55 protein-coding genes and 3 tRNA genes (2 of these 58 only partly in view) are annotated in these 57671 nt (G+C 38.3%); 23 read left to right on the top strand and 35 right to left on the bottom strand.

Features of this window, described 5'->3' with window-relative positions; genetic code table 11:
- A protein-coding gene (miaA, locus tag J2X77_RS04545; protein WP_209576862.1) for a tRNA (adenosine(37)-N6)-dimethylallyltransferase MiaA crosses the window boundary here: on the top strand, positions 1–35 show its final stretch. It extends 865 nt beyond the left edge of the window; 35 of the gene's 900 nt are visible here — the last part of the coding sequence; its start codon lies off the left edge, out of view; its stop codon occupies positions 33–35.
- A 68-nt stretch (positions 36–103) separates the two neighbouring features.
- On the opposite strand, the gene J2X77_RS04540 is transcribed toward miaA, so the two are convergent.
- The 4 genes from J2X77_RS04540 to J2X77_RS04525 all read right to left on the bottom strand — a co-directional run bounded on the left by J2X77_RS04540 (position 104) and on the right by J2X77_RS04525 (position 4396).
- Positions 104–1657 (bottom strand): Rne/Rng family ribonuclease, encoded by a 1554-nt coding sequence (locus J2X77_RS04540; RefSeq protein ID WP_209576864.1) that lies wholly within the window; start codon positions 1655–1657, stop codon positions 104–106.
- A 304-nt stretch (positions 1658–1961) separates the two neighbouring features.
- A complete protein-coding gene (locus J2X77_RS04535) occupies positions 1962–2798 on the bottom strand; it encodes a tetratricopeptide repeat protein (protein ID WP_209576866.1) in 837 nt (278 codons plus the stop codon).
- Between the two features lie 18 nt (positions 2799–2816).
- Positions 2817–3101, bottom strand: a complete 285-nt coding sequence (locus tag J2X77_RS04530; RefSeq protein ID WP_046673299.1) for an HU family DNA-binding protein — start codon at positions 3099–3101, stop codon at positions 2817–2819.
- 248 nt (positions 3102–3349) lie between these two features.
- Positions 3350–4396 (bottom strand): 8-amino-7-oxononanoate synthase, encoded by a 1047-nt coding sequence (locus J2X77_RS04525; RefSeq protein ID WP_209576868.1) that lies wholly within the window; start codon positions 4394–4396, stop codon positions 3350–3352.
- A gap of 405 nt (positions 4397–4801) precedes the next feature.
- On the opposite strand from J2X77_RS04525, the gene J2X77_RS04520 reads away from it, so the two are divergent.
- The 4 genes from J2X77_RS04520 (at position 4802) to J2X77_RS04505 (ending at position 9600) form a co-directional block, all read left to right on the top strand.
- The gene (locus J2X77_RS04520; protein ID WP_310079311.1) at positions 4802–6949 is read left to right on the top strand and encodes a carboxypeptidase-like regulatory domain-containing protein; all 2148 of its coding nucleotides are present in this window, start codon (positions 4802–4804) and stop codon (positions 6947–6949) included.
- 134 nt (positions 6950–7083) lie between these two features.
- Complete coding sequence (locus tag J2X77_RS04515; protein WP_310079309.1) at positions 7084–7698, top strand: tetratricopeptide repeat protein; 615 nt, start codon at positions 7084–7086, stop codon at positions 7696–7698.
- A gap of 6 nt (positions 7699–7704) precedes the next feature.
- The gene (locus tag J2X77_RS04510) at positions 7705–8793 is read left to right on the top strand and encodes a sensor histidine kinase (RefSeq protein WP_209576876.1); all 1089 of its coding nucleotides are present in this window, start codon (positions 7705–7707) and stop codon (positions 8791–8793) included.
- 57 nt (positions 8794–8850) lie between these two features.
- Entirely contained in the window at positions 8851–9600 is a 750-nt protein-coding gene (locus tag J2X77_RS04505) for a LytTR family DNA-binding domain-containing protein (protein WP_310079307.1), read from the top strand.
- Positions 9601–9728: 128 nt separating this feature from the next.
- Here J2X77_RS04505 and J2X77_RS04500 read toward each other — a convergent pair whose 3' ends face one another.
- The 5 genes from J2X77_RS04500 to J2X77_RS04480 all read right to left on the bottom strand — a co-directional run bounded on the left by J2X77_RS04500 (position 9729) and on the right by J2X77_RS04480 (position 13859).
- Positions 9729–10193, bottom strand: a complete 465-nt coding sequence (locus tag J2X77_RS04500; RefSeq protein ID WP_209576880.1) for a hypothetical protein — start codon at positions 10191–10193, stop codon at positions 9729–9731.
- A 7-nt stretch (positions 10194–10200) separates the two neighbouring features.
- A complete protein-coding gene (locus J2X77_RS04495) occupies positions 10201–10620 on the bottom strand; it encodes a hypothetical protein (protein WP_293880321.1) in 420 nt (139 codons plus the stop codon).
- A 184-nt stretch (positions 10621–10804) separates the two neighbouring features.
- Positions 10805–11935 (bottom strand): SH3 domain-containing protein, encoded by a 1131-nt coding sequence (locus tag J2X77_RS04490; RefSeq protein ID WP_209576883.1) that lies wholly within the window; start codon positions 11933–11935, stop codon positions 10805–10807.
- A gap of 179 nt (positions 11936–12114) precedes the next feature.
- Complete coding sequence (locus J2X77_RS04485; RefSeq protein ID WP_310079303.1) at positions 12115–12720, bottom strand: CPBP family intramembrane glutamic endopeptidase; 606 nt, start codon at positions 12718–12720, stop codon at positions 12115–12117.
- 278 nt (positions 12721–12998) lie between these two features.
- Positions 12999–13859: a LytTR family DNA-binding domain-containing protein gene (locus J2X77_RS04480; protein ID WP_209576888.1), complete on the bottom strand. Its 861-nt coding sequence runs from the start codon at positions 13857–13859 to the stop codon at positions 12999–13001.
- Between the two features lie 209 nt (positions 13860–14068).
- Between J2X77_RS04480 and J2X77_RS04475 the strand changes: the two genes are divergently transcribed.
- The 5 genes from J2X77_RS04475 to J2X77_RS04455 all read left to right on the top strand — a co-directional run bounded on the left by J2X77_RS04475 (position 14069) and on the right by J2X77_RS04455 (position 20535).
- Positions 14069–15403 carry an amidohydrolase family protein gene (locus J2X77_RS04475; protein WP_310079301.1) on the top strand — a complete coding sequence of 445 codons (1335 nt, stop codon included), beginning with the start codon at positions 14069–14071 and terminating at the stop codon, positions 15401–15403.
- A 230-nt stretch (positions 15404–15633) separates the two neighbouring features.
- Entirely contained in the window at positions 15634–16443 is an 810-nt protein-coding gene (locus tag J2X77_RS04470) for a hypothetical protein (RefSeq protein WP_209576890.1), read from the top strand.
- Positions 16443–17207, top strand: coding sequence for a methyltransferase domain-containing protein (locus J2X77_RS04465; protein WP_209576892.1), 765 nt, complete (start codon positions 16443–16445; stop codon positions 17205–17207). Before J2X77_RS04470 ends, J2X77_RS04465 begins: the two co-directional genes overlap by 1 nt.
- Before the next feature lie 9 nt (positions 17208–17216).
- Positions 17217–19367: a 7TM diverse intracellular signaling domain-containing protein gene (locus J2X77_RS04460; RefSeq protein ID WP_209576893.1), complete on the top strand. Its 2151-nt coding sequence runs from the start codon at positions 17217–17219 to the stop codon at positions 19365–19367.
- Between the two features lie 82 nt (positions 19368–19449).
- Positions 19450–20535: a hybrid sensor histidine kinase/response regulator gene (locus J2X77_RS04455; RefSeq protein WP_209576895.1), complete on the top strand. Its 1086-nt coding sequence runs from the start codon at positions 19450–19452 to the stop codon at positions 20533–20535.
- Positions 20536–20635: 100 nt separating this feature from the next.
- Here the strand turns inward: J2X77_RS04455 and J2X77_RS04450 are convergent, their stop codons facing one another.
- From J2X77_RS04450 to J2X77_RS04435, 4 genes are all read right to left on the bottom strand, one after another.
- A complete protein-coding gene (locus tag J2X77_RS04450; protein ID WP_209576897.1) occupies positions 20636–21100 on the bottom strand; it encodes a response regulator in 465 nt (154 codons plus the stop codon).
- A gap of 246 nt (positions 21101–21346) precedes the next feature.
- Positions 21347–21419, bottom strand: a tRNA-Lys gene (locus J2X77_RS04445).
- Positions 21420–21557: 138 nt separating this feature from the next.
- The gene (locus J2X77_RS04440) at positions 21558–22319 is read right to left on the bottom strand and encodes a hypothetical protein (protein ID WP_209576899.1); all 762 of its coding nucleotides are present in this window, start codon (positions 22317–22319) and stop codon (positions 21558–21560) included.
- A 316-nt stretch (positions 22320–22635) separates the two neighbouring features.
- On the bottom strand, positions 22636–25776 hold the full coding sequence (locus J2X77_RS04435) for a S41 family peptidase (protein WP_310079297.1): 3141 nt from the start codon (positions 25774–25776) through the stop codon (positions 22636–22638).
- A 271-nt stretch (positions 25777–26047) separates the two neighbouring features.
- On the opposite strand from J2X77_RS04435, the gene J2X77_RS04430 reads away from it, so the two are divergent.
- Entirely contained in the window at positions 26048–27235 is a 1188-nt protein-coding gene (locus tag J2X77_RS04430; RefSeq protein ID WP_310079294.1) for an MFS transporter, read from the top strand.
- A gap of 33 nt (positions 27236–27268) precedes the next feature.
- Here J2X77_RS04430 and J2X77_RS04425 read toward each other — a convergent pair whose 3' ends face one another.
- From J2X77_RS04425 to J2X77_RS04415, 3 genes are all read right to left on the bottom strand, one after another.
- Complete coding sequence (locus J2X77_RS04425) at positions 27269–27943, bottom strand: phosphatase PAP2 family protein (protein WP_310079292.1); 675 nt, start codon at positions 27941–27943, stop codon at positions 27269–27271.
- A 166-nt stretch (positions 27944–28109) separates the two neighbouring features.
- Positions 28110–28181 (bottom strand) — tRNA-Arg (locus J2X77_RS04420).
- Positions 28182–28417: 236 nt separating this feature from the next.
- Positions 28418–28498: transfer RNA gene (locus tag J2X77_RS04415), tRNA-Tyr, on the bottom strand.
- 287 nt (positions 28499–28785) lie between these two features.
- Between J2X77_RS04415 and J2X77_RS04410 the strand changes: the two genes are divergently transcribed.
- The 6 genes from J2X77_RS04410 to J2X77_RS04385 all read left to right on the top strand — a co-directional run bounded on the left by J2X77_RS04410 (position 28786) and on the right by J2X77_RS04385 (position 35178).
- Entirely contained in the window at positions 28786–29418 is a 633-nt protein-coding gene (locus J2X77_RS04410) for a peroxiredoxin (RefSeq protein WP_209576906.1), read from the top strand.
- A gap of 84 nt (positions 29419–29502) precedes the next feature.
- On the top strand, positions 29503–29817 hold the full coding sequence (locus J2X77_RS04405; protein WP_209576908.1) for a co-chaperone YbbN: 315 nt from the start codon (positions 29503–29505) through the stop codon (positions 29815–29817).
- Complete coding sequence (locus tag J2X77_RS04400) at positions 29798–30052, top strand: DUF6952 family protein (RefSeq protein ID WP_209576910.1); 255 nt, start codon at positions 29798–29800, stop codon at positions 30050–30052. Before J2X77_RS04405 ends, J2X77_RS04400 begins: the two co-directional genes overlap by 20 nt.
- Positions 30053–30700: 648 nt before the next feature.
- Positions 30701–33154, top strand: a complete 2454-nt coding sequence (locus J2X77_RS04395) for a PIG-L family deacetylase (protein WP_310079289.1) — start codon at positions 30701–30703, stop codon at positions 33152–33154.
- 7 nt (positions 33155–33161) lie between these two features.
- Complete coding sequence (locus tag J2X77_RS04390) at positions 33162–33371, top strand: hypothetical protein (RefSeq protein ID WP_075990403.1); 210 nt, start codon at positions 33162–33164, stop codon at positions 33369–33371.
- Between the two features lie 94 nt (positions 33372–33465).
- Positions 33466–35178, top strand: a complete 1713-nt coding sequence (locus J2X77_RS04385) for a sodium:solute symporter (RefSeq protein ID WP_310079287.1) — start codon at positions 33466–33468, stop codon at positions 35176–35178.
- Between the two features lie 27 nt (positions 35179–35205).
- On the opposite strand, the gene J2X77_RS04380 is transcribed toward J2X77_RS04385, so the two are convergent.
- The 8 genes from J2X77_RS04380 to J2X77_RS04345 all read right to left on the bottom strand — a co-directional run bounded on the left by J2X77_RS04380 (position 35206) and on the right by J2X77_RS04345 (position 41302).
- On the bottom strand, positions 35206–36072 hold the full coding sequence (locus J2X77_RS04380) for an N-acetylmuramoyl-L-alanine amidase (protein WP_310079285.1): 867 nt from the start codon (positions 36070–36072) through the stop codon (positions 35206–35208).
- On the bottom strand, positions 36072–37109 hold the full coding sequence (locus J2X77_RS04375; RefSeq protein ID WP_293886486.1) for a DUF3078 domain-containing protein: 1038 nt from the start codon (positions 37107–37109) through the stop codon (positions 36072–36074). Before J2X77_RS04375 ends, J2X77_RS04380 begins: the two co-directional genes overlap by 1 nt.
- A 21-nt stretch (positions 37110–37130) precedes the next feature.
- Entirely contained in the window at positions 37131–37892 is a 762-nt protein-coding gene (locus J2X77_RS04370; protein ID WP_209576920.1) for a hypothetical protein, read from the bottom strand.
- Positions 37893–37953: 61 nt separating this feature from the next.
- The gene (locus J2X77_RS04365) at positions 37954–38787 is read right to left on the bottom strand and encodes a glucosaminidase domain-containing protein (RefSeq protein WP_307184431.1); all 834 of its coding nucleotides are present in this window, start codon (positions 38785–38787) and stop codon (positions 37954–37956) included.
- A 22-nt stretch (positions 38788–38809) separates the two neighbouring features.
- Complete coding sequence (locus tag J2X77_RS04360; protein WP_293886488.1) at positions 38810–39334, bottom strand: glucosaminidase domain-containing protein; 525 nt, start codon at positions 39332–39334, stop codon at positions 38810–38812.
- Positions 39335–39356: 22 nt separating this feature from the next.
- The gene (locus J2X77_RS04355) at positions 39357–39992 is read right to left on the bottom strand and encodes an O-methyltransferase (protein WP_209577373.1); all 636 of its coding nucleotides are present in this window, start codon (positions 39990–39992) and stop codon (positions 39357–39359) included.
- A gap of 238 nt (positions 39993–40230) precedes the next feature.
- A complete protein-coding gene (gene folE, locus J2X77_RS04350) occupies positions 40231–40860 on the bottom strand; it encodes a GTP cyclohydrolase I FolE (RefSeq protein ID WP_310079280.1) in 630 nt (209 codons plus the stop codon).
- A gap of 28 nt (positions 40861–40888) precedes the next feature.
- Positions 40889–41302, bottom strand: a complete 414-nt coding sequence (locus J2X77_RS04345; RefSeq protein ID WP_209576927.1) for a 6-carboxytetrahydropterin synthase — start codon at positions 41300–41302, stop codon at positions 40889–40891.
- A 585-nt stretch (positions 41303–41887) separates the two neighbouring features.
- Between J2X77_RS04345 and mqnB the strand changes: the two genes are divergently transcribed.
- The 3 genes from mqnB to J2X77_RS04330 all read left to right on the top strand — a co-directional run bounded on the left by mqnB (position 41888) and on the right by J2X77_RS04330 (position 44502).
- Positions 41888–42529, top strand: coding sequence for a futalosine hydrolase (mqnB, locus tag J2X77_RS04340; RefSeq protein WP_209576930.1), 642 nt, complete (start codon positions 41888–41890; stop codon positions 42527–42529).
- A gap of 123 nt (positions 42530–42652) precedes the next feature.
- Positions 42653–43639, top strand: coding sequence for a pyruvate dehydrogenase complex E1 component subunit beta (locus J2X77_RS04335; protein ID WP_209576932.1), 987 nt, complete (start codon positions 42653–42655; stop codon positions 43637–43639).
- A 107-nt stretch (positions 43640–43746) separates the two neighbouring features.
- Positions 43747–44502 carry a DUF6263 family protein gene (locus tag J2X77_RS04330; protein ID WP_209576934.1) on the top strand — a complete coding sequence of 252 codons (756 nt, stop codon included), beginning with the start codon at positions 43747–43749 and terminating at the stop codon, positions 44500–44502.
- Between the two features lie 63 nt (positions 44503–44565).
- Here the strand turns inward: J2X77_RS04330 and gcvH are convergent, their stop codons facing one another.
- Positions 44566–44946: a glycine cleavage system protein GcvH gene (gene gcvH / locus J2X77_RS04325; RefSeq protein ID WP_209576936.1), complete on the bottom strand. Its 381-nt coding sequence runs from the start codon at positions 44944–44946 to the stop codon at positions 44566–44568.
- A 100-nt stretch (positions 44947–45046) separates the two neighbouring features.
- On the opposite strand from gcvH, the gene J2X77_RS04320 reads away from it, so the two are divergent.
- The gene (locus J2X77_RS04320; RefSeq protein WP_310079277.1) at positions 45047–46243 is read left to right on the top strand and encodes an anhydro-N-acetylmuramic acid kinase; all 1197 of its coding nucleotides are present in this window, start codon (positions 45047–45049) and stop codon (positions 46241–46243) included.
- Here J2X77_RS04320 and J2X77_RS04315 read toward each other — a convergent pair whose 3' ends face one another.
- The 10 genes from J2X77_RS04315 to J2X77_RS04270 all read right to left on the bottom strand — a co-directional run bounded on the left by J2X77_RS04315 (position 46244) and on the right by J2X77_RS04270 (position 56474).
- Entirely contained in the window at positions 46244–46915 is a 672-nt protein-coding gene (locus J2X77_RS04315; RefSeq protein WP_209576940.1) for a DUF2461 domain-containing protein, read from the bottom strand.
- A 7-nt stretch (positions 46916–46922) separates the two neighbouring features.
- The gene (locus J2X77_RS04310) at positions 46923–47723 is read right to left on the bottom strand and encodes a phosphatidate cytidylyltransferase (protein WP_209576942.1); all 801 of its coding nucleotides are present in this window, start codon (positions 47721–47723) and stop codon (positions 46923–46925) included.
- Positions 47720–47935, bottom strand: a complete 216-nt coding sequence (locus J2X77_RS04305; RefSeq protein ID WP_209576943.1) for a DUF2007 domain-containing protein — start codon at positions 47933–47935, stop codon at positions 47720–47722. Before J2X77_RS04305 ends, J2X77_RS04310 begins: the two co-directional genes overlap by 4 nt.
- The gene (locus J2X77_RS04300; protein WP_310079274.1) at positions 47910–48713 is read right to left on the bottom strand and encodes a CPBP family intramembrane glutamic endopeptidase; all 804 of its coding nucleotides are present in this window, start codon (positions 48711–48713) and stop codon (positions 47910–47912) included. The genes J2X77_RS04305 and J2X77_RS04300 overlap by 26 nt, the downstream gene beginning before the upstream one ends.
- Positions 48714–48995: 282 nt before the next feature.
- A complete protein-coding gene (locus J2X77_RS04295) occupies positions 48996–52313 on the bottom strand; it encodes a PDZ domain-containing protein (RefSeq protein ID WP_310079272.1) in 3318 nt (1105 codons plus the stop codon).
- Between the two features lie 142 nt (positions 52314–52455).
- Positions 52456–53208 carry a zinc ribbon domain-containing protein gene (locus J2X77_RS04290; protein WP_209576949.1) on the bottom strand — a complete coding sequence of 251 codons (753 nt, stop codon included), beginning with the start codon at positions 53206–53208 and terminating at the stop codon, positions 52456–52458.
- Complete coding sequence (locus tag J2X77_RS04285) at positions 53208–54308, bottom strand: Nif3-like dinuclear metal center hexameric protein (RefSeq protein ID WP_209576951.1); 1101 nt, start codon at positions 54306–54308, stop codon at positions 53208–53210. The genes J2X77_RS04290 and J2X77_RS04285 overlap by 1 nt, the downstream gene beginning before the upstream one ends.
- Positions 54298–54783, bottom strand: coding sequence for a hypothetical protein (locus J2X77_RS04280; protein WP_293880261.1), 486 nt, complete (start codon positions 54781–54783; stop codon positions 54298–54300). Before J2X77_RS04280 ends, J2X77_RS04285 begins: the two co-directional genes overlap by 11 nt.
- 15 nt (positions 54784–54798) lie before the next feature.
- The gene (locus J2X77_RS04275) at positions 54799–55560 is read right to left on the bottom strand and encodes an alpha/beta fold hydrolase (protein ID WP_209576953.1); all 762 of its coding nucleotides are present in this window, start codon (positions 55558–55560) and stop codon (positions 54799–54801) included.
- Positions 55561–55763: 203 nt separating this feature from the next.
- Positions 55764–56474, bottom strand: coding sequence for an SAM-dependent methyltransferase (locus J2X77_RS04270; RefSeq protein WP_209576954.1), 711 nt, complete (start codon positions 56472–56474; stop codon positions 55764–55766).
- A gap of 149 nt (positions 56475–56623) precedes the next feature.
- Between J2X77_RS04270 and apaG the strand changes: the two genes are divergently transcribed.
- Positions 56624–57010 (top strand): Co2+/Mg2+ efflux protein ApaG, encoded by a 387-nt coding sequence (gene apaG / locus J2X77_RS04265; RefSeq protein WP_209576955.1) that lies wholly within the window; start codon positions 56624–56626, stop codon positions 57008–57010.
- 348 nt (positions 57011–57358) lie between these two features.
- Positions 57359–57671, top strand: the 5' end (the start) of a protein-coding gene (locus tag J2X77_RS04260; RefSeq protein ID WP_310079265.1) for an ABC-F family ATP-binding cassette domain-containing protein. The gene runs 1553 nt beyond the window's last position; the window shows 313 of its 1866 coding nt (coding positions 1–313); it begins with the start codon at positions 57359–57361; its stop codon lies off the right edge, out of view.

Here is a 57671-nt window from a genome sequence, read left to right as displayed (position 1 = left end):
TGGAAAAGGACGGTATATTTATCCACTGGGTTTAAACAATAAACGGAATAAAAACAAAAAAGGGCTAGTATTCCTACTAACCCTTTTCGTTAATCTCTTTCTATTATAACTTGATTTCTTCATCCTTCGCATTGAAGAAATGGAATTCAGTTAGATAATATGACGTCATTGGATTTACTTTAATCCATTTTCCGTACTTGATGAACCATTTCATTCTTTTCGAAATCAAACCAGACTTAATGTAGGCGTCTATATAAGGGTGAACACATAACGTCACCTTTTTTTCGTTTTGTTCTTGAAGAATAAATTTCAAATTATTTTCAATATCATCCATCACGACAATACTTGATCGGATCTCACCTGTACCATCACAAGCCGGACATTTTTCGTTTGTGACAATATTCATTTCAGGTCTGACGCGCTGACGTGTAATTTGCACCAATCCAAATTTACTTGGTGGTAAAATCGTATGTCTTGCTCTATCCGATGCCATACATTCTTTTAAGAATGTATACAGCTCTTTTCGATGATTGGGTTTATGCATATCGATAAAATCGATGACTACAATTCCACCCATATCACGCAAACGCAGCTGTCGCGCAATTTCTTTTGCTGCTTCCATGTTGACCAGCAATGCATTGTCTTCCTGATTCTCCTTATTCGCAGAGCGGTTACCACTGTTGACATCAATAACATGTAAGGCTTCGGTATGCTCAATAACGAGATACGCACCACCTGGTAATGTTACCGTTTTGCCAAAAGCTGCCTTGATTTGCTTTTCAACTCCAAAATGATCAAAAATTGGCTCTTTATGTTTATAAAGCTTGACAATTTTCTCCAAATCTGGAGATATATCGTGTATATATGATTTTGTTTCTTCGAAGATCGAAGGATCATTAACATAAATATGCGAAAACTCGTCGGTCAAAATATCCCGTAGAATAGTGGATGCACGATCCATTTCTCCAAGAACCTTTTGCGGCGGTTCAGCATTACGAAGACGTTTGGTAAATAGCTCCCATTTTGAGATCAGGTCCAATAAGTCACGTTGTAGTTCTTCGACCCCCTTACCTTCAGAGACTGTACGGATAATCACGCCAAAATTTGCAGGCTTAATTCCTTCGACAATCTTCTTGAGGCGGTTGCGTTCGTTACTACCTTTGATACGCTTGGAAATGGAAACAGTACTTGAGAAAGGTACCAGAACGACAAAACGACCTGCTATTGAAAGGTCTGAACTCAGACGCGGTCCTTTTGTTGAAATGGGTTCTTTGGCGATTTGTACTGGCACGAGCATATTTTTGCTCAAGACATCAGAGATCTTACCAGCTTTATCGATATCCTTTTCAAGTTTTAAACTATTGAGCAGTTTCTCTTGATAACTGCCATTCTTGACTATACGGGTAAGCTTTAGCAAAGATTGAACTTGCGGACCCAAATCTAAATAATGTAGAAAAGCATCCTTTTCGTAGCCTACATCTACGAATGCTGCATTAAGCCCTGGCATAATTCGCTTAATACGTCCGAGATAGATATCTCCAACGGCGAAGTTATTATTTGCGGGCTCGCGGTTAAGTTCAACAAGCTGCTTATCTTGAAGTAAAGCAATAGTTACCCCTTTATCAGGAGTTGAATCGATAATTAATTCCTTTACCAAAAGCTACTCATTTTTGATACCTATGCAATATCCTATCGCAATCTTTGGTATCCGATTAAACATTTAAAGAACGTTGTTACGAAAAAAACAATCTACATACCCTTCACAGACATGTAGATCGTTTCGTAAAGCTATCTTAGCAAAATGGGCCAAGATGTTTAAAAGCTCATCACAAGACTATTTTTTCTTGTGTCTATTTTTTCTTAAACGTTTTTTACGTTTGTGAGTAGCCATCTTGTGTCTTTTTCTTTTTTTTCCGCTTGGCATAGCTAAATTTTTTAATGATTATAAAATAATAAATTAATTACTTGCTCAATTCAGCAATCTTTCGATCAATGAATTGTGATAGGGAAGGGTCGGCTGCCAGTTCCTTACTTTTTTGAAAAGCAGTCACAGCTTCCTTTTTCATCCCAATATTTTCGTAGCCCGTGGCTAAGTAAAAGTATGACTCAGCATCGGGTTTTTGATCGATAACGGTCTTAAAACGCTCGATGGCCTTGTCAAATTGACGGGACTGTAATGAAAACAATCCCAAAGTTTTATTTGCCTCTAAATTTTTAGGATCTGCAGCAACGACTTCCCGCAATAAGGCAATACCTGCCATGGGATTATTCGTTCCTGATACCATTGCGGCACCTAATCCTGTTTTTGCGTCCAAACTACTTGTATTCGCTTTTAACGCCGCCTCATAAGCATGAATAGCATTTTGATTCAACGCCTGCGCCAAAGTAGAATCTTGCAAATTTGTATAAGCAGCACGATACGCGTTACCAGCTTTCAACCAATACTCAAATTTGGGTGAAACCTTTGCCATTTCCTCATAGACGAAAGCCTGAGGGGCTGGTTTAGCGACATCATCCCACTTATCTGCCAACTGTTGCAACAGCTTTATCTTATCCTCTCCAGAAGCTTTTGCAACTTGGCCCTCAATATCGGAAATTTCTTTGACTAAACTAGCATCTAAACCTTGTTTTGTCATCGAAGATATATTTTCCAAATTTATTTCATTGGAAGGCTTCGATTCAGATGCTGCAGCAGTTTGTTTTTCTTTGTTCACCAAACCTTTAATAGGCTGCGCCAAAAGCACAGCAACCAAGGCTACTACTGATCCTATTACTATTATCTGTTTGGTTTTTGCCATGTTAATCTATTTTAAAGATTATTTATTGCCATTCTTTACTTTCTCTACGAAAATTTTAGCTGGCTTGAAACTAGGAACAAAGTGTTCAGGGATAATGATTGCTGTATTTTTTGAAATGTTTCTTGCAGTCTTCTCAGCTCTTTTTTTGACTACGAAGCTCCCAAAACCTCTTACATATACATTTTCTCCTCCGATCATTGCGTTTTTGACAACTTTAAAGAACGCCTCTACGGTTTCTTGAACATCTACCTTCTCTAAGCCAGTTTTGGTAGAGATCTCTGCAATAATTTCTGCTTTAGTCATATCTATTTTACTGTAATTATTTATTTTTCAACCCTTAAGCCAACTAATGTTTGGGGATGCAAAAGTATTGTTTTAAAATGAGTAATGGAAATTATTTAAATACTTTTTTGATAAATAAGCTTCCAAAAGCCAAACATTTACAATCATTTAACGAGATCCTAGTTTTATTCAACCATTAAAATAAAGTCCAAAAATAAAAACAATTATCTAATTTACAAGATGTTGACTCATTAGTTGCGCGATAAAAATCAATATATGCCAATAGCATGACTTAACCGATCCAAATCCGCTTCGCTATGATGTGCATTCACCACAATACGGTTCAATAGCGGGTCTGTAGCAAGCGGATAGGGAAAGCTCGAAACCAATATACCTGACGCCATCAGTCTTTCATAAAGGTTGATGTCTGTTGATGAAAAGACAGGAAAATTAGGCACAGCATTTAATCTGGACATTATACGTGCTTTGAAATAACTACTGTTGTACTGCAGTTTTTTGAATTGCTGTAAATAGATCTCCTCTCCATTTACAAATGCATATAAGCTCGCAGGCGAACTCGGAGATGCACCGGTATAAAAATTGGATTTTTTTAGCTTTTGGATCCGCTGCTCATCTGCCAGAATCAAACCCGCATCTGTTGCCAGCCCTTTCGCTAATGAAGCCACGACAATCAGTTCAATATTAGCCAAATTAAAACGGCTCTTATCGAACGAAATGCGATTTTTTCGCATAACACCAATTCCATGAGAATCGTCCAGCAGCAACAAAACCCGCTTGCTTGGATTAATCTGTGCAAAGACAGTAAAGTCATAAATCTCCGGCTTCATATTATCGAGACTGTTGCTGACAATAATAAAGGATTTTTGAACCGATTGGTTAATATATGCAACAGTTGAATTGGCCCAGTCAATAAAACTTCCCGCTACGACAGGTTTTTCGTCTAGCCACAACGAGGGGTGACAGGAGGGGGCATACAGCAATTCTCCTTCGCCGGCCAATGTCTTAATCAAAAATTGAGTAGCTAGATATCCACTGGAAAGCAATAAACTCGCTTCAAAATCAAAACGCCTCGCCGCATATCTTTCCGCTTGGTCATAGATCGCCTGTTGCACATTATTATTTCGCGAAGTCCCGTTATTTATGCCATAGCGTTGTATACCTTCTATAAAAATAGATGCATACGTGTGATCAGTTGCCAAACCTAAATACGAGGTTCCTCCAAAAAAAAGATATTCTTTGTCATCGACTGTAATAAGCCGGCCTGTTGGTTGTTCTAAACGCGTAAAATTATTCATGTTGGTGTTACCGATTCTTTTGCCCTGCGCTTCGGGACTTGCTATATATTGTGAATGAATCGAAAAAAACTATAATATTTTCGAAAGCCAGTTTAAATGATTGCTCGTAGCTATTTTCCACTTAGCCAATCACTTGGGAATGTTTCACTATTGGTACATCATAGCCGTCAAGAATTTTAACACAGTCAACATTCGCACAGCAAACTAACAGTCATTTAAAATAGTTATTCGCTTTTTCTTGACTTAAATTACAGCGCACACTTCTGTTATCAAACAGTACTTTTCGGCATCAATTTACAGCATAAAATTGGGATACCTCAATTCATCACGATATTTTGACATTCCATCCACTCTTTTTAGCAGTAAATGGTACTATCAGCCATATTTGAGCAAAATATAAAGAAAATGAAGCTGTTATTAACCTTACTATTTATTTCCATTAACATCCTATTTGCACAGTCTATTCTAAAAGGAAAAGTAGTCGGCAAAAATGGTAAACCTATTTATTTGGCCAATATTTATATCGATGGTAGCTACGATGGCGGCACCACAGATTCACTTGGCAACTTTGCTTTTGAAACGAATGAGCAAGGAGTTAAAATCATCAAAGCATCCGTTGTTGGCTTTCCCCTATACAGCAAGTCTATCCAACTGCCACAAAAAGAATTTCTGACTATACAAATGCTAGAAAGCGAAAATCGCTTACAGGAAGTCACCATTCAAGCAGGTATTCTGCAAGCAAATAGTTCTGGTAAAAACACCGTAATGAGCCCTTTAGATATCGTTACTACCGCAGGAAGTATGGGCAATATCATCAGCGCGCTGGCCACATTGCCTGGAGCACAGGTTGGAGGAGAAAATGGACGTCTTATGGTCCACGGTGGAGATGCTTCCGAAACACAGACTTACATAAATGGTATCAGAGTCGCCCAACCTTATACCGCAACGCCTAATGAAATTCCTGTCAGGGGCAGGTTTTCGCCCATGTTATTTAAGGGCGTGAATTTTTCTACTGGGGGCTATTCTGCAGAATTTGGAAATGCACTGTCGAGCATTCTAGCCCTGAATACCGAAAACACGATAGAACAACCCAAAACAGAACTTTCGCTATCTTCCGTTGGATTAGGTTTAGGGCATACTTTACAATGGGGCAAAAATTCGCTAACCTTCAACAGCAATTATACAAACCTAAGCCCCTATTCAAAAATTATTACACCAGATATTAACTGGACGAAGCCCTATGAAAATGCCGCTGGAGAAATGATTTATCGCCATCAATTTAAAGAAGGCTTTCTAAATATTTATGGGGCTTACACTTTCGAAAATATGGGGCTTTACCAAGCAGACATCAATTACCCACACCCTGTCCCGGTGAAAAAGAAATCCAACAACGCCTATACCAATATCAGCTACCGCCAGAATTTAGGAAACCACTGGACGCTCGAATCGGGCATAGGCCTAGGCTATCTGACGGATAAGGTTCTTTACGGAGAGGTTTACCTACCTAATGATGAAAAGAGTCTTCACTTAAAAGCAACACTAAGTAAAATCTGGAACAACAAGATTAAAAGCATTGGGGGAATAGAATACTTTGACACGAATTATCAAGAAGAATACCACCGGCAAGACCTTGACTATATGTATGGATTCCAAAGCAAAATGACTGCTCTATATACTGAAACGACCTTTGGTTTCTTACCAAACTTGATTGGGAAGATCGGCCTGCGAGAAACCTCTTCCAATTTGCAAAACAAGAAAACGTTAGAACCGAGGGCTTCGCTGGGCTACGCGTTAAATAAATATACCCAGCTCTCTGTTGCTTACGGGAACTTCCATCAGCAGGCACCTACACCAGTATTAAAATATGCTCCTCAGCTCGACTGGTTAGGGGCCAAACATTATATCGCAAATTATTTCTATGCGCGTGGAGGACATCTACTTCGCTTAGAGGCATACCGCAAAACTTACAACAACTTGGTTAAATACAATAGTGTAACACCTCAATATAATAGCCAATATGACAATAATGGAAGCGGAGATGTCAAAGGCTTTGACCTATTTTACAAAAACAGCAGCAGTGTAAAAAACCTACAGTACTGGATATCCTATTCCTACACAGACAGCAAGAGAAATGAAGCGAACTATCCATCTACTGTTACTCCGCCTTATGTTTATAAACATAGTTTTAATATCGTTGGAAAATATTGGTTTTCAAGCCTTCGTTCACAACTCAGTTTGACTAACGCTTACGTATCGGGCAGAAATTATAACGATCCTAACCAAAGCTCCTTTATGGATGGCCACATCAGGGGTTATAATAATCTATCCATGAGCTGGTCATTTCTCTATAGCCAACAAAAAATTATCCATTTCTCCGTCAGTAACGTTCTCGGCGCTTCACCGATCTACGGTTATCAGTATGCAGATCAACCAAATGCACAGGGAATTTATAACCGTAGACCGATTGTCCCTACAGCCAAACGATTTGTTTTTCTTGGGTATTTCTGGACAATCAGTAAAAACGACAAAGACAATCAACTGGACAAATTATAGGAAGCAACAGCTCATCAGGGAAATACGTCGGTTCATCCAAATTTGTTTTTAATTGAGAGCAACGATACGCAACTTCACCCCTGTAAACTCGAAGAGACAATAACAAAAAAATACTTACTACTAAACTAAAAATTATGAAATCGATTATTATCGCCATTATCTGTTTAATAAGCAGTACAACATTTGCACAGAGCAATTTTGAAAAAAGTATGGGCCAGGCCATGGGTTTATGGCAGTCAGGAGAGACAAAAAAGGCGGCAGCTCTTCTCGAACGTATTTCACAGGTAGAAAAAAACAACTGGATACCAGCGTATTATCAAGCAATGGTGTTCACAACTGCTTCCTTTAAAGAGAAAAATAAAGAAACACAAGCGAAATATATACAATCTGCGGAAGATATTTTGAAAAGCACTGCACAAGACAATAATCCTGAATGGCTTATTTTACGGGCAATGAACAAGACAGCATTAATGATAACCGATCCAATGACAAAAGGTAAGGAACTGTCGCCTATCATCATAGGCCTTTATAAGAAAGCACTTGCATTAGCCCCCAATAATCCACGAGCAGTATTGGGCCTCGCAGAATTCCAAATGAACGCAAAAAAATATTTCAATCAAGATACCCGTAAAGAATGTGAGGATGTCAAGAAAGCACTATCTTTATTCAATGAACAAAAAGTCTCCATTCCCTTTGCGCCATCATGGGGCAAAGATCGGGCAGAACAACTGTTAAAAGAATGCAATTAATACTTTGTGAAAAAAGCACCGTTTAAAGCAATTATACAAGCGTTATTGGCAAGCTTCGTCGTAAGCACTTATTTTGTGGTTATGGCCAAGCTTGACCATAACGATGTCCCTTGGACATCCATTATTTTTCACCCTAATATGGCCAGAGGTCTTTTATACGGATTTTTTCTTTTCCTAGGCCATAACTATCTGTCGAAATGGGTAGGGAATAAATACCCTAACAGTAAAGATTTTGGGAAAAAGATGCTTATCTTTTATAGTGTCAGTTTCTTCTTGACCATAGTAGTCGTTTTTATTGTGAATGCTTTTTTCTCAGGCCTATTCTACCCGGGAGTTACTAAAAGCTTCGCTCAGCGCTTTCACCATTTCACTCATCAGCAGCGTGTTGCATACTACTTTCAAACGGCGATGATATCATGGTGCATTTCAATGATTTTCTTTGGTCTCTACTTTTATAAAAGGTTCAAAGACTATCAAATCAAGGAATTTCAACAAGAAAAGGAACTAATAGCAGCACAATTTGAATCGCTCAAGAATCAACTCGATCCGCATTTTCTGTTCAACAGTCTGAATGTATTAAATGGTTTAATTGAGGAGAGTCCCAAAAAGGCCAGCATGTTTACCACTGATCTTTCTAAAATCTATCGCTATGTTTTGGAGCATAAAGATAAAAGTTTCGTCTCACTGCAGGATGAGCTCACTTTTTCAACAGCCTATCTGAATCTGTTAAGTCTTCGATTCGAAGCGGGAATTCAGATCGATTTAGAGATCAATGATGAGCAGCGTAAGGGATTTATTCTACCTCTTTCACTTCAACTACTGATCGAAAACGTGATCAAACACAATGTTGTGTCACTTAGAAAACCTCTTTTATTAAAGATTTATCGAAAAAATGATTACCTCTATGTTGATAATAATCTTCAAAAGAAGAAGGTGCTCCATGGCCACTCGGGAATTGGCCTAAAAAATATTCAGGAGCGGTATGCAATACTCTCCGATTTACCCGTGTATATTGAGGAAAGTGATATCCTGTTTTCAGTTGCGCTACCGATTATCAAAGAAATTGCGCCCCGCCCCCAAACTCTTGCGCTGTAACGGGCACTAAATTAAAAACACAAAGATCCGACGACAAATAAGCACCCTATACAAGCCATGAAAATATTAATCATAGAAGACGAACTCCCATCAGCGAGACTACTCCAAAGAAAATTGGAGAACATGGGTTACACAGTATCTGCGGTACTGCAAACTGTCGAGGAATCTGTAGAATGGTTTATGTCAAATACTGAACCTGATCTACTTTTTTTGGATGTCCAACTCGCTGATGGGATTTCATTTGATATTCTCGAACAGGTTAAGCCAAGTGCGGCTATTATTTTTACCACTGCATACGATGAATATATGTTACGTGCGTTTAAACAAAACAGCATTGATTACTTACTTAAGCCGATTGATGATGAAGAATTGAAAAATGCAGTTGAAAAATTCCTTCATTTTAGGCGACCCAATACCCATTTCGACCTAACATCGTTAGAAGCTTTGTATAGCAACGCTTTACCTACCTACAAGGAACGCTTTACAATAAAACTTGGCCAAAACATAAAACTAGTGACAACCCAGAATATTGAATGTATTTATAGTGAGAACAAAGGCACTTATCTTTATACCAATGAAAATGAAAATTATCTTTTGGATCAGACATTGGACGGTTTGGTACCGCAATTGTCCCCTAAAGATTTTTTCAGGATCAACCGAAGCACTATCGTTCAATTTGACGCCATCAAAAGTATTGCTGTACATTCCAATGCCCGGTTGAAAATATACCTTAAGCACTATACATCGGATGAGCTCATTGTTTCACGGGAAAGAGTCACCGCATTCAAGAAGTGGCTTGACAACTAGTCCAAAAGAGATTAAAAACACTGTAGCACAAGAAATTAAAAAAGAAACAGACCATAATCAAAAATGATCTTGCCAAACTAGGATTTTGGAGTATTTAATTAGGCTAATGAGACACAAAGAAAATCAAACTACATATTGATTCGATAATTTAGCGGAATACTGAATCGTAGAGATACTGCGAATCCCTTTATAGGGTTATAATCTTTTTTGTCACTGATTGAAAATCCATATCCCAAGTCAATATCCAATAAAGTCGCTAAGCTCAACCCAACTTTCGGTGTTATAGTATAAGGACTAAGTTCTGTACGAAAAAACGGAGTCAGAACATATGTTTGAGGATAATAAGTTACCGCAGCCTCAGGGATGACGGCAAATTTCTTTTGAGTCCAGGTAAAGTTGGCTGTGGCATCGGCTCGCAAAATATGATCACCAACAACGGGAAAAGCAAAATAAGCGCCACTTTTTACTATACTTCCCTTTTGAAATTGGTAGCTCAAGGTAGGGCCGATTAAGTAATCTTGTGCTCTAACACGTCCAATAAGAGCCAATAAGATAAATACAACGAGAAAAAGATAGGAAATCTTACTTTGCATGCTTCTATTAATAAATATGAAAATTAAGCGGAATATTGACACCGACCGACACAGTAAACCCTTCAATTGGCTTAAAGTTTTTCTTCGTGTTATAGTCAAATCCATAACCTATACCGAGATCGACAATAGAAAAGAGACTAGCTCCGACTTTAGGTGTTATTGTGTAAGGTGTGAGTTCAGCTTTCACAAAAGGGAACAGAACAAAATCATTTAGGTAATAGGTGAACCCCAATTCTGGAATGACAGTTGTTTTACCTCCCATCCAGCTGAAATTAGCGCCGGCATCAATTTTCATATATTGAAAATCATTAGGGGCAAACAATCCCCAGCCTGAAACTTTCAGAAAATTACCACTTTGATACTGATAACCTACGGAAGGTCCCCAAATCCATTTATTATGCTCCTTCCATGGTTGCTCTTGTGCCATGGAAGACATAGTAAACATAAAAATGATTGTAAATAATGATAATATTCTTAATTTCATCCAGCTAAATTACAAACTATAATCTAATTTTATGAATACAACAGGTACAGGTTAGAATAGTTTTAGTGAACAGAAAAATAATACAATCTAAGTATTCCGATCAATAAAAGTAGGGCTTAGCTGTTCTCTACTGTGGTAATATGCTAATTCTAATAAACTGTGCTTTTTCATTTAAAGCACCCTCATCCCCCCAATAGCCATTGATATGGTTAGCAGCGGTATAGATGCAACCATCGTTCCCCCAGAATATCAGTTCCTCCTTCCAAGTTGGCATCCACTCCTTAAACCTCACAAAAAGCATTGGTGAAAGCTTCCCTTGTTTCACGTGGAAGAGCTGTAAGTCGCCCGTGGATTCATAAGGATCAGCCAGCAGAGTCATTAGGTAATTTTTATCCAATGAAAAGAAGGGGGAGGCACCACACTCCACAATTAAATGACCGTCTTGTTTGTCAAAAAGGCGTACATCAGAACTTTCCCAATAATTCCCTTCCACTGCATAAGCATTTAGAAAATCATAATGCCCTTTGTACGAATACCGCTCTTCTAATTCACTATCGATACCCTTATCCGTAAATATTAGTTTTTCCCCATTTTTCAAAGGCAGCTCCAATACCTTCCCATTTTTAGGATAAGACATGGTATCCTTTATCAAGTAGTCTTTCGAAGTTTTACGAGCTGCAGAAAATGTTTGCTCATCGATCAATTCTACCCGCAGATATTTATCTAAAGAATGTCCCTTTTCATAATAGGTTTCTCGACCATTTATCGTAATAGAAATGATTAAGTTTAAATCTTTCGGTGATATTGTAATTTGATCTTGTTTTCCCAGCTTCGACTTTGCGACATATACCTTTTCCCATCTCGTTACATCACCCATCTCACCTTGTGCTCCTTTATAATCCCGTTGAATGCGATCCATGACGGCAACCCAATCCCCTTCTTCAGCAATAACATCGAGTTTGGTACCATAGGGATATTTCCCCAATACCGGCGCAGACTGATCAGGCCCCTGACGAAGTTCAACGCCTGACCGATCAACCACATAGCTGTTTTTTAAAACCTTCGTATTTTCATAATCAATTGGCAAAGGAGGGAATTGCGCAGGGGTGATCGTATCCTTTACAGCTACTATTTTAACTATAGATGAATCTTTTGCACCTGTGCCTTTATCGTTTGTGTTGCGATCACAACTCAATGTTCCAATGGCTAAAGCTGATCCGATCAAGAGCAATAGTGGTAAAAATAACAGTCTATTCATAAACATCAAGTTAGCCAATCTTATGCCAAAAAAAATACTGTTTTCAGAGATTATCCAAGAGTTAGCGATCACCAAAGAATCTATTTTAGCCATAAACTATTGCTCATATGATCTTCAAGAGGGTCATTTTGCAACAACACATGTACAGCCACAAACGCCCTTTGAAATAAGATATCCCATTAACTGTTCAGCCATAAATTTCTCAATTTGACCTGTAGACCAGCATTCGTTTTCCGCGCATGCAAGATCGTCCATACAATCGCCATAAAGACAGTAAAAAAACGAAAGAAATTGCTCCATACATTTCCAGCGGAATTGTCAGCAACATCAAAGATCATCCAGGTTAAATTCATAAAAATATGAAGTGCGATCGGGATCCATAGATTAAACTTCCATTCGACATACAACCACGAAAACAGGATCGCGCCGAAGAACGTTATGCTAAATATCAAAACCAATTCAACCAAGTCCTGACTCTGATAAAGGTGTAGTAAGGCAAATAGGAATGACGTTGCAAAAATGGATGGAATGAATCCTAGTCGGGTATAGCGAAAAACTAAACCAAAAAAATAGGCACGAAAGATTATCTCTTCAAAGAATCCTGAAGATACACTATTTATTAATAGCGTGTTTGGATCTATTTTACGATTTATGGTAAAAACACAGGCGTAACCCAAGAACATCGGCAAAGTTGTTATCACCCCAAAAGAAATCCCTTGTAGAAAAGAACCATTTAACCCGAATTTTGTGAAGAATTTATCTGACTCTTTTGGCTTAAGTAGCATTGCTCCCAAAAATAGTGGCAAAAGGCTTATAGAATAAGCGCACACGTGCCTAAAAACCGACTAGGAATATAGTTAATTAGAGTAGATTGCAGTGTGGAAAAGAACGAATAATCAAGAATAAAATATATTCCGAAAAAAAGAAATAGTAAGAGCAGGTTTAAATTTTTAGTTTTCATCTTTTTTTTAAGCGAAATTATGCTCCACTTTAGGAATACACAAAATTATGTGGTATACGTCAAGTTTTAGGGATGATTGACAACAGCGTAACTGGCCGTTGGTTATAAATAGGGTCGAACGGATTCAATGGCAGACCTTGAAACGATGGCGAAATCGTCAATATCTGCAAAACGCAACAAAAAACCTTGTGCATTTCTTTCCTTTACCAATATCTTTTCAAAGTTGACTAGATATGATCGGTGACACCGGTGGATAGCACCCGTATGTAGAAGCTGAGACAAGTGCGTTAATGTTATTCGTATCATTTGCTTCTTCAGTGTATCATCTTTTCTGAAATAGATCATGCAATAATTGTCCATCGATTTTGCGAAAATAAAATCATCCGGCTGTAATGTTATTGTTTGGCTTCCATTTGGAATACTGACTAATGTCAAAAAATGACAATCATTACCTTGACTTGATATCGCATCTGAGTTTATCGGAATTACAACATTAAGCGGATTATTTTGTACATGATGTGGACTATACCTGTTTATTCGAAGCAAAAAATAAATCGTTCCAATTGGACTATAGAGTGACAGTGTATAAAATCCAATAAAAGGGAGGTTGCTCCATTGTAGAGGCGCACCATTAATAATCCAACCATGATAGATGAAATTACAAAAACTTGTCACTAGTAGTACAAGGGTGATACGGAACAACTCCATAGCAATCGTTTCGATTTTTGTACGTAAGACAAGAGAAACTAGTATATAAACTGCAGATAATATTGCCCCATATCCGGATAACAAAACAAATTTATGGATATGATCAAAATTGTACGTTCCAAATGGTTGAAAAACGATCAGGAAGAGATAGGCTGATAAACCGAGCAAGAAAGACAAGGTGAACAGTTCTTTTTTAGTACTGATCTTAGGAATTACACCACTTAAATAACTTCGAATGATTTTTTTATACATCATAATGGAATAAAATTAACTCTTTTCAAATGATTGCTAGCATTATTGACTCCTATTTACCTAAAAAGAGGAGTCGAGAGGAAATTTGTGCCGAAACATCTAAAATATATTAAATTTATAGTTTAACTTAGAAGATACTTTTCGAGCTGACATCAGTTCGTTGAAATCAAAATTTATTTGTCATATTATATATCACCGTAATTCTTCATACTATGCGTCTAGGTCAACTACTAACTCTATTTCTTTGTATAGTTTTTCTACAGGCTATCCAAGGTCAGGAGAAGCAGGTTTTAATAGAAAATGTCAAACTGATTGACTTTACGAGTCAAATGCTAACCTCTCCAAGGTATGTTTTAATAGAAGGCAGCACCATTAAGCACATAAGCGCGTCTCCAATTAAGGCGAAAGATAAGGATGTCATTCGAATTGACGGTAAAGGCAAAACACTCATGCCGGGTTTGATTGACGCCCATGTACATTTGGTATTTGGCGCTTTGACGATGCCACAGATGATGACAAATGACTTATCGGAAGAATTTTTGTTCAATACAGTAGGCAGTTCAGCTCAACAGATGTTAATGCGTGGTTTTACAAGCGTACGTGATGTCGGTGGTCCAATATTCCCATTAAAAGCTGCCATTGATAAGGGCAAACTTTTGGGACCTAGGATATGGCCATCTGGGGCTACGATAAGCCAGACGGCAGGGCATGGGGACTTTCGTACTCCTGAGGAAAAATCACGCCGCTTTTTTGGAGTAGTCTCTCGTGCAGAACGATATGGTGCCACATTTATCGCCGACGGGCGTGCCGAGGTATTGACTGCAGTGAGAGAAAATTTGAGATTTGGAGCGAGTCAAATTAAACTCATGGCAGGCGGGGGCACTTCTTCTGCATACGATCCAGTAGATGTAACCCAATATACTCTTGACGAGATGAAGGCGGCAGTGGAAGCGGCAGAAGATTGGGGAACTTATGTCACCGTACATGCTTATACACCAAGAGCGATTCAAAGAGCGATCGAAGCTGGCGTAAGATGTATCGAACATGGACAATTGCTTGACGAAGAAACGTTGCAGCTAATTGCAAAAAACAATATTTGGCTAAGTTTACAGAATCTTGTGGAAGATACGCCCGATATGGATCCGCAACGAAGAATCAAGCGTAAGCCTGTCATAGAAGGTCAGGAAAAAGTGTGGCCTATGGCTAAAAAATATGGCGTAAAACTAGCCTGGGGTACAGATTTCCTTTTTGAACCTGATCTGAATAAATTGCAGAATGCATTTATATTGCGACTTCAAAAGTGGTTTACAAATGCCGAAATCATTAAAATGGTCACACACGATAATGGTGAACTTCTACAGCTTTCAGGATTAAGAAGTCCATATCCCGGCAAACTAGGAAGTATTGAGGAAGGCGCTCTGGCAGATCTTATCCTTGTTGATGGTGACCCGCTCAAGGATCTAAAATTGTTGGCAGATCCAGATAAAAACTTTTTGGTAATTATGAAAGATGGTCAGATTTATAAAAATACCCTGCAGAAACATTAATGCTGTGAGGTGGACATTATGACGTCAAAAATATAATTTAATAAGACAATAAAATATTTTCGATGAAATCAGTTTAAATAGGTAATTTTTGCCTATGTAGATGAAAAAAATCAAATAATTTCATCATTGAAAATTACAGATAATTTCTTTAAGATATAAATTATTTGAAGAATAAACAGCTTTGCATTTAATTGATTAGATTTGCGTTTAAACGATAAATCAAGCATTCGGTGGCATTATTATTCAACGAAGGACGTCCAGTAGTAAGACTAAGAGCATTTCGGGCTATCGACGATCCCCAAACCTGTGAACGTTTCATAGAAGGACACGCGCATGTATTAACGGCTATAGGCGTGAAGAAGGTGACTTCCTCCAAAAATGACTGGATGTATAATCCGGCATCATTCGTGCTGATCGTAGAATCCCTTGATGGCGACAAAGTCTATGGAGGAGTACGCATACACGTATCTGGTGGTAGCGAACCTCTTCCGATTGAACAAGCAACCGGATCGATGGATGCTAAAATTTTAGACCTTGTTTATGAGTACGCGCAAAAGGGAACAGGTGAAGGCTGTGGGCTATGGAACTCGCGAGAGATTGCTGGATATGGCATTGGCAGCATATTTTTAACACGGGCTGGCGCTGCGATCAGTACACAGGTCGGCATTAAATCGCTATTTGCTTTATGCGCTCCTTATACAGTAAAATTAGCAGAAAGTGTTGGCTACCGGATCGACACCAGTGTTGGAAATAATGGTACATTTTATTATCCTAAGCTAGACCTGCTGGCAACTGTGATGATTATGCGAAACCTAGAAACCCTAACCGAAGCCGATCAAGAAAACAAAGATGCAATTCTTTCCCTTCGTAATAATTCCAATATTGTCCGCATAGAAACTTTGCGGAATAAAGAAATTGAAATCCATTATCAAATTGATATTCCGAATTTGAATCAATGGGATCTAAATGAGATTATTAAAAATCTGAAACATACATCATTAGACCATAGGCCAGATGATCGTAATTTAAATATTTTGTAATGGACAATAAGCATTATAATGCCGGATACTTGATGGATACCGGTGATTTTCTTAAACAATTGAAAATACATTCATACACTCCTTTCAATTCGATTAAAGAGGGCGTGGTTGTCGATCTTGGTTGTGGCACTGGAATGGATGCCATCAACTTGGCAAACATGCTGGGTGATAATGTACTAGTCGTTGGTTTAGATCATGATAACACCCTAATTGAGCATGCGAAATCAAGTGCTGCAAACATAAAAAATGTAGACTTCGTTCAAGGTGAGGTTTACAACCTTAGCTTTGCAGACAATTCCATCTCCGGTATTAGAATGGAACGCGTTGTACAACATCTAGCGGAGGCGCAAAAAATGTTTGCCGAGGTTCACCGTGTTTTGATTGAGGGGAAACCTCTGGTTATCGTTGAGACCATCTGGAATAGTCTGACATTCTATAGCAAACACGTGGGTATTGAGGCAAAGATATGCCATTATTTGACCAATGAAAAAGTTAATAATGGCTGGGCCGGAAATAAATTAACCTCAGATCTATTAAATCAAGGTTTTAAACACGTAGAATTGCAAACATTTTGTATGGTGGCCCGCTCGAAAGAGGAAGCTAATCGTTATCTATTTTTAGATAAAATCCTTTTAGAAATGGTCGAAAAAGAGCAATTGAGCACCGCCGAGATGGAGGAGTTTCAAAACACATTGAACCAAGCTGACGAAGCGGGCTGCTTCCTTGTCTCTATGAATTTAGTTATCGCCGAAGCAAAAAAATAGCATATTGTGATGAGATGCTGGCTTAACCTAATTTTCCTATTGATCTGTACATATAGTTCGCCCTGTTTTGGAGAGGTTATTATAGAACACCCAACGCAGCGCTTATTGATCGGATATGGCCTAGAACGCTACGAAGGCAATGGACGGCCTGATTTTTCAGATACTTCGGATTCATCCTTCCAATCTTTGGGAAGCAAAGTCCCCAATTTAGGTACATCATCTTCTGATATCTGGCTCCGGTTGCCGATGATAAATAAGGGCAAAGATAAACTTGAGCTCCTACTCGAGATCGCCTATCCTCTTCTTGACGAGGTCGAATTATTTATACCATCACCAGATGGGAGTTATAAATCGATCAAGTTGGGAGAACATCGCCCTTTTTCGGCTAGAAAATATAAGGTACCTAATTACGCATTTGACATTCAATTAACAGGAAATAAGAAAACCACATTTTTTATTCGAGTTAAGAGCACCGAACAGATTATTCTACCAATCTATTTAAGTAACGAACGAAGTTTCTTAAAAGAAATGAATGATGATAGCTTATTAAGCGGTATTTATATCGGAATTGTCTGCATTATGGCAATATATAATTTATTTTTATTTTTCTCTGTTCGGGAGAGGGGCTATCTATATTATGTACTATATGTTCTTTGTGCAGGAATAACACAAATGGGAATTAAAGGTTACAGTTTTCAATATTTATGGCCAAATTGGACGTATTTCGCAACAAAAGGGCCGATTATTTTTGGATGTCTATCAGGATTATGTGCCTTACTTTTTGCAGATTCATTCCTACAATTATCCAAAAATGCGCCTAGATCACGGCGTGTGATCACTTTTTTCATTGTCCTCTTTGTCATTGGCCCAGTTCTAACACTACTAAACCTTACCCAACTGGCATTTACGGTTATGCAATTAACAACGGGAGCGGGGTCTTTATTCGTCCTTTACTTATCCTACCGTGTGATGATAAATGGTTATAAGCCCGCTAAATATTTTGTTTATGGTTGGACGGTTTTATTGTTGGGTTCAGTAGTATTCTTACTAAAGGACTATGGCATCCTACAATACAACGATTTTACAAGCAACGCTGTACAAATTGCTTCCGTTGTTGAAATGGCTCTATTATCATTCGGTCTCGCTTATAGTATCAATATCTTAAAAGAAGAGAAAGAAGCCTCGCAAGTCAGGGAATTAGCGATTTCGTTAGAAAACGAAAGATTGATACGCGAGCAAAATATAGTGTTGGAACAAAAAGTGGATGAGCGGACACGTGAATTGACACAATCTAACGAGTCTCTACAGACCACTCTTACTCACCTAAAGGAAACGCAATCCCAGCTTGTTGAGGCTGAAAAGATGGCGTCCCTTGGTCAGTTGACAGCCGGGGTTGCCCATGAAATCAATAACCCTATCAATTTTGTCACATCGAACGTTGCCCCATTAAAACGTGACATAAAGATGATCTGGGAAACACTAGAGGAAGTGGAACGTATAGCCTTTAAAGAAGGTATATCGGATACAGAAAAACAAATTCAGATTAAAAAATTTAAAGACGATCTAGATATTGACTATTTAAAAACAGAGGTGGATTTTTTATTAAAAGGTATGCACGATGGAGCTCACCGTACCGCGGAAATAGTCAAGAGTTTACGGATTTTTTCACGTGTGGATGAGGATACATTAAAATTTGCCGATCTGAATGAGGGACTTGAATCAACAATGGTTATTCTCAATAGTCTATTGAATAACACAATAGAGGTTGATAAGATCTATGGAGATATGCCGAAAGTAGAATGTCATGCAGGTAAACTTAATCAAGTATTTCTGAATATTGTTACAAATGCTATTTATGCTGTAAATAAAAAATTCAACCACGAAGTCGGTGGAAAAATATGTATTGAGACCGGAGTTTATAACGATGACACTTCGGTTTTTATCAAAATCGCCGATAATGGTATTGGTATTCCAAAAGAAATTCATGAACGGATCTTTGAACCGTTTTTTACGACGAAAGACGTCGGCGAGGGGACTGGTCTAGGAATGTCCATTGCCTACAATACTATTGCAAAACATCATGGTCGGATTGTTGTAGATTCAGAAGTGGGACAGGGTACCAGTTTTACACTAATCATTCCAATTCAACAAAATGATTAGTATAACTATAAACTTAAAATAGTTCAATTAACTATTATTTTTTCATATCTTTTGTAAGGGAATAAAACCATATAATAAAATTATGCAGAGGGAGTTTGAAATACTATATATCGATGACGAAGCCAACAATTTAGTTAGCTTTAAAGCGAACTTTAGATACGATTATACGATCTATACAGCATCCAACACAACTGAAGCTGAAAAGATACTTCATACTCATCCGGATATCCGTATTATCTTCTGCGATCAACGCATGCCTGATGAGATGGGCATCGATTTTTTACACCGCATAAAAAAAGACTTTCCAAAGCCAATCCGTATTCTTCTAACAGCTTACGCCAATATGGAAACTGTAATTGAAGCAGTCAATAAAGGACATATATTTAGATTTGTCCGCAAACCCTGGATGAATGAAGAGATTGTTTCGGCTATAGAAGAGGCAAATAAATTTTATGTTGCAAACTCCATGCTTGAGGTAAAAAATCGCGAGCTACAAAAAGCTTATGATGAATTAGATAAGTTTGCTTATAGCGTTAGCCACGACCTTCGTGATCCGTTGACCGGAGTTCTTTCCGCTGTGAAACTTGGACTGGAGTTTGACAGCGTAGATCGAATTCATGAGTTGCTCGCGCTAATGGATAGTTCATTAGTTAGTTTGGACGCTTACATTGACAGCCTACGCGACTATTATTTACTAAGACGAGGCGAGCTCCTGCTGTCCGAGATAAATTTTGAAGAACTCTTCGGCAATATACGTCAATTTTATAGTATGTATACGCAAAATAAAGAGGTCGCTTTTGAAATTTTAGTGGATCAAAAGGAGAATTTTAATGGAGACAAGGCGCTTCTTGAACTCATTTTACATAATCTTCTTTCTAATGCTTTTAAATACCAAAGTAAGGGGCAAGAGAATCAGTTTGTCAAGCTTTCTGTTTTGGTATCAGAACGTAAAGCGAAAATAGTTGTGAGCGACAATGGAATAGGGATATCGCCAGAGTATGTTGACGATATATTCAAACTATTCTTCAGAGCTAGTGATCAAGCTAAAGGGATGGGATTTGGACTCTATAATGTTCAAAATGCACTCTTGAAGCTCCAGGGAAAAATTGAAGTGGAATCACAACCCGATCAAGGTACAACCTTTACAGTCGTCATACCGAGTAAATAAGCCTTTTATAGTTGACCATCATAGACGATGGAAAGCTTATCAAAATGCCAGAAAACATCAACAAAGCTTAAAAGCTTACTTTCCTAAACTTATCTTATTTTTACGAAAGTAGCTTTTGGCGTAACAAAAATTCCAATTGGTCGTTAGAAGTCTCTAGCTGAGAATTTGTCTCCACAATCTTTTGACGTTCTGCATATACATCATAAGCGCGCTGAATCGTCTGATCAAGTTCCTCTTCACTCCAAGGCTTATTGAGATAATGAAAGATTTTTCCTTTATTAACGGCGTCAACAACAGCAGCCATGTCCGTATATCCTGTCAAAAGAATACGCATAGGGGCGGCATTAATTTTAATAATCTGCTCCAAAAACTCTACACCAGTCATTTCTGGCATACGTTGATCCGTAATAATAATGTGTATTTGATTGTTTTTGACAATATCGATTGCATCAGCGCCACTAATGGCGGTAAATACGGTATACTTTAGCCGAAATGTCGCTTTAAAAGAAAACAAATTGTTTTCTTCATCATCAACGTACAATATCGAAATCTTCTTGTCTTCCATAAGCTTATCTTCTGAAATACAAATTTACGCAATTAATTTCCTGAATTAATAACAGATTAAAGAGTTTTATGTTTTCCTAGCAGAAAATATTCGATGACCAATACGATAAGCGGATCTCATAGCCAAATTTTATAACCTCCCCACACTATTAATAACATGAAGCTAATAACTGAAATAAGTAAATTATCAAGGTTGTTTAGCAATAAAAAAAGCCATTCTACGTACGTAAAATGGCTTTTTTGAAAGTGACCCCGCTGAGGCTCGAACTCAGGACCCACAGATTAAGAGTCTGTTGCTCTACCAACTGAGCTACGAAGTCATTCGATAGACCAAATGTAAGGTTCAACGCAGATAAAGTCAAGTGAAAAAGAATATTTTTTTGACTTTTATGACATTCAAGGGAGATTGTTAATGCATTTGTAATAATCAAGCGAACCGTATAAAGAGTCTCTATACCTTAATTGGTCTTCTGCTCCATATTGTGCTTCGTCTTTGGAACAGTTATCTTTCCCATGATCATTGGCCTAACTTCCATTTCTATTGGTTTATCCAAATGCATTTGATTCCCATTTTTCAATGGAACCACCACCGTTTTATACCCCAACATTTGTGCACGGAGCTCTTGATTTACCCCAAGTAGCGATTGTGGTACCCAAAGCTGAAAATTCCCTTTATCATCCACTTCAGTACGATAATTTCCTAAAGAGACCGTTGTTCCCGCCATACTCACATCACTTCCCGCACAAACCACACGACCTTTTATGCTAACCTTAGCACTATCGGCGCTGTCCTTTGATACTTTGCTATCGTTTGTTAACACGTGGATGCGGCCTTGCTCTTTAACCTTATTGATTCCCATCGCAGACTGTACAACGACTACTTCCCCCGTCAATTTGTTTTGTGCCTGAGCCGTATAAAGACTCAACGATCCGACCAAAATGAATCCCGCTGCGACTCCTGTCCACCCCCCGCGCCAAATAGGGTTTTTAGCAAAGGAAACATGCGCATCTAATTCGCGCATTAATTGGTCTTCATAAAATCTCCCACATAACCTTCTATTAGAGTTCTTTATTTCATTTACAATCTCCTGATCATCCATCTGAGAAAAATCAACAACGATCTTCTTACATTGACTACAGAAACGGCCTTGCTCCTGTGGAGTCATCTTATTCCAATCTGCCGAGCAAGCCTCTTTTACCTCTAAAAAAATCTTTTTCATATTATCTCCTGTTTAGTTTTTTGGAAGGGATGCAACACAATCAGCAATTTCACAATGAAACGCAACATAAAACCATTAACACCTAATAAGCAACAACTTAAAAATAAAAACCATTTAAAATCAGCAACTAATTTCCACAGGACAACCGTCAGAACTAGATGAGGAAATCATAGAATGCAAAGCGAAGAATAGCAAAAGCGACAAATAACAAGGTGCGAAAGAATATATTCAAAGAAAAAAAGCGCTGCAAAAGAATAGGCTGTCCAACTTTGTTAGACAGCCCATTTTCATGAAATAATTCTAGTGGATAATAGAATTATTTTATGGCACCTAGGATCTCCTTTATTGCTCTTTCCAATTGCGGGTCTTTATTTTCCATCCGGTCCTGGACTGTATTTTTCACAAGTATATCCGGTGCAACTCCAGTTTGCTCGAGGTCCTGACCATCAAGGGTGTAACATCCCCAAGAAGGAAGTCGATAGTTTGATCCGTCAACTAAACCTTTTGCTGACGTAAAAATAATCCAACGATAGGTCTCGTTACCAATGATTTTACCCAGTTTTAATGCCTTAAAGCCCGCTGCGGTCATTTCTGCATCGCTCAAAGATTGCTCATTAATTAACAGGACAATCGGTTTGGCTGCCGGTGCAAAATTACTTTGTGGTGCACGCTTACCCCCACGATATTGCCATTGCAGGTAAGGACGCTGAGACAAGAACCTTAAAACTTCATCATGGACATTTCCTCCTGTATTATACCTTAAGTCTAAAATTATCCCCTGTTTATTGTTCTCCTGCTCGGCCATGTCAATCAAAAAGCGTTGCAATTCAGCATCAGACATGTTCTTCATATGGGAATAGGCAATCTTGCTACCGCTCAACTGGTCTACACGGCTTCGGTTATCTCTAATCCATTGGTCGTAGAGCAAATCTTTAAACGTTGTGCTGGAAACCGGACGAATGTTTGTCTGAACTTCCTTTCCCTTGCGATCGAAGGTCAATTGGATCTCTTCCTCCAAAGAAGGCCAGGTGAAATAATTATCGCGGTCGGCCTGCGTATTTAATTTTGTTCCGTTGATAGCAAGGAGGACATCCCCCTCTTGAATATCAACTTCCTTTTTTGCAGCCGGGCCATTTGGAACAATATAGCTAACCTTGTAAGGGTTAGTGGCATCATAAAGTACACCGATTTCATTCGTTACAAAACCAAACGGTTTACGTTCTTCCTGCCCCATTGAACTAAAACCCAAATGCGACGAATTCAGTTCACCCAACATATCATTTAATAGGATACGCAAATCTGTCCGATCGTTTATCCCTGGAAGATACTGTTCATACTTCTTCTTGACAGCTACCCAATCTACCCCATGAAAGTGACTATCGTAGTAATTTTCCTCCAGATTGGCCCATGTTTCATAAAACATTTGACTGAACTCCTTCTCAAGATCCCGATTGAATTTAAAACTCATTGTGACCGCATCAAGTTTATTCAGATCCAGGTTATATTTCTGAATTGTTCCTCTGTTCAAAACGAAGTACTTGCCTGAAGACGCTACAAATTGGCCAAAGCCTCCATCAGTGACTTTTTCTGTTTTAGCTGGCACAAATAATTCATAAACGGTCCGATAAGCACTATATTTTCCTTCGTGGTTGGAGGAATAGAACAAATAAGATTTATCGCCCTTTTGTACAACCAAAGGATTAAATTGCGTTCCAAATGCAGGGCTAACTTGTTCAATACGGTCACGCAAACCTTCTAAATCCAATTGAACCAAAACAGTTTTCTTTGCATCGCCGGCTGGGCTCGCGACTGATTTAGGTTTTAATGTTGTATCTCTTTTTTCGGGTGTAACAAATAGTTCATCAAACTTTGTGCTACGATAAGGCTGATCAAAATTGGTCAAAGCCATCCGAAAAATACTTGAGTTTTGCATACCGGTGGGGTAGGATGGTTTGGTTCTGTTACTCGCAAAATAAATATATTTACCATCTGGAGACCAATATGGTGCTGCCTCTGTAACACCTGTATTTGTCAAATTAGTGGTTTGCTCATTTTTCAGGTTATACACAAAAATATCTTGTTCAAAATTACGTATAGCTGTAAATAACAGATAGTTTCCATCAGGGGAAAATGAAGGTGAAGAATTTTGAAATGCCCAGATTTCGTCTCTAACCACTATTTCACTCTTCAAACTTGTCAAATCCAGTATACGAACTTCATCACGCCCGCTCAAGTATACAGCTTTTGTTTTATCTGCATTAAACGTAATGTCACGGTTGTTACGCAGATCTTTTGTCAATTGCTTTACCTCTCCTTTGCCGTCTGCTGCGCGTGAAAACCAATTTTGATACCCGAGATACGTTTGGTTATAGAGCAATGTTTTACTGTCTTTAAGCCACTTAACTTCCATAATACGTTCGCCCTGACTTGGAATCTGACGAACAAACTTTCCTTCGATATCCGACACAAACAATTCCCCGCGGGATACAAACGCCATTTTTTTTCCGTCCGGAGAAACGTCGAAATTACTGATGTTACCTGAAATGTTAAACTCCTTCAGCTTTCCTAAGACCTGGTTGCGGTTAAGAGCGATGCTAGGTTGCATCGTTTTCTTTGCATTGACATCGTAAATATAAAGTTGGTAACCCTTTTCAAATGCGATTTTACTACCGTCTGCTGCGACAAACGGGCGTTTGATTGATTCTGAGAAAGCCGTCAATTGGATCTTCGATGATCCTGCTATTTGATAGAGATTATACTCACCATTACTTTCATCGGACACATAGAATATGTTTCCTTTTTGGTCGACTGTTGGCCAAAAATCTTTACCAATATAATCGGTATACTGGTGAAAAATTTTTGTTTTGGGATTATAACTCTTAATATCTGGATTGAAAGCTCCTTTATAGCGTTTGCGGTTGGCTGAACTATAACCTTCCCAGCTGTCATTGAATAATAATTCGCCTGAGGGTGTTGGCACCACATTGCTGATATAATTAAAGATATGGGGAAACAATCTTGTTGCCGTTCCACCATTCAAAGCAACCTGAAAGGCGCTCATTCTATTGTAACGGGATGAGGTAAAATAAAGTGATTTACTATCCCAGCTCCAGCTGTCCACTTCATCCGAAGCATCGTGATAAGTAAGCTGACGAATATCTCCACCCGCCAGCGGCATCACATAGATGTCCATATTACCATTTTGATTGGCCGAGAATGCCAGCCATTTTCCATCCGGAGAAATGCGTGGATTGATCTCGTTTCCTTCCATTCCGGTCAACCGAACTGCAACACCGCCTTGACTCCCCACTTTCCAAAGGTCGCCTTCGTAGCTAAATACCATTTCTTTACCATCGGGACTTAGTGTCGGATGGGACAGAAATGTGGGTTGCTGGGCAATAACACAGGTTGTTCCAACATAGGCCAGTAGTGTACTTAAAAATAGTTTTTTTATCATGTTATCTAGGAGGCTAATAATTGTTTGCCAATACAAAGGTAAAATAGGTAGCGAACAAACCACCATGAAATAAAGAAGATTTTTATCCGATCGTGTTTGAAATAAGCAAAAACAACTGTGCCGTATATAATTATCTTCTGCTTAGACCAACAATAAAATAGGGGCATAATAACCCGCCTATCTCGAAATCCAAAAGTTTACGTATTTTTTGACTCAATATATTCTTTAATGAAATACTTATCCTTAACTTTGCACCCTCAAATCAGAAACTATGGACGCAACGTTAACTCACTCAGAAGAAGATCTTTATAAGAAGCGAAATCGTATAAGAATCGCGGTTTCACTTTTCTTTTTTTGCCAAGGAATTGCGTTTGCATCCTGGGCAAGTCGCATTCCAATTATTAAAGCACATCTTAACTTAAGTGAAGGGCAATTAGGTACCATATTATTAATGCTTCCTGTTGGGCAACTCGCTACGATGGCACTCTCAGGAAAGCTGGTCACAAAATATGGTAGCGCCAGTGTTTTACGCATTGTACCCATTGCCTATGCGCTGGTGTTATGTTCCATACCTTTTGCACAGAATGCTTGGCAATTGGGGGCTATATTGCTTCTATTCGGGGTAAGCGGTAATATGTGTAATATTTCGGTTAATACGCAAGGAGTAGCCACCGAACAGATTTTCAAAAAATCAATTATGACCTCTTTTCACGGCGCTTGGAGTATCGCAGGCTTTACTGGAGCTTTAGTCGGTTTATTGACGATGAACTTCGGACTGAATACGTTCTCCCATTTCTTACTCATATTAATCATTGTCATCGGGAATACGCTAATCAATCACAAGTATCTGGTGCCAGGAAAATCTCCCCAAAAGGAAAAACGCAGTTTCTTCGCTAAACCAGAAGGCGGACTACTTCAACTCGGTATTATTGGCTTTTTCAGTATGGCAACAGAGGGAGCAATGTTTGACTGGAGTGGGGTATATTTTAAAGAAATCGTACAAGCGCCCGAAAAATTTGTTGTCGTTGGATACGCTTCTTTTATGATCATGATGGCCACAGGTCGTTTTGTTGGCGATGCGGTCATCCGTAAATTAGGTCGAAAAAGAACGCTGCAATACAGTGGACTGTTAATGTTCATCGGAATGATGACCTCGGTTATTTACCCTGAATTTATCATCTGTACCTTAGCATTTATGTTGGTAGGTATAGGCGTAGCCTGCAACGTTCCTTCGATCTATAGCCTTGCCGGACAAAACAAAAATGTACCTTCAGGCGTAGCTTTAGCCATGGTTTCAAGCATCAGTTACCTAGGATTTTTAATGGGGCCACCTTTAATTGGCTATATTGCCGAAGCGTTTAGCCTGCGCTATTCCTACGGTATTTTTGCCTGCTTCGGCCTTTTAATGTTTTTTATGGTAGGGCGGCTCTCTTTATTTAAAGAAACAAGCCCCGCCTAATTTTCCGAAGAAGCAGCTGATCGAAATTTCGATCTAAAACTTGACCTGAAGAAATCGTAGGCTAAATGACATGCGTTTACTTTTTAAAACATAGGGCATTGCCAGCAGATAAATGCAAGCCGTAACCGTGCCCAACATCGAGCCAAACCATACATCTATTACAAAATGCTGCCCTAAATACACACGCGAGTATGCAGTTAATGCCGCAAAAACAAAGGTAAGAATCCCAAAAGATCTATTTTTTGAGACAATTGCTATCGTGGCTGACATCGCAAAGGCTGAAGTTGTATGGCCTGAAGGAAACGAATTGATGTAGGCTACAGGCAGCCAAGAGACGACATGGAATGTTGGATCTCCATGAAATACGCTGGCCGGCCTATCCACATGGAAAAGATTTTTAAGCATACAGCAGATGACGCCCGAAAAGATATATGTACCGAGTATAGCTCGAGCACAATTCCATTGCTGCATACAGCAGTAAGCAATAAAAACAGCGATAACAAAGAGACCATCCCCAAAATAGGTGTATATGGTAAAGAGAATATCTGCCCAAAAAGCGTGGTGTGAGTTTATAAAATGAAACGAATCAGCCTTGGGAACAAAAGCCACCGAAAAGGTCAATAGAAACACCCAAATGGAAAAGAAAACAAAAAAAGCAGGATTAGCTGCATATACCCTTCTAAATTGGTATACTAAAAATTTTCCCATTCAATCTATATTAAAGCCAATGATAAAATTGTTGTATTATCATTTGATTATTCTAATATAGAAATATTATTAAAAATTGACAATTCTATTACGATTTAATTTTGATACCAAAATAAAAAGCCTATGAAACAAAGAAAGCGATGGTAATCCATCGCTTTCTTTATTGTAGCCCCGAGCAGAATCGAACTGCTATCAAATGTTTAGGAAACATCTATTCTATCCGTTGAACTACGGGGCCATTTCAGAAGCCAAACTTAATCTTATTTTATAAATAAGTCAATAGTAAGCCTCAAATCGGGAGATATTTTTTTCCTGAGGAAGGTCTTGACCTAAATGGACTAGCTTTATTCAAGCCATTGACGTTGGCTATTCCCAAAAACCTCATCAAAGAATTTCATGTAATCTGCAATAATTAACACGCAAACAAACTTAAAACTTATACGATGAAATGGAATTTGGTAAGAAAAAAAAATGTGGAGGGAGAAGGATTCGAACCTTCGAAGCCGAAGCAACGGATTTACAGTCCGTCCCATTTGACCGCTCTGGAACCCCTCCAGCATTGTGTTGTTCTCAACTTGAACAGCGCAAAAGTAGGTTTTGATTTGCAAAACTGCAATTATTTAAGTTCATAAATTTGTAACTACCGCATTATTAATCTATTTATTTTTTAAAGGTATTCAATCGGTCGCCTGATCATTGGATTAACGCATCATTATTATAATAAAAATTTATTGCTATAATCGAGTCAAAATAGATTTTGACGATAGTGTATTGGCAAAATCAATTCGCTTTTTGGCCGAAGTTGCCGTATCTTTGTAGCAACAAAAAAAGAAAGATATATTATGAGTTTCACAGGTAAAAGTTTTCCAAGCATTACAGTAGATGCAATCGATTATTTAGGCGATAATTTACAAATTAACATTTTTGAAAAAGCTACCAAAGAAGGTAAAAAAGTGCTTTTATTTTGGTATCCAAAAGACTTCACTTTCGTATGTCCTACTGAGTTACACGCTTTCCAAGAGGCAGCTGCCGAGTTTGAAAAACGCAATACAATCTTAATCGGAGCTTCTTGTGACACAAATGAAGTGCACTTCGCCTGGTTAAACACAGCAAAAGATAACGGCGGTATTGAAGGTGTTGAATACCCGATCTTAGCAGATACAAACCGTAACTTATCAAGTATATTGGGAATATTAGATGTTCAAGAAGTTGAACACCCTGAATACGGCACATTAGCACAAGGTTCTGCTGTCACTTACAGAGCAACCTATTTGATCGACGAAACGGGTCGCGTATTCCACGAGTCGGTAAACGATATGCCTTTAGGTCGTAACGTTAAAGAATATTTACGTCTGATCGATGCCTATGCACACGTACAAAAATTCGGTGAAGTATGTCCTGCAAATTGGGAAGAAGGTAAAGATGCCATGAACGCAGATAGAAAAGGTGTAGCTGACTATTTAGCGAAACACTAACAAAATACGAAGACGACAAGTCTCGTCAACAGGAGTCGCTCCTGATTCCTGTTGACTTCCATCAATCACCTTAATAATAAAATCATGTTACAAGAATTAGAAAACGATAATTTACAAGAAATTGTAAATAGCAACGATATTGTTATGGTTCAATATTCCGCTACCTGGTGTGGTAATTGCAAAATAATGAAACCAAAATTCAAAAAGTTAGCAGGCGAAAATGAAAGTGTGCCTTTTGTAATCGCTGATGCAGAAAAATTTCCTGAATCTCGCAAATTAGCAAACGTGAATAATTTACCAACTTTTGCTGCCTTTAAGAACGGTAAATTGGTTAATCAAGTACAAACAAATAAGTTGGACGCATTAGTAGAATTATTCAATGAAACTTCCAGTAATTAAGCATTTAACAGAATTCATCGAGCAAAATGATGTAGACTACGTCCTAGAGACCATAGAGACACTGGAAGCATTAACAGAGGCTCCTTTGAAAGATGAGGAACTAGACGTTCTTGGTGAATTGATTTCAAACCTTTATGGAGCGGTAGAGGTTGATAAATTAATTAAAGAAGGTCATTCCAAAAAAGACGCGTTAAATTTATTTATGAAACGTGTTCTTGGTGCCATTGATAAATAGCTTTTGCTTAAAAGTATGATTTTGAAACTTTCTTTAATGTGTCTAAATCTTTTTTGAACGTTTGAAGTATAGCGATGAATATCAATTCCAGTTTGCCCAAACTATGAAGCAAATCTTACGACGTTGTTTAGATCGTATGAAGATAGCAGTCTGTCTATTAAACAATAAGTGTCGCGGTACTATAGTCGCTTAAGGTATGGTAACGATATATTATACATTTCCCAAAAGCTAAAATGTTGACAAAATTTAGCGATGTGGAAAACTAATTAAAGTAATCTGACAGAACTCAATATTTTCTACATATATTTACTATGTTAAAGGTTGCCACTTGGAGCGAAGCGACAAAATAACTATTCTCTAAAAATTCGTTTCAGGAAAAAATATTTTAATTGTTAAACGGAAATTCCAACTTGATTGGGATTTCCGTTTTTTTATTCTGTGCTCATATTATCTGTTTAAGCATCGACGAATATGATTTTACAGCGCTTTTATGTATAACTGAAACCTACACTTTGTATTGGCCTAAGCCTAATCAGCATGATAACCTTTGCGCAATGGTATACATAGGGATCAATCAAACTTTAAAGACTTTCAATAAAATTACAATAATCAACAATCCGTTGTTAAGCAAAATCTTTATCTTTAAAAATGCGAAGACCTTTTATCTCTGTTATCATAATTTTGGCGGGTATTTTGTCAACTTCAAGCGTTAAAGCACAAAATCCACAGTGGGATGCTGCTGAAATAAAACTTAATCTGGAAAAACTTAACACATTGGGATCGGTACTCTATTTTGCGGCACACCCCGATGACGAGAATACCCGATTGATTGCATGGTTAGCCCAAGAAAAGAAATATAAGACAGCTTACTTATCGTTAACTAGAGGCGATGGGGGACAAAATCTGATCGGAACAGAACAGGGTATTGAGCTTGGCTTGATTCGAACGCAAGAATTACTGGCTGCTCGAAAAATTGATAAAGGTGAGCAATTTTTTTCCTCCGCCTATGACTTCGGATTCTCGAAAACCCCAGAAGAAACTTTCGAATTTTGGGATAAAAAACGTGTTCTTGGAGAGGCCGTATGGATCATCCGAAAATTTAGGCCCGATGTAATTATTACACGTTTTCCTCCCGATTCAAGGGGTGGCCATGGCCATCATCAAGCTTCCGCTATTCTAGCGCAAGAAGCTTTTAAAGCCGCTGCAGATCCTAATCAATTTTCAGAACAACTTCAATTTGTAAGTCCTTGGCAGGCGAAACGTCTCCTTTGGAATACGGCTAATTTTGGCGGTCAAAACAATACCCGTGAAGATCAGTTAAAAATAGATATTGGAGATTACAATTCCCTATTAGGAGCCTCCTATGGCGAGATTGCTGCCCACAGCCGCTCTTCACACAAAAGTCAAGGCTTCGGGTCGGCAAGCCAACGCGGCTCATCAATTGAATATTTTGAATTCGTCGACGGTGTACCTGCAGAGAAGACACTACTGGATAATGTAGACACTTCCTGGAAAAGAGTGAAAAACGGCAATAAAGTCCAACCCTTAATTGACCACATTAATCAGATATATCAAATTGATAAACCGGAATTGATCATTACAGAACTGATCAAACTATACAAAATACTGGATGAAATTGATGATGAATACTGGAAAACGGAGAAGAAAAAGGAAGTTGAAAAACTGATTCTTGCTTGTGGTGGAATTTGGTTCGAAAGTGTTGCTAGAAATTCATCCTATGCCTTGGGAGATGAGATAAAAGTGGATCATTCTATTATTGTCCGCCGTCCAAATATAACAGTTGAGCTGACTCAGCTAAACGGAAATAGCATTCATGACACACTGAAAACAAATAGGTTGCAAAAAGACACTATGCTTGTCATCGCCGATAGGACAACACAACCCTACTGGCTGATGGAACCGCATGGAAAAGGTAAATTTAATATTAGTGATTTCAATCTTACCGGATATCCCGAAAATCCTGATGCTCCAAGTGTATCTATTGAAATTCGGATCAATGGCCAGCCCATCACAATCAATCAGCTTATAAAGTATAAATACACCGACCCTGTCCGTGGTGAAATCTACAACCCGATCGTAATCCTACCACCATTAACGGCTAAAAGTTCGAGTTCTCTGGCGCTTACCCAAAATGCCCGAACGGTCAAAGTGAATCTGACTTTTCAGAAAAACGGACAAATAGGCGCTACTACATTTCATGTAAAACCCAACATACCAAAAGGCTGGGAAGTTTTACCAGCATCTTTTGATTTATCTTTTAAAGAAAGTGAACGTATAATCTCTAGGGAAATCAGCATAAAACCATCCGATGCTACCCAATCTTCCATAGATACCCTTGGGTTTGTTTTGAATAATAAAGAACGATTGAAAGAGATAAAGTCCATCGAGTACAACCATATACCTGATATCGTTTATTTCCCAGATGCGGCTATAAAAATGAGCAACATCAACCTGATCAACGACGTAAAGAACGTCGCATACATTCATGGGGCAGGGGATCTAATTCCTGAATCGCTTGTTGCCATTGGTATAAAAGTTGATGTGCTAAGTAACGAACAGGCGTTGAAAGCAGATCTCTCCACCTATGACGCAGTAATATTTGGTGTACGGATATTCAACGTCAATAAACAGATTGCGCAGCTTCAAAACAAAGTACTTGCGTATGTGAAAATGGGGGGTACAGTTCTAGAACAATACAATGTAAATAACGGAATGATAGCAAAAAACTTTGGTCCCTTTCCTTTTAGTATTGGCAGAAGCCGGGTAACGGACGAAAAAGCAACAGTGCATTTTGATAAAAACGATCCTATTTTCAATTACCCAAACAAAATCAGCGAAGCTGACTTTCAACACTGGGTACAGGAGCGGGGACTATATTTTGCCGAAGATATTGATAAAAGATATCGTACGCCTATTACCATGCAAGACCCGGGTGAGGCGCTACATAATGGATCATTACTAGTTTCACACTATGGAAAAGGTAAATTTGTTTATACATCTTTGTCTTTTTTCAGACAATTACCTGCAGGAATTCCCGGAGCTTACAGATTATTTGTAAATTTGTTATCAAAATCAAAATAATAGAATAATGGAAAATCAGATTGACAACAGCTGCACGACAATTGATGCTGGCAAAGCAAAAGGAATCATTCTTTTAGTTGCTGTAGTATTTGGTGCATTAATTGGATTCACTGCAAACGAGACATTTTTAAGCATCTTTGGAGGTGCCGCTGTCGGATTGATTATTGCCGCTATTTTTAATAGCGTCATCTATCCTCAGAAGCCTTCCGATAGATAACAACGATGAATAGCTGGAAACGTTTCTACTGGTTGGTCGTTATCTGGCTATTTGTATTCATCCTTTTTCTGTACATTTTCACGAACCACTATTCATGAGTACAGCAGATTGGATCGTTTTATTTCTGACACTCTTAGTTATTGTCGTGTATGGCGTTTACAAGAGTAGAGGCATAAAAAATATTGATGGATACCTTCTGGGTAATCGTTCTTTACCCTGGTATCACGTCGGATTGTCAGTAATGGCGACTCAAGCAAGCGCCATTACTTTCCTTTCTGCACCCGGACTAGCTTATTCTTCAGGAATGAGTTTCGTTCAATTCTATTTCGGCCTACCGCTGGCCATGATTGTCCTCTGCATAACATTTATCCCCATTTTTCATAAGCTGAAAGTATTTACAGCTTACGAATTTCTAGAAAAACGCTTTGATGTAAGGACCAGAGGCCTCACCGCTATTCTTTTCCTCATTCAACGCGGTATTTCAACGGGTATTACCATATTTGCTCCGGCGCTGATTATATCGACCATACTACATATTGACCTTACTTGGACGACCTTGGCAATAGGAAGTTTTGTTGTTATCTATACAACTTATGGCGGAACCAAAGCTGTATCCCATACTCAATTGCTCCAAATGAGCATTATTTTTGCGTCTTTACTTATTGCCGGGATATTGGTCATTCATCTGCTACCACAGGATATTGGCCTCTCAAAAGCACTGCATATAGCAGGAAAATCAGGGAAAACAAATGCGTTGGACTTTACTTTTGATCTGAACAATAACTATACAATTTGGACAGGGTTAATTGGAGGATTTTTTCTACAGCTTTCTTATTTCGGAACAGATCAGAGCCAAGTCGGAAGGTATTTAACTGGAGCATCCATCAGAGAAAGCCGGATGGGATTAATTATGAATGGTTTATTAAAGATACCTATGCAATTTGCAATTCTCCTGATCGGAATTCTTGTATTTGCCTATTATCAGTTCCATCAGCCGCCTATCTTTTTTAACCAAGTTGAAGTAAAAAACCTCAAGGAAAGCAAATACGCTCCTGAGTATCAAATCTTCGAACAGAAACATAACGAACTGTTTAAAGCGCGTGAGTCTGCTGTTCAGCAGCTTAATATAGCCTTAGAGCAGGATGACACAAAAAGTATTGCTCATGCTCGCACAGCATTGGGCCAACTAAACGCGCAAATGCAGCAGGTTAAAGACCGAACCATAGACTTGATTAAAAAAAACAATCCCAGTGCGGAAACGAACGACAATAATTATGTGTTTCTGTCCTTCGTAACGACTGTATTTCCGAAAGGGTTAATCGGGTTGCTAATAGCAGTTATCTTTCTCGCATCAATGGGATCAACCGCAAGCGCTATTAATTCATTAGCTTCCACAACAACAATTGATATCTACAAAAGATTCATTAACCGTAAATCATCTGAAAGACAAGATCTGCTGTGGTCTCGTCTATTTACCCTGATTTGGGGCATATTTACTATCCTTGTAGCCTTATATGCGAATAGGTTGGGTAATCTTCTCGAAGCAGTCAATATCTTAGGTTCCTTATTCTATGGGACGATCCTAGGTATTTTTATTGTAGCCTTCTATATGAGCAAAATCAGGGGAAAAGCAGTTTTTATTGCCGCTATACTTTCAGAAGTGATCGTGATTGGTATTTGGTTAATGGATAAAATACCGTTTCTATGGTTAAATCTTATTGGCTGTCTCGCCGTCATGCTGATCGCTTATCTCCTACAGCTGGGCGTAAAAAAAAGCGCATTGGTAGATGATAAAATTCAATACTAATAAAACGAAAAGCACGATTGTACAGGTTTAATATTTTTTATAAATGTTGTACAATACGCTCTTATCGTATATGGTCAGTTCGGGTGTTGTATCCCTTACAACAAACTTTCTTTTAAAGGCAACAATCGCAGCTTTAAGATTAGACGTATCGTAACCGATAATTTTAAGCGCATCTATCGCATTAAAACCTTCTGGGGGGGCAACAAGTTGCCCTTCATCATACCAAATTCCAAAACCCCGGTCCGCCAGCTTTTTCCAGGGGAAAAACACACTTGGATCGTTCTTCCTTGCTGGAGCGATATCGGCATGCCCAATAAAATTATTTGTCGGTATTAAATAGCGAGACTTCAAGGTATCCAGCACCGTCATCAATGAATTAATTTGTGCATCAGGAAAAGGTTCTCTACCATTATTATCTAGCTCAATACCGATAGAACATGAGTTCATATCTACGATAGAACCCCATTTAGCAACCCCAGCATGCCAAGAGCGGACATAATCGTTTAACATTTGTATAATCTCCCCATTTCGGCCAATAATATAATGTGAACTCACCTTAGTTCTCGGGATCTGAAAAGTTTTAATTGTCTGACCGATGCTATCTTGCGCGGTGTGGTGGATAATAACAAAGTTTGGCTTGCGTACATCATAATGAATAGCCTCTTCTTGACGCCAATAAGAATGGCTTCCCGATTTCTGCAAAAAGATGATCTTTCTTTCCTCTGGTGTCAATAAACTGGTATCCGGCTTAGTCACAATCTGCGGCTCCAAAACCACCGGAGAAGCAAAAGATGTTACCAACGGTTTCAAAATCGCCGGCTGCACCTTCGACTTACAACTTGCCAAAGAAAGCAATGAGCACAGTAATATTCCTACTGACACAGGTCTAATCATTATTTTGGTAAACTATATACAATTCCCATTGCCAAGGACTGACTCAATTGCACCTTGGAAATAACATCTGGATCATAAATCATAATACCATTCAAGTTCACATTGATTACACGGGTAACTTTCGCTGTTACGGTTACATCTAAACGGTGCGTTGGATCGGAAAGTTTCTCATAATCCGCAAAAAGATTATAACGCGCCTTTACATTCAATTTATCTGTGAAGTTTTTGTCCAAATTACCCGTTAGCTGGAATGCCAGTGCATTTGCAAAAGTTCGATCTTCCTTTACACCGAATCTTTCGCCGGTACCTACACTTGGATTGTTTGGATCTCTATAATATCCATACTTTGCGAAGAAACCCTCCCCAGAGCGAGGTCTAACGCGATCATCCAAAATAAAGGTCTGACGAGCAGTACCTGTACCAAAACGTAACGAGAATTCATTGCTGGGCTTGTACTCAAGACCGAAAGACTCCGTCAGATAGGCTGGCGCCATAAAAGCATTCTCGATATAATCAATGGTATCCCTACCATTGATCGTTTTATACTTATACCCTGCGTCAAACTGAGACTCAAAGGTCACCGATGTAAACAAAGCCCAATTGGCAGACAATTTATAAGAAAGCTTATTATCCCAAAATATACGGTCATTATTTTTCTTCGCAATATTATTGGTGTTCTTTATTTTTCCATAACGTAAATCAACTTCAGTCACGAAATTGAAATTATCTCTGGTATAATCCGATTTATGATTGGCATTCAACCCAACAGCAATAGAACCGACACCGCCCCCTTTCCAATTATCATTAAATGATGCCTGATTTAAATTGATCCCAAATTTTGTCCAATGTTTCCAATAGTCTACTTCTAGGTTCAGTTTGGGAACGACAGGACGAATAGTTTTAATATTTAAAGGTTGCTCTTTCTGTACGGAAATTACGGTATCTGGTTTTGCTCTAAGATCTTTCAGATCCTGTGCCTGTATGCCAGTAATAGAAAGGCAGAGCATAGCCATGCCGACAAAATTAAATAACTTCATTCTGAAAACGTCTATTTTTGTTTACGGTACTAATTTATAATTAATTGTTGGAAAAGGCTCAATAAAATATTGTGAAGGATTCAATTGATACCGTGAATAGCAATTCTTGATGTAATTTGCCAGTTCATAATCGCTTGCTGCAAGAATAAAGAAATAGGAGGGTCTGAATATCCTTCTAAATCGCTCCGATTCTTCACTATTGAGTCCAGTTACTTTACTGATAAGTTCCTTCGAAAATTTATAATCGATCACATTTTCCTTATAATCGTTTTCAATGGTTTTAGTCAATCGGCGTGCCCGTTTGGCCTCTTTGCTAAATAAGCTGTAGATTGAATTGATACTTAAACCAGCGCCATTTGGTCCTACAGAAAATACATCACCATAACCTGCCAAACGATATGCCTTTTCATAATCCACTTTTGCCTTTTCCAAAATTTCTTCGGGACTTTTGCGTGCGTAAACCTGAACCTCCTCTATATAAAAAGTTTCGCGTACCAAATGAAAAAGTAATAATCCACGTTCATCTACAAGAAGCGTATCTGAAAAGTACCCCTTACTCATCGCGACGATATGATCTCCTAACTGTGCATTAAAGACAAATTCACCTTTGATTGTATTATAATTCACCTCTCCTGTTCGCAAGTTGGCAAGCTTGACATTCCCAATACGCTGTTTGGTATTTTTATCAAAGACAATCCCCTCCACTTTTTTATCTTGACAAAAAAGTGCAGAAGTCGAAGCCCCAATGGCAATAAGTAGAAAAATATATCGTATTAATATCACTATCGTAAAACTACTATATAGCGATACAAAAGTGAAATATTTAACATCTTTTAAAACGTAACTATTTAGATATAACCAAAAGCTGCCCCAACGATAGCGCATCATCGGTAAGACCATTCAAAGCCTTAATCTGATCGACAGATACATTATATAGCTTACTGAGCGAATACAACGTATCTTGAGCTTTAACCTCATGAATACGCATGGCTACGGGGCTCTTGATGGCTTCTGTTTTTACAACCGAGGGGGGGGCTTCTTGTACATTCTGAACGATTTCTACCTGCACCGTTTCTTCTCGAACAACTTTTTCACGCGGCGATTCACCGCGGTCGTATTGATCAAGATGATATCTTTCGATCATTTCGATGAGCAATTCAGGATAACGTGGATTGGTGGCGTACCCGGCTGCTTTCAAGCCTTTAGCCCAACCTTTATAATCATTCTTATCCAATTTAAAGAGCGCTGCATACCGAGGCCTCAACAGAAATTCAGAATGATCTCGAAACGATTGTTCGGGACTGTCATAAACACGAAAGCAATCATTAATATTATCATCAGGGCGGGTTACGGATTTTCCTTTCCACACTCCGCCACATTTAATACCAAAATGATTATTCGCCTCGCGCGCCAGATAACTATTCCCATTGCCTGATTCAAGCAGTGCCTGAGCAAGTTTAATGCTGGCGGGGATACCGTATCTGTTCATTTCTGCAATGGCCACCTGTTTGTAATGACTGATGTAATCGTTCCCTGCCATGGTGGGCCGCCCAACAGAAGGAGATGAAGAAGTTTTTGAATTGGAGCCAGATTTAGGGGACGATAACGTGCCCCTCCGACTTGAACATGATGTAACCAACATCATGAGTACAAACATGCCATAAAAAAACTTCTTCATGCAGTAATGTTGTGCTTAGTGCTTATTTTTTTGTTGACGAGAATTTGTTTTGCTTAGCATCATGATCAAACATATCCAAATGATATTGTCTAATTGTAGCGAGTACTTTTGCAGTCCAACCTTTACTCGTCGAGTACCCCGAACGAGCTATCGCTTTTACCCAAGCCTCGTATTTTTCACCCGGATGCTTATCAAAAAGACTTTGAGTAGTCTTTTTTCTTTTCACTATTCCTACAAAATCATCGTACGAGTCCAATACTGACCGATAACCTTTGTAAGCTGACCGAATAACGGTACTATTGTTCTTTCCTTTGACACCAAAATGGTTATTCAAATTCTTTGCTACCCTGCTACCACCATTTCCGCTTTCATGCATGGCGATGGCTAAGATAACCGATGCCGGAACACCATGTTCCTCCATCATTTCTTTTGCTATTGGACTGTACTTATCGACATATGCCGCATTACTTTGAGCCGAAACCTTTGTTAATCCAAAAGTTCCCAAAGCTAGTATCAGTACAAAGCTTTTTAATTGTTTTAAATTCATGAAGAATGTTTTAGTTCACAAATTACTTCTTGCGTAATACAAAAAGTCCGTCTCGAATTGGTAATATCACCTTTTCTACGCGCTTGTCCTGAGCTAAACGTGCATTCAAATCAATGATCTGCTTTGTTTGGTTGTCTGGTTTTGAATCCAATACCTTACCTTTCCATAAGACATTGTCAATCAAAATAAGTCCCCCAGACGGAACTTGATTTATTATCGTTTCGAAATAAAATAAATTTCTCTTCTTGTCTGCGTCGATAAATACTAGATCGAATGTTTCATTCAATGTTGGTAGTATCACCGCCGCATCGCCAATGTGATATCTGATTTTGTCAGCAAATGGCGATTCATCAAAATAACCTTGAACCCTTTCTTGCTGCTCTGCATTGATATCAATGGTATGTAATAGACCATCTTCCTTCAGCCCTTCAGCGAGACATAAAGTTGCGTATCCCGTAAAAGTCCCAATCTCTAAAATACGCTTGGGAGCAACCAATTTACTCAATAAAGAAAGAACTCTTCCCTGGTAATGTCCAGATAACATATGGGGCATTGTTTCCTTCAAATAAGTGTCCCGATTTACCATTTTCAGTAACGAATTTTCTTCGTCTGTAGTATGTTCCAAATAGGACTCTAAATCGCTGCCAACAATTTCCATAACCGCAAAGGTACCAAAAAACATATTTAGTATAAAAACTTTTTTTTACTAAAACCTGATTATCAAACAAATACAATAAAACTTTTGTAAAGGACGTTTTTTTAAAATTGCCTCAAATGCATAAAAACCCAACATCGTCAATTTTAAAATTTTATTTCAGATCACAATTTCCCCAAAGAAAAAGCCTTCTAAAATATCATATTTTAGAAGGCTTTTTTATTATTGCACCATACCGGTATTACGCAAGATCAGCTGTGATCAAGCGTAAGAATTCGGATCGCGTTACATCATTTTGAAAAGTTCCTGTAAATGCAGAAGTTGTTGTCACAGAATTTTGTTTCTGTACGCCACGCATTGCCATACACATGTGTTTACATTCCATGACTACAGCTACGCCCAGCGCCCCCAAAGTTTCTTGGATACAGTCCCTGATTTCATTAGTGAGCCTCTCCTGAACCTGAAGACGACGTGCAAAAATATCAACGACACGCGGTATTTTACTCAATCCAACAATATGTCCGTTAGGAATATAAGCTATATGGGCTTTACCGAAAAAAGGCAACATGTGGTGTTCACAAAGAGAATAGACTTCAATATCTTTGACGACAACCATTTGACTATAGTCTTCTTCAAACATCGCTCCACGTAATACCTCTCCAGCATCAATATCATAGCCATGTGTCAAAAATTGCAACGCTTTCGCAACACGCTCTGGCGTCTTTACTAAACCTTCACGTTTGGGATCTTCCCCAAGACATGCCAATATATCGGTATAATGAGAAGCGATTCGTTCTACCTTTTCAGTATTGTATTTGTCGATCTTAATATATCCATCCAACTCTTCGTTGTCAAATGAGTGCTGACTCATAGTTTCTACTATTTAAATGTATTAAAGTTTAATCGCCAAAATATTCGACGTAATTATTTTCTGTTTCGTGCAAACGGACACTATGTAAAATTACTCCCTGTTCATCAAACAAGGGTTTTAGAATCTTAAATATCTCGATTGCGATATTTTCAGTTGAAGCCATCACACCCTGCATAAAATCAACATCTAAATTAAAATTACGGTGGTCTACCTTATCGATGATGCTACGATTGATAATTTCCTTCATCATCTTTAGGTCAATCAAAAAACCAGTTTCTGGATTAACATTTCCTTTAACTGTGACATAAAGATCATAATTATGTCCATGCCAATTCGGATTGGCACAAAGACCAAAAACCTGTTCATTCTGCTCCTCACTCCAGTCTTCACGATAGAGCTTGTGCGCAGCACAGAAACGTTCACGACGAGTTATAAATACCATAATAATACAAAGATAAGGCTTTAGGCGCAATTTTAACATTTCAATTTGAGGAATGCCGTCAGAATACCGTAATATAATGAAGTGCCTATGCCATTCTTCATTCAAAAGCGATAAAAGTTACATAATCTAAGTCTTAACCTGTTAGAGAACGCATGGCTAAAATTTGAAACCGAACGTTGCTTACTCTTTATGAGAATAGCAGTGTTTATATATTGGCTCTTTTATGTAATTTTTGTTATTATCTGATTGTGTATTTAGTTGGGTTTAGTTTAGGGTTAAGTTAGGGTTAACTTAGGGTTAGTTTAGGTTCAACCTATATTATACCTAATTAAAAGCTAAACTAAATAGCTATTAAACCGCTATTAATGTATAATAAAGCAGTGGCTATTCCTAACTTTTAAATGCTGAAAAGAATGCCGTTTTACCGCGCTTATCAGCAATGATATTGTTAGCAAAAGCCAAATCATCCTATGTATAAATCAAAGTCAGATCTGTCAGTTGGACGAATACCAAGTACTATATTTTGTTTTAAAATACTTTTGCGCACAAGATAATTTGTATTTTTCCCTCAAAAAAGAGTTCGTCATGCAAATATTAGTTATTGCGGCTACTTCATTTGAATTGCAGCCGTTCCTGGAAGTGGCATCAACATACGATCGATGCGATACCCTCATCACTGGTGTTGGCATGGTGGCCACAGCCTTTGCGCTAGGAAGAGCACTTCATGAAAAAAAATATGATCTTCTTATTAATATAGGAATAGGGGGATGTCTGGATCGGCATGTTGAAATAGGTTCGGTCATCCAAGTGGTTTCAGAGTCATTCGTTGAGCTTGGCGCGGAAGACGGTAATAACTTTATTCCAATAGACCAATTGGGCTACGGAAAATCTAAATTTTCCTCGTGCTTATTAGCTGACAAAGAGCTTCGTCTCCCATTTCTAAAACAGGGGGAGGGCATTACCGTAAACAAAGTACATGGTCATACAGAAAGCATCGAAAAAATTCAAAAGCTCCATCCCAATAGTCTCGTAGAAAGTATGGAGGGAGCTGCTGTTTTCTATGCTGCGGACAAAATGACTGTTCCCGTTATAGAGATTCGCGGTATTTCTAATTACGTAGAAAAAAGGAACCGTGCCACGTGGAACATTCCGTTAGCTATCATGAATAGTAATAAGGCACTTATAAAAACATTGGAATATCTGAGCAACTTATATTTAAAAATTTAATATGAAAGTCATTTACATCTTAAAAAATGACATAAAACTATACAATTAGCGTGTTCAAATCTTCAAAATATCAATTTTAAATAGTAGATTTGTAATCTAAAAATTGACACTATTTTACAACTGATGAGAGAAATACAATTCAGAGAAGCACTTCGTGAAGCAATGAACGAAGAAATGCGTAAAGACGACAAAATATTTTTATTAGGAGAAGAAGTTGCTGAGTATAACGGAGCTTACAAAGTGAGTCAGGGTATGCTTGATGAATTCGGCGCAAAACGTATCATTGATACACCTATTGCTGAACTTGGTTTTGCGGGTATTGCTGTTGGAGCGGCAATGAATGGTTTAAAACCTATTGTGGAATTCATGACATTCAATTTTTCACTTGTTGCTATCGACCAAGTGATCAATGCAGCTGCAAAAATCCACTCAATGAGTGGTGGACAGTTCTCTATTCCAATGGTCTTTCGTGGTCCTACAGGAAATGCTGGCCAACTTGCAGCTCAACACTCTCAAAACTTCGAGAACTGGTTTGCAAATACACCAGGTTTAAAAGTCGTGGTACCTTCTAACCCATATGAAGCTAAAGGTCTATTAAAATCATCGATTATAGATCCAGATCCTGTCATCTTTATGGAGTCTGAAGTAATGTACGGCGATAAAGGACAAGTTCCTGAAGAAGAATATTACTTGGAAATCGGAAAAGCTAATATCATCCAGGAAGGTACAGATGTAACTGTTGTATCTTTTGGTAAAATGCTTCCTCGCGTTGTCATTCCTGCAGTTGAAGAATTGAAAAAAGAAGGTATCAGCGTTGAATTAATCGATTTGCGTTCCGTACGTCCAATTGATTACCCAACAATCATCGCATCTGTTAAGAAAACGAATCGCTTAGTGATTGTAGAAGAAGCATGGCCATTGGCATCTATTTCTACAGATTTAGCATTCAATGTTCAACGCAATGCATTTGACTACCTAGATGCGCCTGTAATACGCGTAAATTGTGCCGATGTACCACTTCCTTACGCACCAACATTAATCGAAGCGGCTCTGCCTAACGTCGAAAAAGTTGTAAAAGCTGTTAAAGAAGTATCTTATATCAAAAAGTAATTTTTGTTAATTATAAAAAACCCAAATCCCTTTTACCACGTAGAAGGGATTTTTTTATATATTTAAATTGCCCAATTATTACTGATAAAAACATAAAAATTATAGATATGAAAAAATTAAGAATAACCTCATTGATCGCGGTATTTGCTTTCTTTGTTCTCGCGGCTTCCGCACAAAAGAAATATACACTACGCGTAAATCCGGATGCAGGAAAAAAGATTTCACAAAACCTGAGTATGACCATGGACATCGATGCCGCTGGTCAAAAAATGACTACAGATCTCAACATGGGGTTTGATATAACCAATACAGCAACAAAAGATAATTCATTCGCATTTGATTTAAAATACACAGGAATCAATATGAAAATGAATATGGCAGGAATGGACATGGCATATGACTCAAAAAATCCAGAAGCTAATGATTTTTCTAAGCAGATGCATGCTACGTTAGGCAAGCTGCTAGAAAATAATATAACCTTCAATGTAAACCAACTTGGTAAGTCGTCGGATATCAAATTACCTGAAGGCATCAATATGCCGTTTGACAAAAGTATGTTCGAAAATATCAGCACTGTATTACCTGAGCAACCTGTTACCATCGGAGATTCATGGACATCAAAAACAGAATCTGATGATTCAGGAATAATGGTAGAAAGCAAAATGACATTAATCGAGGCAAATGAGCTTGGTTACAAAGTAAATGTGGAAGGAAAGATGTTTGGTCCTGATGCAAACCAGGTCGGCAATCTCCAAGGTTTTTATGTTTTGGATAAAAAAACCTGTCTTACCAAGGCAACCGAAATGATAAGTGATGTAGATATGCCGGAAGCCAAAATAAAGACCACATTAAAAAGTCAATAAACCATCGATTAGAACAAAAAAATAGGGACCTGTTGGTCCCTATTTCATATAGATAGTTTTAAACTACGCGTTAATCTCTTCTTTGTATTGCTCAGCGGTGAACAAAGCGTCTACATCAGCAGCGTTGTTCAATTTAATACGAACAATCCAACCTTCTCCATACGGATCAGAATTGACCAACTCAGGAGATGCATCAATAGCCTCATTAACAGATAAAATTGTAGCTGATACAGGCAAAAACAAATCAGAAACAGTTTTTACCGCTTCAATTGTTCCGAAAACTTCATTTGCGGCAATTTCATCACCTACAGTGTTAATGTCAACAAAAACGATGTCTCCCAATTCACGTTGAGCGAAATCAGTAATCCCTACAACTGCTTCATCACCTTCAACACGAATCCATTCGTGATCTTTGGTGTATTTCAATTCTGCTGGAAAATTCATTGTATTTAATTTTTTGATTTTTAATGCCGTGAAGTTACAAAATATCTTCAATTGTCAAAAATGATATTCATCATAACATTTTTGTGCTTAATTTTAAGCTATGAATCTTCAAATCGAAAGACTTTACCAAATTTCACGAAAGAAAGCGCGACTCATTATTGGCCTGATGTCCGGCACTTCACTAGATGGGTTAGACATTGCACTATGCCGCATAGAGCATGCAGGAAAAATAACAAAAATACAGCTGGAGAAATTTTCTACCATGGAGTATGACGACGAATTTAGGACACGAGTTCGAGAAGTTTTTGCAAAACGCCATATCGATCAGCAGCTCTTTTCCGGACTCAATGCCTACATTGGAATAACCCATGCAAATTTAATCAATGCAGCTTTAAAACAATGGAATATTGCGAACAGTGAGATTGATTGTATAGCCAGTCATGGACAGACAGTTTACCATGCTCCCAAATCGTTGACAAAAGATCAAAATTGGCCAAATAGTACCTTACAGATCGGAGATGGGGATCATATTGCAGTGCATACAGGTATCATAACCCTATCAGACTTTAGACAGAAGCATATCGCTGCAGGGGGAGAGGGGGCACCTTTAGCAGCTTATGGCGACTACCTACTTTTTTCACATCCGACAGAAAATCGTTTCTTACTGAATATTGGAGGGATTTCTAATTTCACATTTATCCCAAGCCACCAAACCAAGTTGAAAGCATATGCTACTGACCTAGGCCCGGGAAATACCATGATGAATCAATACATGAAGACGCACTTTGATACAGAAATGGACAAGGATGCTCAGATGGCAAAAACTGGCTGTGTAAATGAAGATTTATTGAATCAGCTTTTGGCGGAAGAGTTTCTAACACTACCCTTTCCAAAAACTACTGGCCCAGAACTATTTAATCTGACCTATCTCCAACGAGCACAGCATAGCTCTAAGACAACAGATCTGCCTCACAAAGATGTCATGGCTACCCTTAATCGTTTCGCTGCTCAAGCGATGGTTAATGGAATTCGCAGCCAGACTGAAGGTCTATCCGATATCGCCGTTTATATCAGCGGCGGAGGGCTACATAATCCTTTGCTGTTTGATTATATCAAAACAAGTTTACCAACGTGTAAGGTGCAAAGTTTTGCAACATTAGGTATAGATCCTGATGCAAAAGAAGCCGTTCTCTTTGCGCTATTGGCAAACGAAACCCTAGCGGGCAACAAATCCAATGTAGCGTATATCAAAGATTCTCCCGCTGTATGTATGGGTAAAATTAGCTTACCCGAATAGTTATTCTGTATCGATGGCTTCTTGTAAAAACTCCTTGAAAGGAAGCATACTTTTATAAGACGCCACGATATTATCCAGTGCATTTTTCGCAGATAGCTCTTTTACAGTTAACGATCTGTCCAACACAAAGCTCTTTAATTTGATCAGGTCAATAAAAGGATTATCTTCGTTATAACCAGCAGGAGCACGTTTTAACAGATCCTCTTTAAATAACGCAATTTTATTTTCGGACAACACCTCTTTCAAAATATCATCTAGCTTACCACCATTATAATCGATTTCTTGCCTAATTGCTTCTAAATGTTGCTTTTCAGGTCGCCAGTAGCCACATGCTATAAATGAATTTTCCGCACCGATATGGATATAGTACTCTGGTCCTTGTAGCTTTCTCCCATCTACAGATATCCCTGCACCAAACCAGCTTTTGTAAGGTGTTTTATCCGTTGAAAAACGCGTATCGCGGTAAATCCGAAATAGACATTTGCTGGCCTGTATGGTGGTATTAATTTTAGGATCAAACTCACTTAAAGCCGCAATTAAATCCGTTAAAAAGCTTCTTACATCAACTAATGCGGCTTCATACTTTGCCCTGTTATCAGCAAACCATTCCCGAGAATTATTAGCTTTCAATTCCGTCAAAAAATCAAAAGTAGATTTTTGAATGTGACTCATATTACGATCAATTAATTAAAATTAAGAAAACATAGACCATTGGCGCAGCCAATAACAATCCGTCAAATCTATCCAAAAACCCTCCATGCCCAGGTAATATATTACCCGAGTCTTTGACCTGTAGGCTACGCTTTAACATAGACTCGACCAAATCCCCCAATGTACCCACAACGCTAATAATTACCGCAACAGTTATCCATTGCCAAAGCGGTAAATAACTGAAATACTTCTCCAGATTCACCGCGGCAACAATAGCCAAAATCAATCCCCCGAAAAAACCTTCCCATGTCTTTTTAGGCGAAATTCTTTCAAATAATTTACGCTTTCCAAAGCTTCGTCCAGCCAAATATGCGCCAGTATCATTTGTCCACAATAAAATTAAAAAACCTAAGGGAAGCACATAATTAAAACTACCCTGCATAAACCCTAGTTTGGAAAATAGGAAAAAAGGCAGTGTAACATAAGCTATACCCAAAAAAGTATAGGCGATGTCGTTAAAAGGGAACTTTCGTTTCTGAAAAAGTGAAACAATATAAGTCACGCTTACAATAGGAATCATCAGCGCCAAAAACTTAACATTTAATAGGTCCAATGAAATCAATGAACCTAAAATAAATAGCAGCAAAGCCAATAGTATGCCTAACCATTTATTTGGAGCGCGTTCATCCGACGAAACGATCCCATAAAATTCATAAAGGCACCATGTACTGAGCAATGTAAAAAAGATGGAGTAAACGTATGCCCCAAAAAGAGTGGCTGCTATCATGACAGCTACAAAGATTACTCCTGTTATTGCTCTTGTTTTCATAAATTAATATCCCCTTCTGCTTCTTCAATTAGTCGTTCAGCCATTTCGATAGATCCTTCGTTGACATAAAGTTCAATTTTTCCAAATAGATAAGAAGAATCTTGCTTATTCAAAACAACAGCAGGAATTCCATGCTCTTCCAACATTTGTTTGACTATCTCTGCCTGAATAGCATTTGTATATGTTTTAATTTTTTTCCAATCGTTCTCCATTGTTTTCTTTTTGGGTGGTTCGATAAAATAAGAGTACAAAAATAAGAGTAAAAATGAAGGCTACAAGATATATCCACCAAGATTGTAACTCAAATGCATTGAGCTCATCATAGCTTTTTCCTTGCCTAGCATAATAGAATGAGATAACCGTAGCTCCCGCATTGTTAACAAAATGCCCGAAGATGGGCAATAGGATGTTTTTGCTCCATAGATAGAGATAACCAAAAAAAGCACCCAAGAGCAAGCGGGGTACAAAACCAAAAAATTGCAGATGTATTGCACTAAAAATAACCGCTACAATCCAGATAACAACGTGGGGATTATGCAACCATCTTCCGACTATATTTTGTAAAACACCTCGAAATAACAATTCCTCTCCGATGGCAGGTATCAGCGCCAACACAATGATATTGAACAGAAAACCAAGAATGCTCGATTCCATAATAATACCCCGAATAAGATCTCCGGAATCCTTTTCACTCTGTTCCATCCAAAGCTGTACCGATTTCATATTCTCTGGAAGTTTTAACGACTCATTCCAGTGACCGATCAAATTCATCACCGGCATAAAAGCAAGCATAGCCAGAAAGATATAGGCAAACTGTATTGCGTTAGGCTTATCATCAAGACGGAAATACTTAATTCCATAGCCCTCCCGCGTATCCATCAAATAAGCAGGAATCACAAATGATCCTAAACTACTCATTAACAATAAAAGGCGCATTTCATTGGCCGATCCATTCATGACCGCCGCTAATGAAAAAACCTGTCCCGTCATTTTATAATAAAAAAACAACGCGATAAAATAGACTACTTGTGATATGAAAGTAAAACCGATAACCATTAAAATCAACCGCAACAACGATTGAAAAGGGTGGGTAGTTTGCGCTGGAAACATATGTATTAAATATACGCTAAAGATAACAATAAAAGCAGGTAAAGCCAATAAATAGCCGAATGCTGATCCATTCAAAATCATCAAAAGTTGCTATTGTATATGATCTAATCGCATCAAAAAGGGCTTTGAAAATTTTCAAAGCCCTTTTTGATGCGTATCTCATTAATTTACCCGAACTGGGTCTGCTGGCTTCTGAAGATTTTTGTATGGATAAGTTTTCATTTCATCCAACAGTATTTTCACTGTTTTCTCCAGTTGAGGATCACGACCTTCCAAAAGATCTTTCGGCAATTGTTCGATAAAAACATCCGGAGCAACGCCTTCATTTTCGATGATCCAATTTCCTTTGAGGTCATACACACCGAAGTTTGGAGATGTTATCCGGCCTCCATCCAGCAATGGAGGATAACCACTGATACCCACTAAGATTCCCATTGTGGTGCGCCCCACCAATTTGCCCAAGCCTTTAAAACGGAACATATAAGGCATCATATCACCGCCAGAACCGGCATTTTCATTGATGATCATGGCTTTCGGTCCATAAATACCGTTACCGGGTGTCGTGAATCCTTTTCCATCACGAATGCCCCAGCCGGCAATTAACTCGCGGGACAAGAGGTCGATCACATAATCAGCAACCCATCCACCACCATTGTTCCTTTCGTCCATCAGAAGAGCCTTTTTATCCATCTGAGCGAAGTAATAACGATTGAAATAAGTATACCCCTCAGGACCGGTGTTCGGCATGTACACGTAAGCTATTTGGCCATTACTCAAATCATTCACTCTTTTACGGTTTCGCTCTACCCATTCCATGCTACGCAAGTTCATTTCATCACCAAAAGAAATCGGTTTAACGATGACTTCACGTGCGCCAACCAATGAAGGTTTTGAATTGATCTTGAGCATCACTTGCTTCCCGACAGTATTGTCAAATAGGCTATAGATATCTTTATCTTCAGTCAATTCTGTACCATTCACAGCAACAATATAATCTCCTTCCTTGATGTTCAATCCAGGTTCAGCCAATGGTGCTTTGAAAGACGGATTCCATTCTAGACGCGTAAATAATTTAGCGATCTGATAGTATCCATTCTTTAGCGTATAATCAGCTCCAAGCACACCAACAGAAACTGAAGGTGTAGAAGGCTGATCTCCGGGATAAATATAATTATGTCCTACGACCATTTCTCCCATCATTTCATTCAATAAATAACCGAGATCAGAACGATGGTTGACAAAAGGTAGGAATTTTTCATATTTAGCTTTCATTGCTTTCCAATCGGCACCATGCATATTTTCCACATAAAAATAATCCTTTTGCATTGACCAAACTTCATTGAACACTTGCTTCCATTCCGCTGCAGGATCCACCAGTTGCTGGATTCCAGCTAATTTAATTTCTCCAGCAGTAGGTGAGGCAACTTTTTGTCCAGCATTTACAATATTAAATCCATTTCCCGTTTGGAACAACATTTTCTTACCATCAGCACTAATAACGTAACTACGTGCATTTTCCACTAAGGTTTTGTTTTCAAGTTCCTTAAAATCATAGGCACCAATCGTTCCACCGCGTTGATAGGTCAATTGATTAGGTACTAAACCATTCAAGTTCCAATAAGGTCCTGCCGGTAAAGGAAGCGCAACAATTCTATTTTCTATACGATCGAAATCAACCTGAATAGATTTGTCGATTGGCTTGCTTGTCACTGCGGCTTCCTTTTTATCTTTTTTAGGAGATTTCTTATCGTTCTCTTTTAAGCGCTCCTTTTTATTAGTTTCTCCTTCTTCCTTTTTATCTGCGTTTTCTTCACGGATTTGCTCCTCATCACTATCATTTTTAAAGAAAGATGGCGTTTTGCTCGAAAGAATAAAAGCATAAACTGCATAGTCTACATTTCGCTGTACAGCGGACATATGTAAACCAGAATTCGTTAAACCTGTATTGGTACTTGCCGTAAAAAATAAATATTTACCGTCTTGAGAGAATGCCGTACTACGAGCAGAGCTCATACCATCGGTGATCTGCTGGGTTTTCTTTGTGTCCAAATTGTACATGAATACAGCAGGTACGCCATTTTCCAGCGTACGAATAAAGGATATCCATTTAGAATCTGGAGACCAGCTTGGCTGGAAATGATTGGATACCCGCCCTGTTTGGCCACTTAATTTATCATCAGCAACTTTGACAACTGCTTTAGAAGCGATATCAATATAATACAGATTGAGATGCGAATCATTGTAAAATAATTTCTTTGAATCGGGCGACCAAGTCGGCTCAAAATAGAAATTAGTTTCACCCAAATTAAAATATAATGGTTTATCTTTTCCGAACTGATCTGTCAGCACCAACTGATAAGATCCATTTTTGTCTGAAATATAAGATACCCATTTACCGTTTGGAGACCAATCTGGAAAACGCTCATGAGAACCCGGTGAATTTGATAAATTTCGAGCCTCGCCCTTTTCTTTAGGCACTGTAAATATTTCTCCTCTCGCCTCAAATAGTGCGCGCTGACCGGTTGGTGATAGTGTAGCATAGCGTATATCATCCTTGATATCTTTATAATACGGCCTTTTATACATCACATCCGTGTTTACACTAATATGCAGCGGAGTTACTTTATTATTGCTTAAACTCAACGTATTTAGTGCTCCAGCATATTCAAAAATCAAATCTGTGCCATTCCCATTCAGCGAACGCACATCATAGTCTTTGAAATCTGTTAATTTATCTACCTTCTTGGTTTTGGTATCATAACTGAAGATATTAACGATTTTATCGCGGTCAGATAGGAAATAAACCTTAGTACCCAACCATAATGGCTTAACGTCATTGCTTTTAACTTGTGGAATTGCTTCTATTTCTTTGGTTTTCGTATCGAAGATCCAAATAGTCGGCATACCGCCACCCCGATAACGTTTAAAGGCTACCCGGTCTCTTTCTGTAGGATCGGTATTCTTGATATAGGCCCAATAGCGACCATCTGCAGAAGGGCTGCCTTGCGTGGCTTCAGGCATCATCAATGCCTTGTCCATTCCTGACATTTGTATATTGGAACTATATAATCGCGGACTTAAAGCATAGGTAAAATCTCGCGATGTTGTATAGTATACTTCATCATTGTTGAGCCATCCACGTAATACATCCGAAGAGGGATGATAAGTGATACGCTTGGGTTCACCTCCTGCTACAGGTATTACATAGACGTCGGTATTTCCGTCATAGTTGCCTGTAAATGCCACTTTCTTACCATCAGGAGAAAACATCGGATTCTGTTCTACACCAGGATTGGTTGTTAGTCGTCTCGGATTACTGCCATTTTTGTCAGCAATCCAAATATCTCCACCATAGACAAAAGCGATATTATTAGCGCTTATACTTGGATTTCGAAGCAATAAGGTTTCTTGCGCTTTTGCTGACAGAAAAGTTGTTCCGACCAAAAATGCTGCAATTAGCTTGAAGTGAGTTCTATTCATAAACATGTTAAGGTTAAAATTTACCACATACAAAACTACAATTTTGCACAGTGGACCTAGTTAGTATATCAACAAAGTTGCATAAAAAAATGATTAAAAAAAAAGCCCTGCTAAAAATAGCAGGGCTTTTCTTTATCAACGATTAAAAACCGTACTCTTGTTCGATTTCCAATACAATACCTTCGTCAACTAAAACACGTCCACAGTGTTCGCAAATAATAATTTTTTTGCGCTGGCGGATTTCCGACTGCATCTGAGCAGGAATTTTATTGTGACATCCTGAACAGCTATCGCGGTCAATTGAAACCACAGCAAGTCCATTTTTGAATGAATTACGAAGACGGTAGTATACTTTGTTCAACCGATCTTCTATATTAGCCTCAGCTTCAGTAGCTTTCGCCAACAATCCATCTTCTTCCTTTTGAGTTTCAGAAGTAATGGTTTCCAATTCTTTCTTTTTTCCTTCAAGTTCGCCTTTGCTATACTCAAGATTCCCTACTGTAGTATCGTAGTTTTCTGTTTTATTGCGAATCTCGAATTCTGCTTCTTTAATTCTCTTTTCACAAACCTGAATCTCAAGACCTTGAATTTCAATTTCTTTTGAAATAGCGTCATATTCGCGATTATTCTTTACCTCATTTAGCTGCGACTCATATTTCTTGATAGCAGCTTGGGCATCCTTAATCATGTTTTTACGCTTAACGATCGAATCTTCTAAATCGTCTAAGTCTATTCTGATCTTCTCAATACGAGTTTCTAAACCCGCAATCTCATCTTCAAGATCTGCAACTTCCATAGGTAATTCACCACGAACTTGGCGAATTTTATCTATTTTAGTATGAATGGCTTGCAAAAGCCATAACGCTTTCAATTTTTGTTCTACGGTTTGTTCCATCAACTGTAGTATTTTATAGGGTTTGTATCTATTTCTGTTGTTAAGGTTGCAAAGTTAGGAAATTTTTTCGTAATAATGTCGTACAATAATTCTTGCGTAAATTGTTCGCTCTCAAAATGTCCTGTATCAGCAATGACGATTTCACCTTCAGCATCAAAGAATTCATGATATTTGTAATCGGCCGTCACAAAAAAATCAGCACCCGAACGTTTGGCAGCTCCGAGTAAAAATCCACCTGAGCCACCACAGACAGCTACTCTTCCAACCTTTTTACCTAAAAGCGCTGTATGGCGAATAACATTAAGTCCAAGTTTTTCTTTAAGATAAGCTAAAAAATCCAGTTCATCCATTGGTTCTGCTAAATTTCCGATCATTCCAGCCCCAATCTCACTGGCATTATTCGCAATATCAATCAGATCGTAAGCTACCTCCTCATAGGGATGGGCGTCATAAAGTGCTAAAAGCAACTTACGTTCGATGCTTTTCTGATAAATCACTTCTATCCGGGTTTCTTCAACACGTTCTTGCATGCCAACCTCTCCGATTGCAGGGTCCGCACCAGCCAACGGTCTAAAACTACCATAACCAGCCGTATTAAAGCTACATTGATCGTAATACTTTCCGACTTTTCCGGCTCCTGCATCGAATAAGGCCTGTCGAACATCTTCAACGTGACTTCTCGGAACAAAAACAACCATTTTTCGCAAAATATTTGTTTTAGATTCCAAAATCGCCTGATTCTCCAAACCTAGCTTGGTCGCAATCTTTGTATTCACGCCACCCGTAACATTATCCAGGTTCGTATGAATCGCATACAATGCTATTTTATGTTCGATTGCCTTAATAACCGTACGCTCCACATAATTCTTTCCATTGAATTTCTTCAATCCTTTAAATACAATTGGATGATGTGAAATAATTAAATTACAGCCTTTATCAATAGCTTCCTGGACGACCGATTCCGTACAATCCAACGAAATGAGCACTTTTGTAACCTCCTTATTCGCATCTCCCACAATAAGTCCAGCATTATCATAAGATTCTTGTAAATCTAAAGGAGCAAGCCGCTCCAAATAGTCAATGACATCTTTAATTCTCATGGTTTACAATTACCTCCTTTTCTCTAAATTTATTATGTTCTTCTAAAATCCGCTTATTTGCATTAATTTCAAACCAGTAATTTGCTAAAGTCACAAAATGCATAACAATTAGCACGCCTGAAATAGATAATGGTAATGGAATATTTGTTGCTAAATAAATCCAAGCATATAAGGATCCCTTTCTAAAGGTAGGATTTTCCTCAACGGCGATTTTCCGATCATAGAATTCGTTAATCAAAGAATCCCGCAAACGTGCAGCAACCTGAAAATTCCAATAAATATTCGCCAAAGGGATTGCGACCAACCACGATTGGTTAAGTGTCATTAATCGATTTTCTGGGGCAACCAATTTTAAAGTTTTCCGGATCGTATTTGCAAATAAAAGCCACACGATAATACGTATAGCGACGATAGCCAAGGCTGTATAAATTACCTCCGGCTTACTCAATTCTCTTACTAGTTCCTCTTGCGTCATTGAAATATCTATTGCTTATTTATTTTCCCTTTCTAACAAATCTACTAATTCTTTCAGCTTTTTTATTTGCGGATTGTGATCACCAACAAATTCGATTGTTTTAAAACCAAGACTTTTAGCTTTTTTATAAAATGGATAAAAATCATCCTTCTCCCACGCGGTCCCATCTTCATACGTTAAGATGTAGGTTGTTGGAATCCGATTTCGTTTCGGATTTATCAAATGAATTCTATCTGTAAGTGTTTTTATAGGGTGGGGGACGTCTCTCGGAAACTTAGTATCATCTTTTACCCAAAAAGGAAGAATATAGCTATCCTTTTCAAATTTCAAGAGTCCATTATCCTTACCCGGCTTCTGCATCAAATTTATCACTGATTCCTGGTCTGAAGGAAGGATAGCATCCAAATAAACCATTTTTTTGATTCGATCCGGAAGGCTGTCTGCTACAGCCGTTATAACCATACCACCATAACTATGTCCAACCAAAATGATATCATGAAGATCCTCAAACAAAATTGTATTCACCACATCATTTACATGAGTTTGCAGTCCAATAGATGAATCTGCTAGATGATAACGCTCTCCTAAACCAGTTAGTGTGGGACGGTAAATTTTATTTCCTTTTTTCTCCAATTCGGTAGCCGTATTTTTAAACTGCCAGGCACCGCCCCATGCCCCATGAACTATTACATAGGTAGAAGACTGTGCATAAAGACATTTGCCTAAAATAGTTAATGAAAAACAGAACATTAAACCAAATAATCTACAGTATTTCATATCGTTATATTTTTGAGTAATTTATATCAATTTATCTTTGTTTTACAGCGAATTATTCTATTCATCTTATTCTCACATAAAATTGAAGGATAAAAGACAAAATGTAAGCACTCACTCAACTTCTAAAAACAACTGAAAACCTATTTCCAGCAATTTTACAGCCTTATTATATAGTACCAAATAAATAGGGTAGGGGAGAACCATCAAACATACAAAAGGAATATAGTCGGTCTTTTATGAAAATCATCCTTTCGTTTTCGCCATTCAGCAATTGTAAAGCTCTGTATGGATTCATCTGGGGCTGTCATATTGGATGCTATACACAGTAAGGTCGACGGCTTACAGGTTTTCAGCAATTCTGCTAAAAGCTGATTATTCCTAAACGGGGTTTCAATAAAAATCTGCGTTTGTTTTTCACGTCCTGACTGCAGCTCCAGACTTTTAATTTCTTTGGCTCGTTCTATTTTATCGATTGGCAGATAACCATGAAAAGCAAATTTCTGACCACTGAACCCCGATGCCATAAGAGCAAGCAGAATTGAGCTTGGACCAACAAGTGGAACAACTTTGATTCCCAGCTGATGAGCACGGGCAACAATTGAAGCGCCCGGGTCAGCCACACCGGGGCATCCTGCTTCCGACATCAAACCCACATTCTTACCCTGCGTTAGGCCATCAAAAAAATCATTCATATTTCCTTTATCGCGCGCATGTTTCCCATAGTCATGAATTTTGAGTGCGCTCTGCGGAATCTTTAAACCCGCAAGTTTTAGAAATTTACGTGCTGTCTTTTCGTTTTCCACAATATACTCGTCCAATGAATTTATCGTTTCCACCAAAAAAGGAGTAAACGACTGGAAAGCTGCATCTTCACTCAAAGGAACAGGAATTAAATATAATATGCCATTTGCCATAATACAAACGTACTAATTAAGCTCGATTTGACTATACTAATTTTAAACTTAGCATTATTTAACCTTTTTAAATCATTAAAATTTCGAATTTTAAACTCATTATTAGTATTTTAGCATAAATATTTAGTGCAACAATAAACATCATTCAAATGATCACACAAATTACAGAAGGCGTAAAAATCTCGGTTGAAACCATCTATCAATCTGAGTATTCGAATCCGGACCGTGAACATTTTATGTTTGCTTATCATATTAGCATAGAAAATCTCAGCGATTACACTGTTCAATTGATAAGCCGCTATTGGAAAATTTTTGATGCAAAAGGAGACTATAGAGAAGTATCAGGTGATGGTGTAGTAGGAGAACAACCCGTTATTGAGCCTGGACAAACCCATCAATATACTTCAGGTTGCAATCTCAATAGCGAATTCGGATTTATGGAAGGATATTATAATATGATCCGAACACTAGACAACAGCAGCTTTCATGTTGAAATACCACGGTTCAATCTGATTGCAGATTACGCGTTGAATTAATTTTATCAAGGCAGTATCATTATTGCCAATTAATCATCCAACGAAGCTTTTTTCGCATCGAATAAGAAACTATTTCTTTATTTTTGCGAGCGTTCCAAATTAGCGGGTTATACCTATTCCATTTGAATTCACGCTTCATGTGATGGAAAAAGGTAAACCGAATACAGAACGCCACCCAATGGATTAAATTAGTCAGCAATCAAAAAGATTATTGATTTAATATACAAATAACTGATAATCAGAAATTTAATAAAAGATTATCAACACAATACCTACTACCGGGAATAGAGATCTCCTGGAAGTTACCGTGTTGTGTAATTTAATGAATATAATTTAGGGTGATATAACGTGAGTATTTTAGCTACAGAACAAGTCAGCCATTCTTTCCACGATCGATGGCTTTTTAAAGATTTACATTTCGGACTCCAAAAAGGAGATCGAGTAGCCTTGGTCGGAATCAATGGAACAGGTAAGTCAACCTTACTTGCCATTTTAGCAGAACGAATTCTACCGACTTCTGGAAAGGTTGTAAAAGAAAAAGGCATAAAAATTGGCTTCTTAGAACAGGATCCTGATTTCACAGGATTAAAATCTATCAATGATTTTATTTATAGTGCAGACAATGACCAACAACGTCTTATCCGCGAATACGAAGAACTTC

Source organism: Sphingobacterium sp. 2149 (genome assembly GCF_031455655.1).
Taxonomy (GTDB): Bacteria; Bacteroidota; Bacteroidia; order Sphingobacteriales; family Sphingobacteriaceae; genus Sphingobacterium.
This window is presented reverse-complemented; position numbering and strand designations above follow the sequence as displayed.

Coding starts and splice junctions, on each gene's coding strand:
- J2X77_RS04535 (WP_209576866.1), bottom strand. CDS start 2,798: ATGGCAAAAACCAAACAGATAATAGTAATAGGATCAGTAGTAGCCTTG.
- J2X77_RS04530 (WP_046673299.1), bottom strand. CDS start 3,101: ATGACTAAAGCAGAAATTATTGCAGAGATCTCTACCAAAACTGGCTTA.
- J2X77_RS04525 (WP_209576868.1), bottom strand. CDS start 4,396: ATGAATAATTTTACGCGTTTAGAACAACCAACAGGCCGGCTTATTACA.
- J2X77_RS04520 (WP_310079311.1), top strand. CDS start 4,802: ATGAAGCTGTTATTAACCTTACTATTTATTTCCATTAACATCCTATTT.
- J2X77_RS04515 (WP_310079309.1), top strand. CDS start 7,084: ATGAAATCGATTATTATCGCCATTATCTGTTTAATAAGCAGTACAACA.
- J2X77_RS04505 (WP_310079307.1), top strand. CDS start 8,851: ATGAAAATATTAATCATAGAAGACGAACTCCCATCAGCGAGACTACTC.
- J2X77_RS04500 (WP_209576880.1), bottom strand. CDS start 10,193: ATGCAAAGTAAGATTTCCTATCTTTTTCTCGTTGTATTTATCTTATTG.
- J2X77_RS04495 (WP_293880321.1), bottom strand. CDS start 10,620: ATGGCACAAGAGCAACCATGGAAGGAGCATAATAAATGGATTTGGGGA.
- J2X77_RS04490 (WP_209576883.1), bottom strand. CDS start 11,935: ATGAATAGACTGTTATTTTTACCACTATTGCTCTTGATCGGATCAGCT.
- J2X77_RS04485 (WP_310079303.1), bottom strand. CDS start 12,720: ATGCTACTTAAGCCAAAAGAGTCAGATAAATTCTTCACAAAATTCGGG.
- J2X77_RS04480 (WP_209576888.1), bottom strand. CDS start 13,859: ATGATGTATAAAAAAATCATTCGAAGTTATTTAAGTGGTGTAATTCCT.
- J2X77_RS04475 (WP_310079301.1), top strand. CDS start 14,069: ATGCGTCTAGGTCAACTACTAACTCTATTTCTTTGTATAGTTTTTCTA.
- J2X77_RS04465 (WP_209576892.1), top strand. CDS start 16,443: ATGGACAATAAGCATTATAATGCCGGATACTTGATGGATACCGGTGAT.
- J2X77_RS04460 (WP_209576893.1), top strand. CDS start 17,217: ATGAGATGCTGGCTTAACCTAATTTTCCTATTGATCTGTACATATAGT.
- J2X77_RS04455 (WP_209576895.1), top strand. CDS start 19,450: ATGCAGAGGGAGTTTGAAATACTATATATCGATGACGAAGCCAACAAT.
- J2X77_RS04450 (WP_209576897.1), bottom strand. CDS start 21,100: ATGGAAGACAAGAAGATTTCGATATTGTACGTTGATGATGAAGAAAAC.
- J2X77_RS04440 (WP_209576899.1), bottom strand. CDS start 22,319: ATGAAAAAGATTTTTTTAGAGGTAAAAGAGGCTTGCTCGGCAGATTGG.
- J2X77_RS04435 (WP_310079297.1), bottom strand. CDS start 25,776: ATGATAAAAAAACTATTTTTAAGTACACTACTGGCCTATGTTGGAACA.
- J2X77_RS04430 (WP_310079294.1), top strand. CDS start 26,048: ATGGACGCAACGTTAACTCACTCAGAAGAAGATCTTTATAAGAAGCGA.
- J2X77_RS04425 (WP_310079292.1), bottom strand. CDS start 27,943: ATGGGAAAATTTTTAGTATACCAATTTAGAAGGGTATATGCAGCTAAT.
- J2X77_RS04410 (WP_209576906.1), top strand. CDS start 28,786: ATGAGTTTCACAGGTAAAAGTTTTCCAAGCATTACAGTAGATGCAATC.
- J2X77_RS04405 (WP_209576908.1), top strand. CDS start 29,503: ATGTTACAAGAATTAGAAAACGATAATTTACAAGAAATTGTAAATAGC.
- J2X77_RS04400 (WP_209576910.1), top strand. CDS start 29,798: ATGAAACTTCCAGTAATTAAGCATTTAACAGAATTCATCGAGCAAAAT.
- J2X77_RS04395 (WP_310079289.1), top strand. CDS start 30,701: ATGCGAAGACCTTTTATCTCTGTTATCATAATTTTGGCGGGTATTTTG.
- J2X77_RS04390 (WP_075990403.1), top strand. CDS start 33,162: ATGGAAAATCAGATTGACAACAGCTGCACGACAATTGATGCTGGCAAA.
- J2X77_RS04385 (WP_310079287.1), top strand. CDS start 33,466: ATGAGTACAGCAGATTGGATCGTTTTATTTCTGACACTCTTAGTTATT.
- J2X77_RS04380 (WP_310079285.1), bottom strand. CDS start 36,072: ATGATTAGACCTGTGTCAGTAGGAATATTACTGTGCTCATTGCTTTCT.
- J2X77_RS04375 (WP_293886486.1), bottom strand. CDS start 37,109: ATGAAGTTATTTAATTTTGTCGGCATGGCTATGCTCTGCCTTTCTATT.
- J2X77_RS04365 (WP_307184431.1), bottom strand. CDS start 38,787: ATGAAGAAGTTTTTTTATGGCATGTTTGTACTCATGATGTTGGTTACA.
- J2X77_RS04360 (WP_293886488.1), bottom strand. CDS start 39,334: ATGAATTTAAAACAATTAAAAAGCTTTGTACTGATACTAGCTTTGGGA.
- J2X77_RS04355 (WP_209577373.1), bottom strand. CDS start 39,992: ATGGAAATTGTTGGCAGCGATTTAGAGTCCTATTTGGAACATACTACA.
- folE (WP_310079280.1), bottom strand. CDS start 40,860: ATGAGTCAGCACTCATTTGACAACGAAGAGTTGGATGGATATATTAAG.
- J2X77_RS04345 (WP_209576927.1), bottom strand. CDS start 41,302: ATGGTATTTATAACTCGTCGTGAACGTTTCTGTGCTGCGCACAAGCTC.
- mqnB (WP_209576930.1), top strand. CDS start 41,888: ATGCAAATATTAGTTATTGCGGCTACTTCATTTGAATTGCAGCCGTTC.
- J2X77_RS04335 (WP_209576932.1), top strand. CDS start 42,653: ATGAGAGAAATACAATTCAGAGAAGCACTTCGTGAAGCAATGAACGAA.
- J2X77_RS04330 (WP_209576934.1), top strand. CDS start 43,747: ATGAAAAAATTAAGAATAACCTCATTGATCGCGGTATTTGCTTTCTTT.
- gcvH (WP_209576936.1), bottom strand. CDS start 44,946: ATGAATTTTCCAGCAGAATTGAAATACACCAAAGATCACGAATGGATT.
- J2X77_RS04320 (WP_310079277.1), top strand. CDS start 45,047: ATGAATCTTCAAATCGAAAGACTTTACCAAATTTCACGAAAGAAAGCG.
- J2X77_RS04315 (WP_209576940.1), bottom strand. CDS start 46,915: ATGAGTCACATTCAAAAATCTACTTTTGATTTTTTGACGGAATTGAAA.
- J2X77_RS04310 (WP_209576942.1), bottom strand. CDS start 47,723: ATGAAAACAAGAGCAATAACAGGAGTAATCTTTGTAGCTGTCATGATA.
- J2X77_RS04305 (WP_209576943.1), bottom strand. CDS start 47,935: ATGGAGAACGATTGGAAAAAAATTAAAACATATACAAATGCTATTCAG.
- J2X77_RS04300 (WP_310079274.1), bottom strand. CDS start 48,713: ATGACGGGACAGGTTTTTTCATTAGCGGCGGTCATGAATGGATCGGCC.
- J2X77_RS04295 (WP_310079272.1), bottom strand. CDS start 52,313: ATGAATAGAACTCACTTCAAGCTAATTGCAGCATTTTTGGTCGGAACA.
- J2X77_RS04290 (WP_209576949.1), bottom strand. CDS start 53,208: ATGGAACAAACCGTAGAACAAAAATTGAAAGCGTTATGGCTTTTGCAA.
- J2X77_RS04285 (WP_209576951.1), bottom strand. CDS start 54,308: ATGAGAATTAAAGATGTCATTGACTATTTGGAGCGGCTTGCTCCTTTA.
- J2X77_RS04280 (WP_293880261.1), bottom strand. CDS start 54,783: ATGACGCAAGAGGAACTAGTAAGAGAATTGAGTAAGCCGGAGGTAATT.
- J2X77_RS04275 (WP_209576953.1), bottom strand. CDS start 55,560: ATGAAATACTGTAGATTATTTGGTTTAATGTTCTGTTTTTCATTAACT.
- J2X77_RS04270 (WP_209576954.1), bottom strand. CDS start 56,474: ATGGCAAATGGCATATTATATTTAATTCCTGTTCCTTTGAGTGAAGAT.
- apaG (WP_209576955.1), top strand. CDS start 56,624: ATGATCACACAAATTACAGAAGGCGTAAAAATCTCGGTTGAAACCATC.